This window comes from Streptomyces sp. YKOK-I1 (assembly GCF_054660435.1).
Genome location: NZ_BAAGDR010000001.1, coordinates 8,817,970 through 8,874,538 on the forward strand (window position 1 = coordinate 8,817,970; position 56,569 = coordinate 8,874,538).

Below are 56,569 nucleotides of genomic sequence, written 5' to 3' on the forward strand. Positions count from 1 at the left end.
CAGCGGCCCCGGGTCGTGGCCGTCGCCCCGGAGCACCTCCCCGTGCGTGGTCCGCGTGTACACGGCGCCCATCCCCACGGCCCGCATCTCCTCCCGCTCGTCCGGGAACCGCTCCGGATCGACGACCAGCCGCGACAGCCGGTTGACGAACCGCCAGGGCGTCACCTCCGCCAGCCGGGCCGCCTCCCCGGCGATCCGGTCGGTGTACGCGTCGGTGATGTGGTCCAGCTCCCGCTCCAGCGCCGCGTCCTCCAGCACGATGTCCGCCCGCACCCCGGCCGGTATCTCCCGCGCCGAGTGCGGCACATGCAGGATCACCGGCGAGCCGGCGGCTCCGGGGAGGAGCTCGAAGGAGGGCACGGCAGGGCTCATCGGGCGGCTCCCGGGGCGTTGTCAGTGGTGTGGTGCACCATCACAGCATGACGATCAGCAACCCGGACGTGACCGCGCACCCGTTTCTCGAGGGGCTCTACCGGGACCGCTACTTCCCCGACCACGTCGTGGACAAGGGGAAGGCGATCCTGCTGGCCCTGTGCGAGCGCATCGAGGCGGAGCACCCCGCCGACCTCTCCGCGCTCTACGCCCTCACCCGGGCCGCGACCGAGGCGTTCAACGCCCTGGAGGCGGAGTTCGAGGAGGCGGGCAGCGAGATCGAGACCGTGGCCCGGGAGGAGATAGCCGGCGACTTCTGGTTCGTCGCCCGGGCCTACGGCTTCACCGACGCGGACGTGGAGGAACTGATCGCCACCCGGGAGTGGTGAGTCACTGGCCCAGCATCTCCCGCACCAGCCCCGCCACCTGGTCCGTCTCGATCAGGAACCCGTCGTGGCCGTACGGCGACGCGATCACCCGGAGCCGGTCGGCGGACGGGATCAGGGCCGCCGGCTCGGCCTGCTGGGCGAGTGGATAGAGCCGGTCGGAGTCCACACCCGCCACCAGGGCGGGCGCGGTCACCCGGCCGAGGGCGGCCCGCGCCCCGCCCCGGCCCCGGCCGACGTCATGCGCGTTCATCGCCTCGGACAGCACCACATAGCTGGCCGCGTCGAACCGCCGTACCAGCTTGGCCGCGTGGTGGTCGAGATACGAGCCCACCTGGTAGCGCCCGCCCCGGAGGGGGTCCTCCCCCTCCTGGGACGCACGGCCGAAGCGGGTCCGCAGCTCCGGCTCGCTGCGGTAGGTGACATGGGCGAGCCGGCGGGCGAGGCCCAGTCCGGCGTGGGGGCCGCGACCGGTGTCGTGGTAGTCGCCGCCCTGCCAGTGCGGGTCGGCGCGCACGGCCCCGGTCTGGATCTGCGCCCAGGCGATCTGCTCCGCGCTCGCCGCCGCCGTCGTGGCGAGCAGCAGCAGGGCGCCGACCCGCTCCGGGCGGGACACGGCCCACAAATACCGCGCCCCGCCCGGGAGTTCCGGACGGGGCGCGGGGTGGGGCGGGGTGCGTCAGCTCAGGGACGCGAGCGCCTCGTTCCAGGTGGCCGACGGGCGCATGACCGCCGCCGCCTTCGCCGGGTCGGGCTGGTAGTAGCCGCCGATGTCGGCGCCCTCGCCCTGGACGGCGTTCAGTTCGTCGACGATGGTCCGCTCGGCCGCGGTGAGCGTCTCGGCGAGCGGGGCGAAGGCCTTGGCCAGGTCCGCGTCGTCGGTCTGCGCCGCCAGCTCCTGCGCCCAGTACAGCGACAGGTAGAAGTGGCTGCCGCGGTTGTCGATGCCGCCGACGCGACGGGTCGGGGACTTGTCCTCGTTGAGGAAGGTCGCCGTGGCGCGGTCGAGGGTGTCGGCGAGGACCTGGGCGCGGGCGTTGCCGGTGGACGTGGCGTACTGCTCGAAGGCCGGCACGAGCGCGAAGAACTCACCGAGGGAGTCCCAGCGCAGGTAGTTCTCCTTGACCAGCTGCTGGACGTGCTTGGGCGCGGAGCCGCCGGCGCCCGTCTCGAACAGACCGCCGCCCGCCATCAGCGGGACGACCGACAGCATCTTGGCGCTGGTGCCCAGCTCCAGGATGGGGAAGAGGTCGGTCAGGTAGTCACGCAGCACGTTGCCGGTCACCGAGATGGTGTTCTCGCCGCGGCGGATGCGCTCCACCGACAGCTTGGTGGCGTCGACCGGGGCGAGGATGCGGATGTCCAGGCCCTCGGTGTCGTGCTCCGGCAGGTAGGCGTTGATCTTGGCGATCAGGTTGGCGTCGTGCGCGCGGGTCTCGTCCAGCCAGAAGACGGCCGGGTCGCCGGTGGCGCGGGCGCGGGTGACGGCGAGCTTCACCCAGTCCTTGATCGGCGCGTCCTTGGTCTGGCAGGCGCGGAAGATGTCGCCCTCGGCGACCGGCTGCTCGATCAGGACGGTGCCGGCCTGGTCGACCAGGCGGACCGTGCCGGCGGCCTTGATCTCGAAGGTCTTGTCGTGGGAGCCGTACTCCTCGGCCTTCTGCGCCATCAGGCCGACGTTCGGGACGGAGCCCATGGTCGACGGGTCGTAGGCGCCGTGGGCGCGGCAGTCGTCGATCACGGCCTGGTAGACGCCGGAGTACGAGGAGTCCGGCAGCACCGCGAGGGTGTCGGCCTCCTGGCCGTCCGGGCCCCACATGTGGCCCGAGGTGCGGATCATGGCCGGCATCGAGGCGTCGACGATGACGTCGGACGGCACGTGCAGGTTGGTGATGCCCTTGTCGGAGTCGACCATCGCCAGGGCCGGGCCCTCGGCGAGCTCGGCGTCGAAGGAGGCCTTGATCGCGTCGCCCTCGGGGAGGGCGGCGAGGCCGCCCAGGATGCCGCCCAGACCGTTGTTCGGGGACAGCCCGGCGGCGGCGAGCGTCGCGCCGTACTGCGCGAAGGTCTTCGGGAAGAAGGCGCGCACCACGTGGCCGAAGACGATCGGGTCGGAGACCTTCATCATCGTGGCCTTCAGGTGCACCGAGAACAGCACGCCCTGGGCCTTGGCCTCGGCGATCTGCGCGGTGAGGAACTCACGCAGCGCGGCCACGTGCAGCACGGACGCGTCGACGACCTCGCCGGCGAGGACCGGTACGGACTCACGCAGAACGGTGGTGGCGCCGTCCTCGGCGACCAGCTCGATCCTGACCGAACCGGCCTCGGAGATCACCACGGACTTCTCGGTGGAGCGGAAGTCGTTCTCGCCCATCGTCGCCACGTTGGTCTGGGAGTCGGCGCTCCAGGCGCCCATGCGGTGCGGGTGGGTCTTGGCGTAGTTCTTGACCGAGGCGGGGGCGCGGCGGTCGGAGTTGCCCTCGCGCAGGACCGGGTTCACGGCGGAGCCCTTGACCTTGTCGTAGCGGGCCTGGATCTCCCGCTCCTCGTCGGTCTTCGGGTCGTCCGGGTAGTCCGGCAGCGCGTAGCCCTGGGCCTGCAGCTCGGCGACGGCGGCCTTGAGCTGGGGGATCGACGCCGAGATGTTCGGCAGCTTGATGATGTTGGCCTCGGGCGCCTTGGCCAGCTCGCCCAGCTCGCTCAGCGCGTCCGGGATGCGCTGGTCCTCGGTCAGGTACTCCGGGAACACGGCGATGATGCGCCCGGCCAGCGAGATGTCCCGCGTGGTCACGGCGACACCCGCCTGCGAGGCGTACGCCTGGACCACCGGCAGGAAGGAATACGTCGCCAGGGCCGGGGCCTCGTCAGTGTGCGTATAGATGATGGTCGAGTCAGTCACCGGGTGCTCCGCTCCACGTCTGCAACATTGCTCGACATCAAGATATCTCGTGACGCGGGCGGGCTCGACAGGGGTCCGCCGGGGCTCCGCTCACACTTTTCGGTCCGATGTCCGCCGTACGGGCAACCGATCGGTCCGATCCGGTGGTCGAGGGGGTAGAGAGTCGACCTCCTCCACCGGCCGGACCGACCATCCGGCCGCCCGAGCGAAAGCGGATCATGAGATATCGCACCAGAGTGACGGGCCCCGCCGCGGCCCTCATCGGCACCGCGGCCGTCGTCGTCGGGGGCAGCACGGCCCAGGCGGCACCCGCGGACGGCCGGACGGACGGCGCCGGGACGGCCGCCGCCCCGGCCCCCGAGACCCTCGGCGACCCGGTCTTCCCGGCCCTCGGCAACGACGGCTACCGCGTCACCTCCTACCACCTCGACCTCTCCTACGACGCCACGACCGCCCTGGTCGACGCCACGGCGACCCTGGAGATCCGCACCACCCAGTGCCTGTCCCGTCTCTCCCTGGACGCCCTCGGCCTGGACATAGCGTCCGTGAGCGTCGACGGCCGCACGGCCGAGTTCGAACAGGCGGACGAGAAGCTGCGGATCACACCGGCCCGCGCGCTCGCCGACCGCGCCCGGGCCACCGTCCGGGTGAGGTACACGGCCGACCCGCGCCGCTCGCTCCCGCACACCGCCTGGGTGCCCACCGCCGACGGGTTCGCCCTGTGCCCGCAGCCCGACTCGGCGCACACCGTGTTCCCCTGCAACGACCACCCGTCGGACAAGGCCGGCCTCACCGTCCGCATCACGGTCCCGGCCGCCCTGAAGGCCGTCGCGAGCGGCGCCCTGGTGTGCACCGAGCACCTGGCCGGCGACCGGACCGCGTACACGTACCGCTCCCGCTCGCCGATCGCCACCGAGCTGGTGCAGATCACGGTCGGCGACTACGTCGTCAAGGACCGGCAGGGACCGCACGGGCTGCCGCTGCGCGATGTCGTCCCCACCGCCCGGGCCGAGGCGCTGGAGCCCGCCCTCGCCCTCACCCCGGGCCTGGTGGAGTGGCTCGAACAGCGCCTCGGCGCGTACCCCTTCGAGACGTACGGGCTGCTGCCCTGCAACTCCGACGACCCGGCCGCCTTCGACTTCACCGGCCTGGAGACCCAGACCCTCACCCTGTACAAGCCGAACTTCCTGCTCCAGGCGGAGCCGAAGATCGGCTCGCACATGATGCACGAGCTGGTCCACTCCTACTTCGGCAACAGCGTCTCGCCGGCCACCTGGGCCGACCTCTGGCTCAACGAGGGCCACGCCGACTTCTACGGACTGCTCTACCGCTACGAGCGCGGCTGGCCGGACTCCCTGGGCCTGACCACGTTCGAGGCCCGGATGCAGAACACGTACGCGCGCGGCGACCAGTGGCGGCAGACCTCCGGTCCCGTCGCCGCGCCGAACGCGGCCAACCTCTTCGACAGCCAGCGCTACCTGGGCGGCGTCCTCGTCCTGTACGCCCTGCGGCAGCTGATCGGCGAGGACGCCTTCCACGCGGTGGAGCGGGCGTTCCTGGCCCGCTTCCGCAACTCCTCCGCGTCCACGGAGGACTACATCGCCGTCGCCTGCCAGGTCTCCGGCCAGGACGTCTCCGGATTCCTGCGGGACTGGCTGTACGGCACGAGCACCCCGAGGATGCCCGGCCACCCCGACTGGACGGTCACCCCGGTGACCCCGTCCCTCACGGCCCCGCGCAGGACGCCCGGGGCCCGTTGGCACGAGAACTCGGCGACGCTCTGAACCGGGACCCGTCCCGCGGGCCGGCCCTCGGGGGCGTGGGCCCGCGGTCGGCGCAGCTCGCCGCCGACCCGGCCCCGGGACGGGCCCCCGCCCTCTGCATCGGCCCGCCGGATCAGCCTTCCCGGCGCGCCTCGGCCGCTTCGGCCGCCTCGGCGGTGTCGGTGCCGTTGCCGGTGCGCTGCTGCGGGATGACGACAGCGCCCTGCTGGAGCGAGATGTTGCGGGCCGGGGCCGGCACCCGGATGCCCTCGTCCCGGTAGCGGCGGTGCAGCCGCTTGATGAACTCGTGCTTGATCCGGTACTGGTCGCTGAACTCGCCGACGCCCAGGATCACGGTGAAGCCGATCCGGGAGTCGCCGAAGGTGTGGAAGCGGACGGCCGGTTCATGGTCCGGGACCGCGCCGGCGATCTCCGTCATCACCTCGGCGACCACCTCCATGGTCACCCGCTCCACGTGCTCCAGATCGCTGTCGTAGGCGACGCCCACCTGCACCAGGACCGTCAACTGCTGCTCGGGCCGCATGAAGTTGGTCATGTTGGCCTTGGCCAGCTGCCCGTTGGGGATCACGATCAGGTTGTTGGACAGCGCCCGGACCGTGGTCTGACGCCAGTTGATGTCCTCGACGTACCCCTCCTCCCCGCTGCTCAGCTTGATGTAGTCACCGGGCTGGACGGTCTTCGAGGCGAGGATGTGGATGCCCGCGAAGAGGTTGGCGAGGGTGTCCTGGAGGGCCAGTGCCACGGCCAGACCACCGACGCCCAGCGCCGTGAGCATCGGGGCTATGGAGATGCCGAGGGACTGGAGCATCACCAGGAAGCCGATGGCCAGCACCAGCACGCGCGTGATGTTCACGAAGATCGTGGCGGAGCCGGCCACTCCGGAGCGGGACTGGGTCAGCGCCTGCACCAGACCGGCGATCACCCGGGCCGCCGACACCGTCACCACGAAGATCAGCAGCACCGTCAGACACTGGTTGACGGTGTGCTGGACCGCCTTCGTCAGCGGCAGCACCGCCGCCGCGGCCGCCGCGCCGCCCGCGATCGCCGCCCACGGCACCACCGTGCGCAGCGCGTCCACCATGACGTCGTCTCCGCTCCACCGGGTGCGCTTGGCGTGCTTGCCCAGCCAGCGCAGCAGGGTGCGCGACAGGAAGGCCACGAGGAGGCCGGTGGCCAGGGCGATCCCGGCGAGGACGAGGTCGTCCAGGGTCAGCGCCCGGTTCACCGGTCACCTCCGGCGTCTCGCTCCGCGGGGAGGGCGAAGACGCCCGCCGACGGCCGGATGTGAAGTCTCGTCACGTTGTCACCTGCTTGTTCACGGGATCTGCGGTCGCGCCCGCCGCGAGCGGGCACGACCGTCCATCCTGCCGTATCGGGCACGGCAGTTCGCACCCCGGGGACATCCGGCCGACGACTTCCGGGCACCCGCGTGCCCTCGCGCACCGGGCGCTCAGATCACCTTCCAGCGCACCAGCGCCCCCAGTGTCACCGCCCCCGGCAGCAGCGGCAGCCACACGGTGATGACGCGGTAGGTGAGGACGACCGCGGTGGCGAGGGCCAGCGGGCCGCCCGCCGCGACCAGGGCCACGATCAGGGCCGCCTCCACCGAGCCGATGCCGCCCGGGGTGGGCACCAGGGCCACCGCCACCGTCGCCGCGAGATAGGCCACCGCCATGTGGGCCGGCGGGACCGGCAGGCCCAACGCCTGCCCCACCGCCGCCAGTCCGGCCGCCTGGAGCACCGGGAACGCCAGGGAGCCGCCCCACAGGGCCGCCGCCCGCGCCGGGCAGCTGTGCACCGACCGGGCCTCGCCGAGCGCGGTGCGCAGGAACGAGAACACGGCCGTCCGCAGCCGCCGTACGAGAGCCAGCGCGGCCGCCGCCAGGAGCACGACCGCCCCCAGCGCGCCCAGCAGCGGACCGACCGCCCCGTGCGGCAGCAGCGAGCCGAGCCGCAGCGCGTCGGGGAAGACCAGCAGCAGCGTGGCCAGCAGACCCACCCGGGCCACGCCCTCCGCCAGCAGATACAGCGCGAGGGCCGCGGAGGAACGGGCCAGCGGCACCCCGCACACCGTCATGAAGCGCAGGTTGACCGCGCTCGCGCCCAGTCCCGTCGGCAGCAGATGGTTGGCCGCGCCCGCCGCGAACTGCGTGGCGAGCAGCCGGAGCCGGGGCAGCGGTTGCACCACCGCCCCCTGCCGGGTGACGGCCGCGGCGACCCAGGTCAGACAGGTCGCCCCGGCCGCGGCCAGCAGCCAGGGCCACTGCGCGGTGCGCAGATGGCCGAAGCCCTCGGCGAGCACCGAGCGGTGGCGCACCGCGACCACGGTGACCAGCAGGAGCGGGAGCAGACACAGGACCCGGCGCAGGGGGAGGCGCCGGGGGAGCGAGGGGAGCGGAACCGCTGTCACAGGGGGAGAGGTTTTCCGCGCGGTCCCAACGGCGGGTTGCGGAAGCGGGGACGGAGCATTACGTACGGTCATCGGGTCCTTCGGGGGTGCCTTCGTATATGAATTGACCTCAACAAAGCTCGAGGTTCTACGGTCTGTCCCATGAGCATGGACGCCGTAGCCATGACGCAGCTGTACAGCGTCATGAACTCCCAGCAGGAACGCCGCCCCTTCGACCCCGCCACACTGCGCCGCATCGGCGCGTTCGCCCGGCCGCACCGCCGCCGTATGACGCTGTTCGTGCTGCTCGGGGTGGTGACCGCGCTGCTCGCGGTCGCGACCCCCGTACTCGCCGGCCGGGTCGTCGACGCGATCGTGTCGCACGGCGACCCCGACCGGGTGGTGCGGCTCGCGCTGCTCATCGCGCTCATCGCGGTCCTGGAGGCGGCGCTCGGCATCCTGGGCAGGAGGCTGTCGGCGACGCTCGGGGAGGGACTCATTCTCGATCTGCGCACGACCGTGTTCGATCATGTGCAGAAAATGCCGGTCGCGTTCTTCACACGTACTCGTACGGGGGCGCTCGTCTCCCGACTCAACAACGATGTGATCGGCGCCCAGCGCGCGTTCAGCAACACCCTCTCCGGCGTGGTGTCCAACCTGGTCACCCTGGTGCTCACGCTCGCCGTCATGCTCACCCTGTCCTGGCAGGTCACCCTGCTGGCGCTGGCCCTGCTGCCGGTGTTCGTGATCCCGGCCCGCCGGATGGGCCGCAGGATGGCCGGCATGCAGCGCGAGGCCGCCGCCCTCAACGCGGCCATGGGCACCCGGATGACCGAGCGGTTCTCGGCGCCCGGCGCCACCCTGGTCAAACTGTTCGGACGCCCCGAGGAGGAATCGGCCGAGTTCGCCGCCCGCGCCGCCCGCGTCCGGGACATCGGCGTCCGCACCGCCACCGCCCAGTCGGTCTTCCTCACCTCCCTCACCCTCGTCTCCGCCCTGGCCCTCGCCCTCGTCTACGGCCTCGGCGGCCGGCTCGCCCTCAACGGCACCCTCGAACCGGGCGCCGTGGTCGCCCTGGCGCTCCTGCTGACCCGCCTGTACGCGCCGCTCACGGCCCTCGCCGGGGCGCGCGTGGAGGTGATGAGCGCCCTGGTCAGCTTCGAGCGGGTCTTCGAGGTGCTCGACCTGAAGCCGCTCATCGAGGAGAAACCGGACGCCCGCGAGGTCCCCGAGGGCCCGGTGTCCGTCGAGTTCGACGACGTCCGCTTCGGCTACCCCTCGGCCGACAAGGTCTCCCTCGCCTCCCTGGAGGAGGTCGCCACCCTCGACACCCGCGGCGGCGACGAGGTCCTGCACGGGGTGTCCTTCCGCGCCGAACCCGGCCAGACCGTGGCGCTCGTCGGCTCCTCCGGCGCCGGGAAGTCGACCATCGCCCAGCTCCTGCCCCGTCTGTACGACATCGACGGCGGCGCCGTCCGCATCGGCGGGGTCGACGTCCGCGACCTGGGCGCCGGCTCACTGCGGGCCACCCTCGGCATGGTCACCCAGGACGGCCACCTCTTCCACGACACCGTCCGCGCCAACCTGCTGCTCGCCCGGCCCGAGGCCACGGAGGAGGAGCTGTGGGACGCGCTGCTCCGCGCCCGCCTCGAGGACCTCGTCCGCTCCCTGCCCGACGGCCTCGACACCGTCGTCGGCGAACGCGGCTACCGGCTCTCCGGCGGCGAGCGCCAGCGCATGACCATCGCCCGGCTGCTCCTCGCCCGCCAGCAGGTCGTCGTCCTCGACGAGGCCACCGCCCACCTCGACAACACCTCCGAGGCGGCCGTCCAGGAGGCCCTCACCGAGGCGCTGGCCGACCGCACCGCCGTCGTCATCGCCCACCGCCTGTCCACCGTGCGGGCCGCCGACCTCATCCTCGTCGTCGAGGCCGGCCGGATCGTGGAACGCGGCACCCACGAGGACCTCCTCGCGGCGGACGGACGCTACGCGGAGCTCTACCGCACCCAGTTCGAGGAACCGCAGCCGGAGCCGGTCGCCTAGCACGGTGGCCGCAGGGTGGCGCCGGTTCCGTCACCCATGCAGTTCCACGGTGATGTGCGGGGACAGCGCGTCGAGGAAGTCGGGCGCGTCGAAGATCTCACCGGCGGAGGCCACACCGGCCGTCCTGGTCCGGCCCGTGAGGATACGGTCGACCGCCTCCACCGCGAGCGGCGCGGTGACGGCGTAGATGTCCCGGCCCCGGGCCACGGCGCGCCGTTCGGCGGCGCCGGAGCGCACGACGACGTCGACGAGGAAGGTCTGCGCGGAGCGCCCGTGCTCGTCGACCGCGGTGGGCGTCGGCGTGTCCGGGGACACGACACCGCCGGCCGCCTCGGTCGTCATGTAGGTGCGCACCTCGGGGATGGACAGATGGCTGGGGACGGTGACGACGTCGGCCATCGTGAACTCGCCGATGACGGCCCGGGGGCCCAGCGGATCGGGGAAGGACCACAGCAGGGTGGGCAGTTCGTCGTCGTGGTACGCCAACCGCCCCTTCGTGAACCGGACGCGGCGGCCACCACGCCGCTCCGCGGAGACCCTGCCCGCGGCGCGCGTCCCCTCCGTGGGCTCCCAGCTGTTCAGCCCGTACGCGATGTGCGCCTCGTCTGCCTCGGTCCAGTCGCCCATCGCGGCGGTGGCCAGCAGGTCGCCGAGGCCGCCGTAGAAGGCCATCGCGGGGACGATCACCGCGCCCGTGTCGCGGGCGCGGTCCGCGAAGTGCGTGAAGGTGTCGGCGTTGGCCTCGATCTCGGCCGCCACGTCGACGTAGGGGATTCCGGCGCGCAGCGCCGCTGCGATCACCGGCGCGGCCGTCGTGGCGAAGGGTCCGGCACAGTTGACGACGGCCGCCACGCCGTCCATCGCCCGGTCGAGCGAGACCGGGTCGTCGACCGCGGCGGGGCGGACGTCGAGTCCGGGGTGGTCGTCCGCCAGCGCCTTCAACCGGGCGACGTCCCGCCCGGCCAGGACCGGGACGAATCCGCGCTCCTTCAGATGTGCCACCACGAACCTGCCGGTGTGCCCGTACGCGCCGTACACCGTCACCGTCTGCCCCGTTGCCATGACCTCTCCCCGTTCTCCGGACCGATCGACTGCGTTCTCCGGACCGATCGACTGCGGCCATCCTGGCGCGCCGGAACGGCCGGCCACGAGTGTCCGGAACGACATGCCCCGTACAGTTTCGGACATGAGAGCTGTCGCACTGGCCGTCACCGACGGGATGCTGCACTTCGAACTGTCCGTGGCCCACGAGGTGTTCGGCCCCGCACCGGCCGCGGTCACCGTTCCCTGGTACGACCTCACCGTCTGCGGGCCGGGCAGGGTGTCCTTCGGCCGGTTCCACCTTGAGCCCGACCACGGCCTCGACCACCTCCGGCGCGCCGACACTGTGATCGTCCCCGGCTGGGCCGACGTCGACGTGGACCCGCCCGCCGAACTGGTCGACGCGGTGCGCGCGGCCCACGACGCGGGCGCCCGCGTGGCCTCCCTGTGCACCGGCGCGTTCGTCCTGGCCGCGGCCGGCCTGCTGGACGGAAGACGCGCCACCACCCACTGGGCGCACACCGACGTCCTGGCCGCCCGCTTCCCCGGGGCGCAGGTCGACCCGGACGTGCTCTACGTGGACAACGGCAGTGTGCTCACCTCCGCCGGCAAGGCCGCCGCGCTGGACCTGTGCCTGCACCTGGTCCGCCGCGACCACGGCTCGTCGGTCGCCAACGCCGTCGCCCGCCGTCTGGTCGTCCCACCCCACCGGTCCGGCGGCCAGGCCCAGTTCGTCACCGCCCCGGTGCCCACCCAGGACGACCATCCGCTCACCGCGCTGTTCCCCTGGATCATCGAGCGGCTCGACCAACCGCTGACCGTGGAGGACCTGGCCCGCCAGGCCCGGATGAGCTCGCGCCACCTGGGCCGCCGCTTCCGCGCGGCGACCGGCACCACACCCCTGCAGTGGCTGCTGGCCCAGCGGATCCGCCACGCCCAGGAACTGCTGGAGCAGACCGACGACACCATCGACACCATCGCGGCGGCCACCGGCATGGGCACGGCCACCACCCTGCGCCGTCACTTCAACCGCACTCTCGGCGTCCCCCCGGACGCCTACCGCCACACCTTCCGCTCACGAACCCGCTAGAGGATCCGTGTCCCCGTGCAGGGTCGACACCGCCGCCAGGAACAGATGGAGGTTGGCGATCTCCTTGACGGGGTGGTGGGACCAGCGGGCGGACCCGGCCGACCGGGTGACGAGGACCAGGCCGCCCGAGACGCGGACCTCCTCGACCTCCGGCCAGGGCAGCCGCCCCTTCCCGGGGGCGGACAGCCCGGTGCGGGAGAGCGCGAGCACCCCGAAGGGGACCGTCCTGCCCTCCTGGAGCGTCCGCAGCACCGCCGGGCCCTGCGCCGCCAGGACGGCGTCCTGCATCCAGGGGCCCCAGACGTCGGGGCCCTCGTAGAACTCGGTGATCCGGACGGACCCCTGGCCCGGGGTGCGCGCGGTGTAGACGTACCGGGTCGGCTGGGGCCGGCCGTTGACGATCAGCTGGACGATGTCCTGCCGCAGCTCCAGCGCGTCCCAGCGCAGGGCGACCGCACCGGAGCCGGACTGCGGGTCCACGACCAGCCCCTCCTCGAACAGGTGCAGCCGCTTGGCCCCCTGCCGCCCGCCGAAGCCCGGGTGCCGACGGGCCAGCCACCCGTAGTAGAGCAGCCCGGGGACCAGGAAGAACGCCGACAGCATCAGGGTGTTGAACAGATGCGCGGCGACCATCGCCCCGCTCAGCCGCCGGGGCGCGAACACGCCCCGCAGCGGGCCCAGCCGGTGGCGGGCGGCCAGCTCGGCTACCTCGGGCGTGGGGGAGGTGGGTGATGTCATGAGGACCACCCTTCGAGCCGTGACGCCCCCTGACGACCGTGGTGTTACGTACGCCGCTTACGTACCTTCCGCGGCGGCACTGTCGGTGGCATACGGCAGGATGATCAGCAGGACGGGGCGCAGGGGGCGGGGGACATGACGGCAGGAGACATGACGGCGGGGGATATGCCGACAGGGGACATGACGACAGGGGACATGACGACAGGGGACATGACGACGGGGGACATGACGACGGGGGACACGACGACGGAACGGATGCCGCTGGTCGGCCGGGACGCCGAACTCGGGCTGCTCGACCGGCTGCTGGCCGACCTGGCGGCCGACGCGGAGGGCCGCCCTGCGGTGCTGGACATCAGCGGCGAGGCCGGCATCGGCAAGAGCCGCCTCATCCACGAGCTGTGCCGGCACGCGGCCCGCGAGGGCGCCACGGTGCTGCGCGGCCGGGCCACGGAGTACGAACGGCACATCCCCTTCCAGCCGTTCACCGACGCCTTCGCCGACCTCGACCCCGCCGTCCCCGCGTCCTTCCCCGCCGCCGCCGAGGTCGCCCCGGTGCTGACCGGCGCCGCCCGCCGCGCCGATCGCTTCGGCCTGCACCGCGCCACCGCCGCCCTGCTGACCCACGCCGCCACCGCACCGCTGGTCCTGGTGCTCGACGACCTGCACTGGGCGGACCCCGCCTCCCTGGAACTCCTCGACCATCTCGTACGGCATCCCCCGCGCGCCCGGGTCCTGCTCGCCGTCGCCCGCCGGGAACGGCAGAGCCCCGCCCCGCTCACCGCGACCCTCCAGCGCGGCACCGACACCGGAGCGGTGCGCCGCACCGTCCTCGGGCCACTGGACGAGCAGGCCTGCGTCGAGCGGCTCGCCCCCGGCCTGGACCGCGAGGAGGCCGTCCGGCTCTTCGCCGCCAGCGAGGGCAACCCCCTGTATCTGCTGGCCCTGCTCCAGGCACACCGCGAGGGCGCCCCGGTCAGCCGGCTGTCCACCACCGGGCTCGGCGCGCTGCTGCTGGACGAACTGACCCCGCTCGGCGCCGGACAGCGCCGACTGGTCGAGGTGGTGGCCGCGCTCGGCGACCACGCCACCCCCGCCCTGCTCGCCCCGGTCACCGGCCGCGCCCCCACCGGCCTGGCCGCCGACCTCGCCGAGCTGACCCGCCGCGACCTGCTGCGCACCGGGCCGCACGGACGGCTGACCCTGCGCCACCCGGTGCTGCGCAGCCTCGTCCACGACGGCACCGACCCCTGGCTGCGCACCGAGACCCACCGGCTCGCCGCCGCCGCACTGGCCCGCGCCGGCGCCCCGCCCGCCGAGCGGGCCCACCACGCCGAGCGTTCCCTGTCCGGCTGGGACCCCGAGACGGCGGACGTGCTGATCCGGGCCGCCGAACAGGCCGCCGACACCGCGCCCGCGAGCTGCGCCCACTGGCTCGGCGTGGTGCTGCGGCATCTGCCGCACACCCCGGACCAGACGGCCCGCCGCCGTGAGCTGACGCTGCGCCGGGCTCGCGCCCTCGGCGCCTGCGGCGAACTCCGCGCCAGCCGCGACCTGCTGCACCAGGTGATCGCCATGCCGGACCCGGCAGGTGACGGAGCTGACGCGGGCACCGGTGAAGGCGCCGTCGAGACGGCCGGCGGATCGCGTGCCTCGGCCGTCGTGCTGTGTGCCGTGATGGAACGCCATCTGGGGCGCTACTCGGAGGCGGTGGCCCTGCTCCGCCGCGAACTGCACCGCACCGACCCGGCGCCCTCCCCCGCCGACCAGGTGGCGCTCGGCCTGGAACTGGGCTCCTCCGCCCCGCACGACACCTCGTACCCCACCGTGCGCGCCGACATGGCCCGTACCCTCGCCGTCGCCCGCTCCCTCGGCGACGAGGTCGGCGTCGCCGGCGCGCTGGCCGTCGCCGCGCTCGGCGAGGCCTACGAGGGCGAGACGGCCGACGCCGACGCGTACGCCCGCCAGGCCGCGGCACTCGTGGACTCGCTGCCGGACGACGACCTCACCGGCCTGTGCGAGCAACTCGCCCGGCTGGGCTGGGCCGAGGCGTTCCTGGAACGCTTCGCCGACGCCGAGCGGCACGCCGACCGTGGTCTGGCCATCGCCCGCCGCACCGGCCAGCTCGCCCTGCTGCCCCATCTGCTGCTGTGCAAGGCGCATGTCCACATCCAGGTCTGCCGGCCGGTGTCGGCGGTGGAACTCGCCGACGAGGCCGAGGACATCGCGCGCGGCATCGGCAGCGACGAACTCCTCGCGTTCGTCCTCGCCACCAAGGCCCACGCGGTGGTAGCCGCCTGCCCGCCCGGCGACCCGCGCCCCCTCGCGGTGGCCGAGGAGGCGGTCGCCGCGGCCGGACTGGGCGTCAACTGGTGGGCCTCCATCGCCCGTTGCATGCTCGGCTACGCGGCGCTCACGGCCGGCGACCCGGCCCGCGCCCGCGAGGCGGTGCTGCACGCGGGCGGACCGGATCTGCGCCGGCTCCAGCCCTCGATGCGCCCGCTGTTCCTGGAGATCCTGGTGACCGCCTCCCTCGCGCTGGGCGAGGCGGACGCGGCGAAGGACTGGGCGCAGCGGGCCCAGGAGGAGGCCGAGCGGCTCGATCTGCCCGTGCAGCGGGCCTCGGCCCTGCGCAGCGGCGCCCACCTCCCCCTCGGCCTCGGTGACTCCCGGGCGGCGGCGGAGCTGTTCACGGCGGCGGCCGAGGAGAGCGCCCGCAGCGGCGCGGTGTTCTGGGAGGCGTTCTCCCTGCTCCTGGGCGCCCCCCTGCTGGCGGCGGATCCGGACGGGCCACGGCGGGGGCGGGCCGCCTGGCACCGCGGGCGCAGACTCGCCGCCGCCGGGGGATCCGCGATGCTGACCGGACTCGCCGACGCGGTCGGCCCCGCCGTGACCGGGGCCGCCGACGGCCCCGAGCGGCGGCTCGCCGAACTGACCGCCCGCGAACGGGAGATCGCCGGACTGGTCGCCGAGGGACTGACCAGCCCCGCGATCGCCGACCGCCTCTGTCTGAGCCGGCGCACGGTCGAGACCCATGTCTCCCGGATCTACCGCAAGACGGGAGTGTCCTCGCGGGCCGCCCTCGCCGCGCTGATCGCGGGGCGCCCGTCGGGGGCGGCGTTCGGCGGCTGAACCACCGCGACGCTCAGGGCGTGGCGTTGGTGGTGGCGGTGGCGTCTTTGTACTGCCCGAGGAAGCGGAACGCGTCCCCGGAGGCCCGGAACAGATACATCGCGTCCAGGGTGTAGCGGGTGCTGGACGCCGTGTAGCGCAGCCGTTTGGTGATCCCCCGGTAGTCGGTCTCGCGCAACCGGCCCACCACGGCGCCCCGTTCGGCTCGGTCCGGGCCCAGCGAGGTCAGGGCGTGGGCCACGAACAGGGTCGCGTCGTAGGCCTCGGCGGCGTACGGCGGCGGGGCGGTGCCGAAGCGGGCGCGGTAGGCGGATACGAACGGCTTCGCGGCCGTCACCCGGGCCGGGTCCAGGTAGGCGGTCGCGAACACCCAGCCGTCGGCGGCGTCGCCCGCCGAACCGAGGAAGCGTGTGTCGCAGGCCCGTTCGGTGGCCAGCCGGGCACCGGAGAAGCCCGCGGAGCGCAGCGCCCGCGCCAGCCGCGCGGTCCGCGCGTACCCCCCGCCGAACACCACCGCGTCCGCGTCGGCGCCCGTCACCGCCTCGGCCAGGGCACGGAACGCGCCGTCCGTGTCGGCGTCGGCGGCCAGGGTGCGCCGGATCACCGTGCGCCCCGAGCCCAGGGCCTCGGCGACCCCCGAGCAGAGGCGCCAGCTGAAGTCGCCCTCGGCCGCGTCGTCGACCAGCACCGTCCGGCGGGCGTCGGCGGTGTGCGCGAGATACGCCACCAGGGGCGCCGCGAGCGTCGCGTCGTTGGGGCGGGTGGCGGCGTACACCCGGTAGGTGAAGGCGTCGACGTCGTCGAGGCCGACCGACACGGACACCATCGGCAGCAGGGCCTTCTGGTAGAGGGCGAGGGTGGCCTGCGCACAGGCGGCGGTGCTCGGCCCGAGCACCGCCCGGACCCGGTCGTCGGCCGCCAGCCGCCGGGCGATCTCCTGCGCCCGGCTCGCACTGCCCCGGTCGTCGTGCACCTGGAGCACCAGCTCGAAGGTGCGCCCGGTACGGGAGTTGAGCCGCTCGACGGCGAGCCGGACCCCGTTCGCCTGGGCCCGGCCGGTGGTCCGGCCGCCGCCGCTGAGATCGGCCTGGACGGCGAGCGTCAGACGCGGCAGCGCGCCGGAGCCCCCCTGGTCCGCGGTCCCGTCGGAGCGCCCGGCGGTCCACCAGGCCGCGGTACCGGCCGCCGCCAGCACCCCCGCGGCCGACCCCAGCACCAGGAACCGCCGTCGCGTCGGACTCCCCCCGGACCCCGCCGCCGTCGCCCCGCCGGCACCCTCACCCCCTGCCGTCGCCTCACCGCCACCGGTGACCGGCACCTCGGTGGCCGAGACATCGGGCAGCGCGAGCACGGCGGCCGAACGCCGGGCGATCAGCCGAGTCAGCCCCTCCGGCAACCAGGCATCCCCACGCGCCCCGCCCCCACCTCCCGGCCCGCCCCCTGCCTCGCCGGGCCCCCCTCCCGGCCCGGCCCCCTCCTGTTCGGCCCAGCCCCACAGCCCGGCTCCTCCTTCGCCGGGCTGATTTCCCGGCCCGGCGCCTTCGTGGTCGGTCCAGCCTCGCGGCCCGGCTGCTCCTTGGCCGGGTTCACTTCCCGGCCCGGCCCCTTCTTGGTCGGTCCAGCCCCGCGGTCCGGCCCCTGCTTCGTCGGCTCCTCCTCGCGGTCCGGCTGCTCCTTGGCCGGGTTCACTTCGCGGCCGGGCGCTTTCCTGGTCGGTCCAGCGCCGCGGTCCGGCCCCTGCTTCGTCGGCTCCTCCCCGCGGTCCGGCCCCCACTTCGCCCGCTCCGCCCCGCGGTCCGCCCTCCGCCAGCGCCCGTCGGATCTCCGTCACCCCGGGACGGGATCCGGGGTCCTTCTCCAGGCAGCCGCGCAAGAGCGGCAGGAGCGGTTCCGGTGCGCCGGTCAGGTCCGGTTCGTCGTGGACCGTGCGCATCAGCGACTCGGCGGCGGATCCCGGACCGAAGGGACGCTCGCCCGTCGCGGCGTACGCCAGCAGACAGCCGAGCGAGAACACATCGCTGGCCGGTCCGATCTCCCGGCCCCGGCCCCGGGCCTGCTCGGGGGAGAGGAACCCGGGCGAGCCGACCACCATGCCGCTCGCGGTGAGCGCGGTGTCCTCCGGCATCCGGGCGATCCCGAAGTCGATCATCCGGGGCCCGTCGACCGCGAGCAGCACATTGCCCGGCTTGACGTCCCGGTGCACCAGCCCCGCCCCGTGCACCGCGTCCAGCGCCTCGGCGAGCCGGGCCCCGAGGACCCGGACGGTGGCGTACGGGAGCGGCCCGCACTCCTCGACCGCATCCGCCAGCGACGGCCCCGGAACGAACGCCGTGGCCAGCCAGGGCGAGGCCGCGTCCGGGTCCGCGTCGAGCAGCGGCACCACCCAGGGGTTGACGACCCGGCCCGCCGTCTCCACCTCCCGGCGGAACCGGGCCCGGAACCCCGGGTCGTCGGCGTACCCGGCGCGGATCACTTTCAGCGCCGCGAGCGAACCGCCCGTGGAGCGGGCCAGGTACACCACGCCCATTCCGCCCGCGCCCAGTCGGCGCAATAGCCGGTAGCCCCCGATCCCGGCCGGATCGGCGCCGCGCAACGGCTCCATCGACGCCCCCTCAGGTGCTGACCTGGTACGGCGCCACGCCCTGGTAGACGAACTTGCCGCCGGTGACCTTCCACAGATAGATCCCGCTGCCGTCGACGACGAGCGCCCCGGTCGTCCTGTCGAACGCGAGGTTCCGGCTGATCCCCTCGTAGGTGGCCGCGCGCAGCGCCGTCGTCAGCCGGGCCCGGGTGCGGCGCCCGACCGCCAGCGAGCCCAGGGTCCTGAGCACCAGCTGCGCCACGTCGTACGTCTCGACGGAGTACCGCTCGGGTTCCGCGTCGAACAGCCTGCGGTGGGCGGCGGCGAACGCCTTGGCCTCGGGGGCCGTCGCGGCGTCCATCGCGGGAGCGAGGATCGCCCAGCCCTCGGCGGCGTCCCCGGCGGCGGACAGGAACCGGGCGTCCAGCACCCCCTGCGCGGCCGCCCGCGCACCCGGGAAGTCACGGCGGGTCAGCTCCCGGGCCAGCAGGGCGGCCCGGTCGTGGTAGCCGGCGAACACCACCGAGTCGGCGCCCCCGTCGAGCAGCGCGTCCAGGGTCGGCGCGAAGTCGGTCCGCAGGGCGCTCACCACCTTCGGCACGGCCGGCTGCCGGTCGTCGCGCAGGATCCGGCTCAGCGTGCTGCTGATCTCCCAGCCGTAGGTGTCCGCCGCCCGGTCGTCGACGATCCCGATCGTGCGCGACTTCGCGGTGCCCCGCAGATACGCGTTGAGGTAGAACGGCAGGATCGTGTCGGTGACCCGGGCGTGCAGGAAGGACCGGCTGCCGGACACGTCCAGCACGGTGGCGCCGGGCGACACCGCGATCAGGGGCAGCGACGCCGCGTCGTACGTCGCCAGCGAGGCCAGCGCGGTGGTGTCCGTGGTGGGACCGACCACGGCGAGGACCGTACGGTCCGCGACGAGCCGCTTGGCCACCTCGGGCGCCCGCGCCGGATCACCGCCGTCGTCGACCGTCTTCACGGCCAGCGCGAACCGTGCGTCCTTCCGGGCGTTGAACTCGTCGACCGCGACCCGCAGCCCCCGCTCCTGGGCTCGCCCGACCGCCTTCTGATCCCCGCTCAGATCGGCGTGCAGCCCGATGGTGTACAGGGGCAGGCTGTCGTCCGGCGCCGTGCCGGAGCCCGTGTCCTTGCCGCCGCCGAAGGGCGTCCCCCACACGGCCAGCGCGCCCCCGCCCGCCGCGGCCACCGCCGCCGCGCCACCGGCGAGCACCAGGAAGCGGCGCCGGCCGACACCGGGGCCCGGAGCCCCGGGCGTGTCCGGGGACGGCACGGTCGCGTCCGAGGTGTCGATCTCGGTGTCGTCGACGCCGGGCAGCGCGAGCCCCGCCGCCGAGCGTTCGGCGATGAGCCGGACCAGCGGCTCCGGCAGCCAGGCCCCGTCACCGGGCACCGCGTCCTCGGGCACCGCGTCCTCGGGAGCGGCGTCCTGAGGAGCCGAGTTCCCGGACGCCGTGCCCTCGGGCGCCGTGCTCTCGGGCGCCGAGTTCCCGGACGCCGTGCTCTCAGGCGCCGTGCTCTCGGACACCGGATGGGGCGCGGCGGACCCGTCCGTCGCCTCGGGACGCACCGCCCGCAGCGCCTCGCGCGGGTCGGGCGGCGAGGCAGGCGCGGCGGGCGCCGCGGCCGACAGGGACCGCGCCAGCGCCTCGGCGGTGGGCCGTCGCTCCGGATCCTTCTCCAGACAGCCGCCCACGACCTCGGCGATCTCCTCCGGGATCCCCTCCAGATCGGGAGCGTCGTGCGCCGTGCGGTACAGCAGCGCGTCCAGCGCACCGGTGCCGAACGGAGGGCGGCCGGTCGCCGCGTACGCCAGCACACAGCCCAGCGAGAACACATCACCCGCCGGCCCCGACTCGCGCGCGCCCCGCGCCTGTTCGGGGGAGAGGAACCCGGGCGTGCCGACCACGATCCCGGTCGAGGTGAGCGAGGTGTCCGCGGGATCCCGGGCCACCCCGAAGTCGATCAGCCGCGGCCCGTCCAGCGCCAGCAGCACATTGCCCGGCTTGACGTCCCGGTGCACCAGCCCCGCCGTGTGCAGCTCCCGCAGCGCCTCGGCGAGCCGCGCCCCCAGCGTGCGCAGCGTTCCCGCGGGCAGCGGCCCGTACGCGGCGACGGCCTCGGCGAGCGAGGGCCCCGGGACGAACACGGTCGCCAGCCAGGGCTGTTCCGCCTCCGGGTCGGCGTCCACCAGGGGCGCCACCCAGGGGCTGGTCATCCGGCGGGCGGTGTCCGCCTCGCGCCGGAACCGCTCCCGGAAGCCGGGGTCCTCGGCGTACTCGGCCTGGATCACCTTCAGCGCGACCAGGGTGCCCCCCGCCGAACGGCCCAGGTACACCACCCCCATGCCGCCCGCGCCGAGCCGGCCGAGCAGCCGGTGGCCGGCCAGGCGGGACGGGTCGGAGGTACGCAGCGGCTCCATCAGTTCCCCTTCAAGCGCAGCTGGATCCGCTCCAGCATCTTCGCCAGGGCCTCGGAGCCCACTTGGTTCAGCTCCTGCTCGGTGTTGCCCTTCGCACCCGTCACGGAGACGGCCACGACGACCGTGCCCAGCCGGGCGACCATCCACGAGTACGGCTGGGCGGCGCCGCCGTTCTCGACGTACTGGCCGGACTCCAGGACGGTGTCGTCGGCGTACTCCTGGTTGCGGGCGCCGTAGGGGATGCCGAGCGAATTGAGGCCGGTGATCCGCTCGTTGCTGCGCGGCTGCTGCTCCGGGCAGCGCAGCACCTCCTCCAAGGTGGTGGAGATCTGCTCGTCGGCGCCGAGGGCGGAGGCGTGCACGGTGGTCGCCGCCGTCACCTTGACCGCGCCCTTGCCCCCGCCGGCCGGCCGGCGGCTGTAGCGGGACGAACTGGCCAGCACCCCGTTCGGCAGCTTCTCCCGCTCCCAGCGGCAGTCCTCGTCCAGCACCGCCCAGGTGCCCGGGGTGCTCGCGGCCGGCCGCCGGGCGACGAAGCCCCGGCCCCAGTCACCGGCGGCGAGCACGACCGCGTCGGCGAGGGCCGCGCCGTCCTTCGCGGTCCGGGGGACCAGCGAGGGGTCGGCGGTGAAGAGGGCGGAGCCGGAAGGGGCCGTCGTGGCCCCGGCCGTGGCACCCGTCCCGGCGTCCGCCGACGGCGAGGCGCTCTTGCCGGCGGCCTCGCCGTCCGTCCCCTGGGCCGAGCACCCGGCCAGCAGACTCCCCGCCACCAGCAGGGTCACCCCCGTACCCCGCACGCCTCGGGTGTTGCCTCTCACTCGGTCCCCTCAACACGGCTCACAACGTTCGACACACCGAACGTAGCCGCCCCCCGGAGCAGGACACCTCCGTAGAACCACGTATCCGATTACGTATTCGCCCCGGGTTCACCCGGCCGCCCGGCCCGTCAGCAGGATGGACGATCTCCGGTGGCCCGCGCGGAGATCAGGCTCCGATACTCCTTGAGGGAGCCGATCCGAGGGAGCCGGTGCCGTACGACGGCACACGCTTCCCGTCTCCCGCTCTCCGATCCGGCGGCGCCCTCCTTCCTCCGTGGGGCCGGTCGCCCTCCCCACGACAGGAAAGGCTCCGGAATGTCACGCTTGGCGCAACCGCTGCCGCATCGAGTCCGGCGCGGCCGGGCCGCGATCGTCGCCCTCACCGCCGTCCTCGGCACCTGCCTCCTGCAGCCCGCGCCGCCCGCGGCCGCCGACGCCGGGTCGGGCACCCGGGCGGCCGGCGCGCCGACGGGCGTCGCGGTCCTGTCGCGGGGCTGGACCAGGCCCTGGGGCATCACCTTCCTGCCCGACGGGAAGCGGGCCCTGGTGACCGAGCGCTTCACGGCCGGCGTATGGCTCCAGTCGAGCGACGGCGCCAAGAAGAAGGTGGGCACCGTCCCGAACACCGTGCCGCCCTCACCGAGCGGCGGCAAGGGCGGACTGCTCGGTGTCGCCCCGTCACCGACCTGGAACGGCACCACGGACCGGGACGTCTTCTTCGTCCACACCGCCGCCTCCGAGATCCGCGTCGTGCGCATGCACTTCGACGGCAGCAGGCTGAGCGACTACAAGGTCGTCCTCGGCGGCATCACCCGGGGCGGCGACCACAACGGCGGAAAGCTCGCGTTCGGCCCCGACGGCTATCTGTACGTCAGCGTCGGCGACGCCCTCAAACGCAATCTCGCCCAGGACAAGAACTCCCTCAACGGCAAGGTCCTGCGGATCACGAGGAGCGGCGCCGCTGCACCCGGCAACCCGTTCGGCACCCGTGTCTACAGCCTCGGCCACCGCAATCCGCAGGGCCTGGCCTGGGACAGCCGCGGCCGGCTCTGGGAGACCGAGATCGGCGAGAACACCTGGGACGAGCTCAACCTCGTCGAGGCGGGCCGCAACTACGGCTGGCCCAGCTGCGAGGGATCGTGCGCCAAGGCCGGGATGACCAACCCCAAGAAGGTCTGGCACCCCGACCAGGGCGGCGTCCCGGCGCAGATCGCCGTCAAGAACGACGTCATCTACGTCACGACCCTGCTCGGCCAGCGGCTGTGGGCGCTGCCGATCGACGGCACCGGCAAGGCCGTCGGGGCCGGGAAGTCGTACTACAACGGCAGCTACGGCCGGCTGCGCGCGCTCGCCAAGGTGCCCGGCACCGACCGGCTCTGGGTCGGCACGACCGACGGCGGCGACGGCAAGGACCGCATCCTCGAAGTCACCGTCAAGTGACCCCGCGCCGCCGCCGCACCCCGTGCGGCCGCAAGCGCTGCCCGACCACCCGAGACCCCCAGGCTCCCCTCACCGAGGGGTGAACCCATCCGAACCCGCCCCTCCGAAAGGAAGGCCCGCACCATGAACGACACCACCGAGCGCGCGGAGCACCAGCCCGCGACCACGGCAGAGACGCCCGACACCACCGCCTGGCGGACCCCCGGCTACACGGTCGTCGACACCGCCCTGGAGGTCACCGCCTACTCCCTCGCGGCCCGCTAGCCCGCCGCCGTGCTGCTCCAGCTGCTCGGCACCGCGGCCGGCGGCGGCATCCCGCAGTGGAACTGCGCGTGCCCCGGATGCTCCGGGGCACGCACGCATCCCGAGCGCCGCCGCCGTCACGCCTCCCTCGCGGTCCGTACGGACGACGGCCGCTGGTACCTCGTCAACGCGACCCCCGACATCGGCGACCAGATCGAGGCCCACCCCGCGCTCCACCCCGGGCCCGGACCCCGGCAGACACCGATCGCCGGGGTCGTCCTCACCGACGCCGAACTCGACCACACCCTGGGCATCGCCCGGCTGCGCGAGGCCGACGCCCTGGAGATCCACGCCACGGCCCCGGTCCGCCGGGCCCTTCGGGACCGCCTGCGCCTCGACGAGGTCCTCGGCCCCTACACCGCCCTGACCTGGCGGGACCTCACCTGCCACGGTGCGCGCCCGCTCGGCCCGCCCGACGAGGGACTGCGGATCAGTGCCGTACCCGTCTCCGCCAAACGTCCCCGGTACGCCGCCGACGCCCCCGAGGACGAGACCTGGGTCGTGGCGCTGCGCCTCTACGAACCGGCCACCGGCCGTACGGCGGTCTACGCGCCCGCCGTCGCCGCCTGGTCCGAGGCCCTGCACCGGGTCGCCGCCGAGGCCGACTGCGTCCTCGTCGACGGCACCTTCTGGGACGACGAGGAGCCGCGCCGCACCGGCATCTCCTCCCGCACCGCCACCGGCATGGGCCATCTGCCCATCGACGGCCCGGGCGGCACCGCGGGCATCCTCGCCACGCTGTCCGCCCGCTGCTACTACACGCACCTCAACAACACGAACCCCCTTGTCGATCCGACCGCGGCGCAGCACAAGCGGCTCGCCCGACTGGGCATCGAGGTGGCCGACGACGAGTTGGTGATCGAGCTGTGACCACGACCCTGGCCCCCCGGGCCGACGCCGAGCCCTGGAGCCCCGCCGCGTTCGAGGACCGCCTGCGCGCGGTGGCCCGGGAGCGCTATCACGACCGGCACCCCTTCAACCTGCGGATGCACGAGGGCGATCTGCGCCCCGAGGAGGTGCGCGCCTGGATCACCAACCGCTTCCACTACCAGCGGCACATCCCGGTCAAGGACGCGCTGATCACCGCCAAGCTGGACGATCCGCGGCTGCGGCGGATGTGGGTGCGGCGCATCGAGGACCACGACGGCCGCGCGGACGGGGAGGGCGGCATCGAGCGCTGGCTGCGGCTGGGCGAGGCGGCCGGCCTGGACCGCCGCGCGCTGCTGACCGGCGACTGCGTCCTGCCGGGCGTACGGCTGGCGGTGGCGGGATACGTCAACTTCTGCCGGCTGCGACCGCCGCTGGAGGCCGTCGCGGCCTCGCTCACCGAGCTCACCGCACCCGATCTGATGCGGACGCGCATCGACGCCTTCGAACGCCACTACTCCTGGATCGAGCCGGAGGGCCTCGGCTACTTCCGCACCCGTGTCGACCAGGGCCGCCGCGACAGCACGGAGGCCCTCGCCCTCGTCCTGGACTGGGCCCGCACCCACGAGTCCCAGCAGCGGGCCCTGGCCGCGCTCACCTTCAAGTGCGAGGTCCTGTGGGCCCTGCTGGACGCGGTCCAACAGGAGAGCACCGGAAACCGGGACACCACCCACCCCGCACCGGACCTCCGCCCATGGCGCCCCGCCATCTGGGCCGAGCGCGCCGACCGGGCCGAGCGTGCCGCTCGCGCTGAGCGCGCCGTCCGGCCCGAGCGATCCGTTTCCGCCGAGCGGCCGGAGACGGACAGCCGGCCTTGGCGGCGCGGTGCCGTTCCGGACGGTCGGCCGGGGCAGGGGCGCGGGGCGGACGGCGACCGGGCGGCGCAGCGGGATCTGCGGCCCTGGCGGGTGCGGGGGTGACGGCGGCGGCCGTCGCCGACTGGCGTCCCGTCCTCGCGCCGGCGCTGATGCTGCGGCACGACCCGGTGCGGGGCGCCGACCTGCTGGTCCTGCCCGAACGGGTGGTCGTCCTCGAAGGCCACGCGGGCCGGATCGTCGCCCTGTGCGACGGGACCCGTACCGTGCCCGGGATCGTCGGCGAACTCGCCGCGCGCTTCCCGGGCGCCCCGGTGGCCGCCGAGGTCCCCGCCTTCCTCGACCGGCTGCGCGGGGAGGGCTGGCTCCGATGACCCCCAGCGGCCCGCCGGCCCGTCCCTGGGCCCTCCTCGCCGAACTCACCCACGCCTGCCCGCTGCACTGCCCGTACTGCTCCAACCCCCTCGAACTGGCCCGCCGCTCGGGCGAACTCGGCACCGACGAGTGGACGGACGTCCTGCGGCAGGCCGCCGCGCTGGGCGTCGTCCACACGCACCTCTCCGGCGGCGAACCCCTGCTCCGGCCCGACCTGGAGCGGATCGTCGCCGCCGCCGAGGCCGCCGGTGTCTACACCCAGCTCGTCACCAGCGGCACCGGCCTGGACGAGCCCCGGCTCACCGCGCTGCGCGCGGCGGGGCTGCGCAGCGTCCAGCTCTCGGTGCAGCACTCCGACGCCAGGGCCAACGACCGGATCGCCGGTCGCCCGTCCGCCTTCGCCGCCAAGGAGCGGGCCGCCGCCCTGGTCCGCGCGGCGGGCCTCCCGCTCGGCCTCAACGTCGTCCTGCACCGCGACAACCTCGACTCCGTCGGCGACCTCGTCGACCTGGGCGAGGCCTGGGGCGCGGACCGCGTGGAGCTGGCCAACACCCAGTTCTACGGCTGGGGCCTACTCAACCGCGCGGCGCTGCTGCCGACCCGCGACCAGCTGGCCCGCGCCCGGGAGACCGTCGAACGCCGGCGCGAGCGGCTCGCGGGCCGGATCGACCTGGTCTGGGTGGTCCCCGACTACTTCGACGGGGTGGCCAAGCCCTGCATGGGCGGCTGGGGAGCGGTCTCGCTCACCGTCACCCCCGACGGCACCGTCCTGCCCTGCCCGGCCGCCGCCTCCCTGCCCGGCCTGGACCCGCCCAACGTACGGGACCGTCCGCTCGCCTGGATCTGGGACGAATCGCCCGCCTTCACCCGCTACCGGGGCACCGACTGGCAGATGACCGGCCCCTGCGGCACCTGCCCCCGCCGCGAGGAGGACTTCGGCGGCTGCCGCTGCCAGGCCCACGCCCTGACCGGCGACCCGACCCGCACGGACCCGGCCTGCGCCCTGTCCCCGGACCACCACATCCTGAACACCCTCACGGCAACCGCGCCCACCCCATCCCCGTACATCTATCGCCGACCCGGGGCAGCCGTGCCCTGAAGGGGCGCGGGGCTGTATCGACATGCGGCTCCGCCGCGTGGGCGCGACACGCCACGACGGCGCCGCACCCGCCCCCACCCGCGGGAAACTACTCCGCGTCGGCGACCACCGACCCCACCCGCTCCGCCAACGTCGGATCCCGCCGCACCAGTACCGCGGCGTACCCGACGGACCCGATCAGCGCCGCCAGCGCCACATACGGGAACCACGAGTACGGCGCCGGCTGCCCCGGCTTGGCCAGGTAGTACAGCGGCACCAGGATCGCCAGCGCCCCGATCGCCGGCAGCACCAGATGCCGTACGGTCCGGAACTCCTGCGGCCGGTAGCGGCGGTAGTACAGCGGCAGCGCGATGTTCGAGGCGAGATAGACCAGCAGGATCAGCAGCGCGCCCAGGCTGGAGGACTCCGTGAAGAAGACCACGGGGTCCATCCGCCCGCCGTCGGGGCCGAGCAGGTGTCCGAGCCCCCAGCCGCCGATGATCAGCAGCGAGGTGACGGCGAAGGTGACGATCGCGTTGTTGGGCGTACGGCGCGTCGGGTGGACGTATCCGAAGAAGGACGGCAGCAGCCCCTCACGCCCGGCGTTGAAGATCAGCCGGGCCTGGGAGTTGATGCCGGCGATCAGCACGCCGAGGGTGGAGGTCAGCCCGCCGACGTAGGCGAGGACCGCCAGCGCCCCGAGGGTGTGGTGGGCGACGTCGATGAAGGGCAGGGGTGAGTCGCCGAGCGCCGCCGTGTCGTAGCCGAAGCCGGTGACGGTGGCGTACGAGAAGAGGATGTAGCTCACTGTCATGATCGCGACGGAGGAGAGCACCGCGCGCCCGACGTTGCGCCGCGGGTTCTCCGTCTCCTCGGCCAGCGCCGCCGAGTTCTCCCAGCCGATGAACAGGTACACCGCCAGCGGGAACCCGGCCGCGAGGCCGCTGAGGCCGTGGCGCAGATGGCCTGGCAGGAACGGGGTCGCGGACAGGCTGCCGCGGTGCTCGAAGAGCGCCGCCGCCGAGACCACGACCAGCACCAGCATCTCCACGCCGAAGAAGTAGCCGGCCCATTTGGTGGAGACCACGATCCCGCGCAGCATCAGCACCACCGACACCCCGGTCAGCAGCAGCGTCCACAGGATCCACGGCAGGTCGATGCCGGTGTAGTGGTGCAGGGTGATCTGCACGAACCCGCCGGAGATCGCGATCACCGAGGCCATCGCGATGATGTAGCCGAGCCCGGCGAGCAGCGCGGTGGTCACGGCGCTGACCGGCCCGAAGGTCTTGCCGACGAAGGTGATGAAGCTGCCCGCCGAGGGGTGCGCGCGGGAGAACTCGGCGAGGGTGTTGCCGAGCAGGGCGACCGCGACGCCCGCGGCGGCGATGGTGAGCGGGGAGGCGACGCCCGCCGTGGTGGCGAGGAAGGCGAAGCCGAAGAAGAAGCTCATGGCCGGGCCCACGTTGGCCATGGTGGCGGCGGCGATGTCCGCCATGCCGAGCACTCCGCCGCGCAGCCGCTGGGGCGGGCCGCCGGCGGGGCCCGACGTCGGCGGCGGGCCGACGGCTCCGGGGTCGGACATGGCGACTGCTCCTTCGGGGACGGTGGCGGTGCGAGGGGCGCGGCGGGCGGGGCCGGCCGTCAGCTCGGGCGGGCCCGCTGGTGTTCCTTCACGGCCTGTACGGCCGGGTCCATCGCGCCGCGGCCGAGTTCGGTGAGCAGCTCGGCGTGGCAGCGGTTGCGGGCCCTGACCACGGCCGGGTCGGGTGGGGGCAGCAGCAGGCACTGGCGGCCCAGGAGATCGGCGGCGAACTCGCGGATCCCGGCGCCGCCGAGCAGCTCGGCGAGGTCGAGGTGGAAGCGGGTCTCCAGCTCGACCAGCCGGGCCGGGTCCTCGGCCAGGTCCATCTCCGCGACCAGCGACCGCAGCCCTTCGAGGGAGCCCTCGGGGACCTCGCCCGCGCCGTGCGCCACCAGTCCGCATTCCAGCAGCAGGTGGAAGGAGTCGAGCAGAGCGGCCTCCTCGGCGTCGTGCATCAGGGCGACGACGGTGTCCCAGTCCGCGGCGACGAAGGTGCCGCCGGCCCGGCCGCGCCGCCGGTCGAGCAGACCGTCCTGGCACATCCCCTCCAGCGCGCGGCGCACGGTGATCTCACCGATGCCCAGTTCCTCGGCGAGGACGCCGGCGTCCGGCAGCCGGTCACCCGGTGCCACGGACTTCAGGCGCACCCGCAGCGCGACCCGGGAACGGACCAGGTCCGACCCCGTCTGACTCCCGCCGGAGCGCAGGCGGGTGTCCCCGCCGCCGTAGGGGCCGAACTTGCCCGCTGGATTCACCACGGCGCCACCCTAACTGCCTGCTGAGCGGGGTCACGGCGTGGTGCACGGAGGGCTCCCGGAAGTGACGGTTCCACGTTGCCTGCAAAATAGAGCAAGGTGAACACTTAAACAAGCCTTGTTCTTTTCGATCGCAGTGAACTAATTTCGCGCCTCGACAGCCCGTCCCCTCCTCCCCGGATGTCGAGATGACCACAACCCTCCCCGAAGCCCCTCCCGCAGAGCCCGGTCTCAAGGCCGGACTCAAGAACCGCCATCTGTCGATGATCGCGATCGGCGGCGTCATCGGCGCCGGTCTGTTCGTCGGCTCCGGCTCCGGCATCGCCACCGCCGGCCCCGGCATCCTGATCTCGTACGCCCTCGTCGGCGTCCTCGTCGTCCTCGTGATGCGGATGCTCGGCGAGATGGCGGCGGCCAACCCCACCTCCGGCTCCTTCTCCGCCTACGCCGACCGGGCGCTCGGCCGCTGGGCCGGGTTCACCATCGGCTGGCTCTACTGGTTCTTCTGGGTCGTCGTCCTCGCGGTGGAGGCGACCGCCGGAGCCAAGATCCTGGCCGGCTGGATCCCCGCGGTACCGCAGTGGGGCTGGGCCCTGATCGTCATGGTCGTGCTGACCGCGAGCAACCTGGCCTCGGTCAGCTCCTACGGCGAGTTCGAGTTCTGGTTCGCCGGGATCAAGGTCGTCGCCATCGCCGCGTTCATCGTGATCGGCGGCCTCGCGATCTTCGGCCTGCTGCCCGGCTCGGACCACCCGGCGTCCGGCTTCTCCAACCTCACCGCACACGGCGGCTTCCTGCCCAACGGACCAGGAGCCATCCTCACCGGCGTCCTGATGGTCGTCTTCTCCTTCATGGGCAGCGAGATCGTCACCCTGGCGGCCGGTGAGTCCGCCGACCCGCAGGGCGCGGTCACCAAGGCCACCAACAGTGTGATCTGGCGGATCGCCGTGTTCTACCTCGGCTCGATCCTCCTCGTGGTCTCCCTGCTGCGCTGGGACGACCCGGCGATCCTCAAGGACGGCTCGTACGTCGCCGCCCTCAGCTCCATCGGCATCCCGCACGCCGCCCAGATCATGAACGCGATCGTGCTGACCTCGGTGCTGTCCTGTCTCAACTCCGGTCTGTACACCGCCTCGCGCATGGCGTTCTCCCTCGGCCGCCGCAGCGACGCCCCGGCCGCCTTCGGCCGCACCACCGACCGCGGTGTGCCGCGCGCGGCCATCCTCGCCTCGGTCGTCTTCGGCTTCGTCGCGGTCGCCTTCAACTACCTCTGGCCCGACACCGTCTTCCAGTTCCTCCTCAACTCCTCCGGTGCCATCGCCCTGTTCGTCTGGCTGGTGATCTGCTTCTCCCAGCTGAAGATGCGCAGGATCATCGAGCGGGAGGCGCCCGAGAAGCTGGTCGTGCGGATGTGGCTCTACCCCTACCTCACCTGGGCCACCATCGCCCTGATCACCTTCGTCCTGCTCTACATGCTGACCGACACCGCCGACGGCGGCGGCCGTGACCAGGTCGTCCTGTCGACCCTGGTGGCCGTGGGCGTGGTGGTCGTGGCCGTGGTCCGCCAGCGCCTCGGCCGGGGCGCCGCGCACGACGCCCTGACCTCGTCCTCCAAGGTCTGACCACCCCACGTGGACCGAGGGCCGGACCCGCCTCTCCTGCGGCGGGTCCGGCCTCGTCGGCGTCCGGGCGCCGCCGGTCGGGCGAGGGGCTTGCCCTCCCGCGGACCGGTGCCGGGGACGACGGCCTGAGCGTGCGGCCCCGGGCACGTCTTCACGGAACCTTCACCAACTCCCCAAGTACTTTAGGTTTCAAGAGGCTACGCTCGCGCTCAATCCCCCCACCCAGCACAGGAGACTCGTTGTGCGAGACGGCAACGTAGTGGTGATAGGCGGCGGTTACGCGGGCGTCCGCCTGGCGAAACGGCTGGACGCGACGGCGAACGTGACGCTTGTGGACCGCAAGGAGGTCTTCTTCCATCGCATCGCCTCCCTGCGCGCCGGTGTGCGCCCCGAATGGACGGTGACCCCGTTCATCCCGTACGACCGGCTCCTGCGCCACGGCCGGGTGGTCGTGGGCAAGGCGGTCCGGATCGACCCCGTCGGGCGGGAGGTCGTCCTCGCCGCGGGCGAGCGGCTGCCGTACGACGTCCTGGTGATCGCCACCGGCGCCGACTACCCCGAACCGGCCCGTTTCAGCGGCGGGACGGCGGAGGAGGCGGCCAGGGTGTTCGGCCAGCACCAGCGGAAGATCGCCGGTGCCGAGCACGTCCTGGTCGTGGGCGGCGGGCCCTCCGGGGTCGAGCTCAGTGCCGAGATCAGGCTGGCCCGGCCCGACGCCCGGGTCACCCTCGCCCACTCGGGAGCGGAACTGCTGACCTCCACGGGCAGCGCCCGCGCCGGCCGCAAGGCCCGTGCCTGGCTGGAGTCCCACGGGGTGGAGGTGCGGCTGGACTCCTTCATGTCCCCGGGCAACGACTTCGCCACCTTCCGCGACGGCCGCGGCGCCGTCCTCGCCGCCGACCTGTCCTTCTGGGCGACCGGCACCACCCCCAACACGCTCTGGCTGCGGCTGGCCGGACACGGCGACTGGCTCAACGGCGCCGGACACGTCAAGGTCGACGACATGCTCCGGGTGGTGGGGCGGCCGGACGTGTTCGCGGTCGGTGACGTGAACGACGTGGGCGAGCTGAAGGTCGCCCCGGCCGCGCTCTCCCAGGCGGAGACCGCCGCCCACAACATCGGTGCGTATCTGCGCAGTCCGGGCCGGCACGGCAAGAGGTCGCGCTCCTACCGGGTGGTCCACCGCACCCCGCTCATCGTGCCGTTCGGTCCGTCCGACGGGGTGACCGTCCTGCCCGTGCCGGGCGGCGACACCGCGGTCCTCGGCCCCCGGCCCATCACCATGGCCAAGGCGAAGACCCTGATGACCCCGTTCATGCGGCGCCAGCTGGGCTACACGGCGGCCTGACGGCAACACCCTTTCTCGTGGGCACGCCTTGTCGCTTCGGGCTGGTCGCTTTGGGCTTGAAATTTCAAACACAGTGGGGGAGGGTGAGGGCATGCTTGAGAGTTCAAGCGTATCGAGATCTGTGAGATCCGTCCCCCCCCGTGGAGCCCCCATGTCTGCCGTCTCTGAAGCCGCCGCCGTCCGCCGAGGTCCGCTCGTCGTCGTGGGAGGGGTGATCGCCGCCGTCGTGGTGGCGTCCGTCGTGGACGCGGTGCTCGCCCTCGCCGCCCTGGCACTGGGCGCCCCGGACGACTTCCAGCCGCTCGAGCCCGGGTCCTACATCTTCCTGACCGCTGTCGGGACCGTGGCCGGCGCCATCGGCTGGGCCGTCGTCCGCAAGGTGTCCAAGGACCCCGCGGCCCTGGTCCGGTGGCTGGCTCCGACCGTCGTCGTCGTGTCCTTCGTCCCGGACTTCCTGCTCTTCGGCGCGGGCGGGGTCATCGGCGTGGTGGCGCTGCTGCTGATGCATGTCGCGGTCGCGGCGGTCGCGGTGTTCACCTACCGCAAGGTGATGCCGCTGTCCTGAGCCCGGGCCTCGTGCACGAAGGGCGGGCGGGGACCCCAGTCCCCGCCCGCCCTTGGCATGCCTGCCGCGGGGATCAGACCGGCGGGGCCACGAAGACGCCCGGGTCGACGTCGTTGAACGACTCCTTCGCGACGAACTCGTTCATCGGGTTCGCCGTGCCCCACTGGTCGGTGACCTCGGGCTGCGAGAAGTCGTACACGTGCGGGTGCCAGGTGTCCTCGTCCAGCACCTCCAGCTCCGTCGTGTACTCGACGGTGTTGCCGTGCGGGTCGAGGAAGTAGGTGAAGGTGTTGTCGCCCGCCATGTGCCTGCCCGGGCCCCAGATCTTCTGGAACCCTGCCCGCATCACCCGGCCCGACCCGCGCATGTACTCGTCGAGGCCGCGCATCTCGAAGGAGACGTGGTGCAGGGAGGTGTGCGGGCCCTTGGCCAGGGCCATGGAGTGGTGCTGGTTGCTGATCCGCATGAAGTGCATGACCTCGCCCAGGTGCGGCGAGCTCAGTGTGTCGGAGAGCCGGAAGCCGAGGTGGGTCTCGTACCACCGGCGGGTCCGGTCGAGGTCGGGGGAGTTGAGGACGACGTGGGAGAGCTTCACCGGGATCGCCTCCTTCTCCTCGATCCTTCGGTGCCGCCGGACCTCGACGTCCGCCGAGACCTCGACGGTGCGGCCGTCGACGTCGAAGAAGCGGAAGCCGTAGCCGCCGCCGGGGGTGTCGACCTTCCCCGGCTGGGATACCAACTGAACCCCGCCCGCCAGGAGTTGCTCGGCGAGGGTGTCCACGTCCGCCGCGTTCGCCGCGCTGTAGGAGACGAGGTCGAGGCGCTTCTCCTCGGACTTGCGCAGCCGGATCACGTACTGCTCGGGGCTGCCCTCGGCGGCCAGGAAGGAGATCCCGGAGTCCTCGGCGACCTTGGTCAGGCCCCAGACGCCGGCGTAGAAGTCGAGCTGCTTGTCGTAGTCGGGCACGGCCAGGTCGACGTGCCGCAGATGCGTGAGCAGGCGGTTGCCCATGGGGGGTCCTTCTCAGGAGAGGGTGAGCAGGGCGGCGGCGTTGCCGCCCCGCACCGCGTGGAAGTCGTCGTCGGGCAGACCCGCGGCGCGCAGTGCGCCGAGCGGGTCCTCGGTGCCCATGTCGAAGGGGAAGTCGGAGCCGAGCAGAACCTGCCGCGGCCCCACCGCCAGGAGCAACTGCCGCAGGACGTGCGGGTCGTGGACGAGCGAGTCGAAGTACAACTGCTCCAGGTAGCTGCTCGGTTCGCGGGCGCAGCCCCGTGCGTCGGGGCGGGCCCGCCAGGCGTGGTCGGAGCGGCCGATGTGGGTGGGCAGATAGCCGCCGCCGTGGGCCGCGATCAGCCGCAGCCGGGGATGGCGGTCCAGGACGCCGGAGAAGATCAGGTGCGACAGCGCGACGGCGTTCTCGGTGGGCTGGCCGACGGTGTTGGACAGGTACCACCGGTCCAGCCGCTCGTCGAGCGTGCAGCCGAACGGGTGCACGAAGACCAGGGCGCCGGTCTCCTCCGCACGGGTCCAGAACGGCTCCAGCCGGGGGTCGGAGAGCTCCACCTCCCGCGTCCCGCCCGGGCCGGGGGCGTGCGAGGAGATCTCCACGCCCCGCAGGCCCTGCGCCAGCGCGTGGTCGAGCAGGGCCGGTGCGAGGCCGGGGTGCTGGAGCGGGACGAGACCGAGGCCGTACAGCCGGTCGGGGGCCTTGGCACAGTGCGCGGCGGTGCCCTCGTTGGCCAAGTGGCAGAGGTGTTCGGCCAGTCGGGGTTCGGCCCAGTAGTGGTAGTGCGACGGTGAGGGGCTCACCAGCTGGATGTCCACGCCCCGCGCGTCCATCGCGGCGAGCCGTACCGCGACCTCCGTCAGCCGGGGGATCCGTTCGCCGACCATCGGGCCGTTGACGGCGAGGGCGGCCGGACCGTTGCGGCGCGCGTCGAGCGCGCGCGCCGCGGCGAGACCGGGCTGCCCGGCGACCGTCTCCTCCATCCCGGGCAGCAGCAGATGGGCGTGGACGTCGATGGTGGGCGGCGACTGGGGCTCGGTCACGGAAGTTCCTTGAGGGCGGTCAGGGTACGGCGTATCAGCCCGGGGACGTCGGCGTCGCGCCGCCCCTCCAGCAGCCACTGGGCGAGCTGGACGGAGGCGTCGACGACCATGCGCACCCGGGGCAGCCGACGGGCGTGGTAGTCCGTGAGGATCCGGTCGAGGGCCCCGGCGTCCCAGCGGTCGAGGCCGGTCAGCAGCTCGGTGAGGACCTGGACGTCCTCGAGGGACATCGCGGCGCCCTGTGCGAAGGTGGGCGGGCAGCAGTGGGCGGCGTCGCCGACCAGCACCACCCGGCCGCGGTGCCAGGGCCCCTCCACCAGCAGCCGGTCGAACCAGGTGTAGTTGACGGCCGAGGCATCGGTGAAGGCGGCCCGCAGCTCCGGCCAGGCGCCGCCGTAGTCCTCGCAGAGCGCCCGCATCTCGTCGGCGAGTCCGGCCGGGTCCAGCGCGGCCCGGTCCCGGGCCGGTTCGACGAGATACGTGTAGACCGTGTCCTCGCTGGTCGGACAGTACCCGGCGATGAAACAGCGGCCGCCGTAGATCATCTCGGTGCGGCGGACCCCGGCCGGGCGGGGCGCGGGGGCACGCCAGATGCCCATGCCGGTCGGCTCGGGCCGGTCGGGCACACCGATCATGCCGCGGGTGGCCGAGCCGAGGCCGTCGGCGCCGACCACCAGGGCGTAGCGGCGGGTCGTGCCGTCGGAGAAGGTGACGTCCACGCCCTCGTCGTCCTGGGCGAACGCGCTGGCCGTGGTGCCGAGGCGGACGTCGGCGCCCGAGGCGCCCACCAGGCCGATGAGGAGCTGCTGGAGCCGGGGCCGCTGCATCCCGATGTGGGAGGGCAGGTCGTCGCCGCCGGTGCGGAGTTCCTCGTGGGCGTGGAGCACGGTGCCGTCGGGGGCGAGGACGGCGAGGCCCTCGGCGGCGTACCCGTCCTTCTCGACGTCCGCCAGCACCCCGACCTCGCGCAGCACCCGCAGGGCGTTGCCCTGGAGGGTGATGCCGGAGCCGGCGGCGGCCTTCCAGTCCGGGCTCGCCTCGATCAGGTCGACGGCGATCCCGGCCCGGCGCAACAGCACGGTCAGGGCGTTGCCGGAGGTGCCTCCGCCGATGACGAGGACACTACGCATCAGGCTGTCAGTCATGTCGGGGATACCTCCCGGGGTTGGGCCGCGCGGCTTCGGGCGGCGGGGGTGCGCAGGCGCTGCGCTGCGCGTGGCGCAGGGAATCTGCGGGCTGTCCGTGGCTGGTCGCGCCCGCGCGGCGGGGCCGCCTCGCGATGCGGCCCCGCGCCCCTTTGCGTCGGGGCGCGGTGGTGCGTGCTACTTGACGGCGATCGGGTTGAGCGGGGAGCCCACGGCTCCGGTGATCGGAAGCGGGGCGGCGGTCAGCCAGAACTCGTGGACGCCGTCGTCGGCGCAGTCCGCGGCGAGCGCGTCGAGGTCCCACATCTCGCCGATCAGCAGACCGATGTGCGGGATGGCGACCTGGTGCAGCGGCTGGAAGGCGTGCGCGAACTCGTTCGGGCGGACCTCGAAGCCCCAGGTGTCGGTGGCGATGGCGGCGATCTCGGTGCGGTGCAGCCAGCCGGCCGAGGTGAACGACAGCCCGGGTGCCGGGCCGCCCGCGTAGTCGCCCCAGCCCTCGCGCCGCGCCCGGGCGAGCTGCCCGGTCCGTACGAGGACGAGGTCGCCGCGCCCGACGGTCACCCCGTGGGCCTCGGCGGTCGCGGTCAGATGCTCCTCGGTGACCGGGAACCCGTCGGGCAGCTCGCCGTCCGTGCCGACGACCCGGCCCACGTCGAGCAGCACCCCGCGGCCGGCGACGTACGGCGCCATGTGCTCGATGCCGGTGACGAGGTCGCCGTCGGAGGTGACGACCTTCTCGGCGGCCCGCCCGTTCCACGCCCTGCCGTGGTCGAAGATGTGTCCGAGCCCGTCCCACTGGGTGGAGCACTGGAGCGGCATCGCGATCACGTCGTCGGCGCCGCCGATGCCGTGCGGGAAGCCCTGGTTGCCGAGGGCCGCGTCGGTTCCGGTGTCCAGCATGGTGTGGACGGGGTTGGTGCGCCGGCGCCAGCCCTTCTGCGGGCCGTTCATGTCGAAGGACTGCGCCAGCGAGAAGCTGACCCCCCGGCGGACCAGGGCGGCCCCCTCGCGGCGCTTGGCCGCGTCGAGGAAGTTCAGGGTGCCGAGGACGTCGTCCTCTCCCCAGCGGCCCCAGTTGGAGCACGCCTTGGCGGCCTCGGCGATCGCGCCCTCGGGGTCGTGCCGGTCCAGGCTCATGCGGTTCCCTCCGCCCCTTCCGCGACACAGCGGGTGCGCTGGGCGCCGAGCCCGGTGATCGAGCCGTCCATGACGTCGCCGTCGCGCAGCAGCCGGCCCCAGTGGATGCCGTTGCCGGCGGGCGATCCGGTGAGCACCAGGTCGCCGGGCAGCAGCCGCGCGGTCTGCGAGATGTACGACACCAGCCGCGCCACCCCGAAGAGCATGTCCTTGGTGGACTCGTCCTGCATGACCTCGCCGTTCAGTTTCAGCGTCACCCGCAGGTCACCGGGGTCGGCGAGCGACTCGGCCGGGACGAGCCAGGGGCCCAGCGGGGTGAAGCCGGGGGCGTTCTTGCAGCGCAGCCAGTCCGTGCCGATGGCCTTCATGTCCCGGCGGAACACGGTCGCCCGGTCGGTGAGGTCGTTGGCGATCGTGTACCCGGCGATGTACTCCGGCGCCTCCTCGACGGGGACCCGGTGGGCGGGCCTGGAGATCACGGCCGCCAGTTCCAGCTCCCAGTCCGGCTGCTCGGCCCACGAGGGCAGCACCACGTCGTCGAAGGGGCCGGCGACGGTGCTGGGCAGACCGATGAAGACGTACGGCAGGTCCTCGGCGGCCCGGCGGTCCATGATCGCGGCGATCTCCGCGCGGGCCTCCTCCACCGTGCGCGGGTCGTCGGGGGAGCGATGGGCGACCTCCAGGTCGATCACGTGCTGCCGGTAGTTGGCGCCGGACTGGAAGATCTGCCGGGGCTCCAGCGGGGCGTGCACCCGCAGGCCCTCCAGGGGCCGCCAGTCCCGGGTGCCGTCGTCCGCGAGGGCGCGCAGGATGGGGAGGGTCTCCTCCCAGCGCTCCACCACGGCGCGCAGTCCGGTCGGCGCGAAGCCGAGCGCCCGGCTCAGGTCCAGGACCCGTCCCCCGGCCAGGAGACCGGGGAAGGACGGCCCGGCCGAGGTGTCCTCCTCGGTCTGCTGGACGGAGAACGTGCCGAGCGCGAACGGGCCGGCAGGTTGCGCGAGCGTTGCCATGAGATTTCCTCCTGCTGGGGTGCGGTCTACTCTGACCCCGATCGGCAGATCACGGAAATCAATCCTGTGGATCTTCCGCATCCATGGCATGGATGGCCTTTCGCTCCCTAGGTGGTGCCCCCGGTGAACCTGTCCCGACTCGATCTCAACCTGGTCCTCGCCCTGCGCGCCCTGCTGGAGGAGCGCAATGTGACCCGGGCCGGCGAGCGCATCGGGCTGAGCCAGCCCGCGATGAGCGCGGCGCTGGCGCGGCTGCGGCGCCATTTCGACGACGAACTGCTGGCCCGCACCGGCAACGCCTACGAGCTGACCCCGCTCGGGGTCGCCCTGCGGGACCGCAGCGCGACCGCGTGCGATCTGCTGGAGCGGGTGTTCGCCAGCCAGGCCGAGTTCGAACCGGCCGTGGAGAACCGGGAGTTCACCCTGCTCGCCTCGGACTACGGCGCGGCCGTGTTCGGCGCGGCGCTGGCCCGGTCCGTGCACCGGGAGGCGCCCGGGATCCGGTTCACCTTCCGCAACCCGACGCCCGATGTCGTGGAGAACACCGCGACCACGCTCAGCACCGTCGACGGGCTGCTGCTGCCGCACGGCGTCATCGACGGCTTCCCGGCCGTCGACCTCCACCAGGACCGCTGGCTCTGCCTGGTCGCCGACGACCACCCCGACGTCGGCCACGACGTCACCCTCGACCATCTGGCCCGGCTGCCCTGGGCGGTCTACCAGCGGCCCTACGACGCCCCGGTCGCCCGGCAGCTCAGCATGCTCGGCATCAGCCCCCGGGTGGAGGTCTCCGTGCAGACGTTCCAGCTGCTGCCCCACATGGTGGAGGGCACCCGCCGGGTCGCGATGATCCAGGAGCGGCTGGCCCGCAAGGCGGTCCGTGCGGCGGCGGTGCGCGTCCTGCCCTGCCCGTTCGAGGCCGTCCCGGTCCAGGAGGCCCTGTGGTGGCACCCGGTCCACGCCCAGGACGCGGCGCACATCTGGCTGCGCGAGAAGTGTGCGGAGGTGGGGGCGACGTTGGCCGAGGAGTGAGCGGTGCCCTGTGTGCCGCGCCCCTAGGGGGTTCGCCCCTGGGTCAGTTGGAGTGTTGCTGCTACCAGGGCCGCTGCCAGGCCCAGTACGCCCACCGCTCCCGCCAGGCTTCCCACCGCCGACTGCGCCGCCAGCAGGACCAGCGGGCAGACGAACTCGCCGCCGAAGAACGCCGCCGTCCACAGCCCGGTGCCACGGCCCCGGTCGGCGAAGGCCAGCCGGGACATGGCGCTGGTGAGCAGGGCGGGCAGCAGCATGCCGGTGCCCACGCAGTTGACCACCGCGCCGACGACCAGCACCGGGGCGCTCCCGGCGAGGAACATCACGCCGAAGCCGGCCGCGCAGACCGCGAACACGGCAGGCAGCATCGGCTCGGGGGAGCGCTTCAGCCGGGCGAAGGCGACCGCCCCGCCCACCGTGGCGGCGCTCGCGACCGCGGTGGCCAGCCCGATCAGCCCGGAGTTCGCCACCCCGAGGTCGTCGAGCAGGTACGACATCTCCACCGGGACGGTGTAGAAGACCATCGCGCCGAAGAACGTGAGCGTGCAGACACCCGCCAGCCGCCGCCAGGGGAAGGCATGAGCCGGTTCCCCGCTCCCGGCCGGGGCCTCCGCATCCTCACCGGTCTCCGCACGCGCCGTTCCGCCGGGCAGGGCGGAGGCCATCAGCGGGGCGAGGACCAGGCTGACGGCGTACACCCAGAACGGCACCCGCCAGCCCGCCGATCCGGCGGCCCCGCCCAGCACGAAGAACACGGTGGCCGAGGCGGAGGCGCACATGGTCTGCAGCGCGAGGTACCTCACCCGCCGCCGGCCGGTGTAGTAGTCGCCGATCAGGGTCGTGCAGCAGGTCATGATGGCGGCCTCGGTGACCCCGACCAGGGCGCGGCTGGCGATGATGCCGCCGAGCGAGTCCAGCCAGAGCGGGGCCGTGCCGAACGCGGCGTACAGGACGGTCGCCACGACCAGCAGCCGTTTGCGGCCCAGCCGGTCCACGATCACCCCGGCGAACGGCGCCAGCAGCGCCAGTGCCAGCGCCGGCACCGTCAGCGCCAGCGGCACCAGCGCCTTCGCCCCCGGGACCGAGGCGAAGTGGTCCTGCATCTTCGGCAGCACCGGGGCGATCAGCACCGCCCCGAGGATCGGCAGACAGCTGCCCGCCATCAGCAGGGTCACCCGCAGCAGATGGGCCGGGCCCGAGACGGCGACGGGGGAGGGGACGGTGTCGTCGACCGCGGCGGGGGACGGCGGCGGGGCGGAACCGGGCATGGCGACTCCAGGAACGGTGTACGGGAGCGGGCATGCCGGGGACGGGGGTGCCGGGAAGCACGGCATGCTGCGGACGGCCGCACACCGGCGGCTGGTCCGGACAGCGGCGTGCGGTAGCGACGACTATGGGCGGTCGCCCGCCCCGGCCGCCATCCTCCGCGTGATCCGAATCCCGTATCCGGCTCATCCACACCATGGATGAGCGTCCGCCGTACGCCGCCGCTCAGGCGGGCAGCAGGGCCTCGATCCGCCCGGTGACCCCGGGGGTGTCCGGCTTCACCCGGGAGCGGATCCGGTGCGCCACCGCGCCCTCGGGCGACACCAGGAACTTCTCGAAGTTCCACTCGACGTCCCCGGCCACCCCGCGCTCGTCGGGCGCGGCGGTGAGCAGCGCGTAGAGCGGATGCCGCCGTACGCCGTTGACGTCCACCTTCTCGAAGAGGGGGAAGGTGACGTCGTAGACGGTCGAGCAGAACTCCCGGATCTCCTCGGCGGTGCCCGGTTCCTGCTGACCGAACTGGTTGCAGGGGAAGCCGAGGACGGCGAAGCCGCGCGGGCCGTAACGCCGGTGCAGCTGCTCCAGCGCCGCGTACTGCGGGGTGCGCCCGCACCGCGAGGCCACGTTCACCACGAGCAGGGCCGTCCCCCGGTAGGGGCTCAGATCGCCGGGTTCCCCGGCGAGGGTGCGCACGGGGATGTCGTACAGGCTCATGTCGGTGTCCCCTGGCAGGCCTTGCGGACGGCGGCGACCACGGCGTCCACGTCGTCGTCGGTCATGGCCGCGCCCAGCGCGATGGTCACCGAGCGGCCGAGCAGCGCCTCGCTGGTCCGCAGGCGCGGCGGCCGTTCCCACTCCACGCCCCAGGGCGTGCGTCCTTCGCGCACCGCCCGGTTGGCCGTGACCGGCTGGCCCTGGTACAGCGTGTGCGCCGGGATCCCGGCGGCATCGAGGTCGGCGATGACACCGCGGGCCTCCAGGCGCGAGCCGACGAACAGGGTGAGATCGCCGGCCGAGCCCTCCTCGTCGGGGAGTCTGCGCCAGCGCACCGGCAGATCGGCGGTCCCGGCCCGCACCCGGCGCGCCACGTCCCGCAGCCGCCCGCACATCGGGAGCAGCCGGGGCAGCTGGGCGCCGAGCACGGCCGCGGTCAGTTCGGTCATGCGCAGATTGGTGCCGATGAACGGCGGGGCGTCGGCGGTGCCGCGCGTCGCGCCCTTGGCGGTGGTGAACTGGCCGCCCTGGTCCTGGTAGCGGGCCACCCGGTCGTGGACGTCGGCGTCGGACGTGGTGACCGCGCCGCCCTCGCCCGCGGTGATGTTCTTGTCGAGCTGGAAACTGAAGGCGCCCGCGTCGCCGAGACCGCCGACCGGCCGGCCCCGGTAGCGGACCCCGGCGGCCTGCGCGGCGTCCTCGACCACCCGCAGCCCGTGCCGGCGCGCGACCTCCATGATCGGATCCATGTCGGCGGCCGCGTTGTTCAGATGGACCGGCATCACCCCCCAGGTCCGCCCGGTGATCCGCTCCTCCAGCCGCGCCGGGTCCAGGGTCAGCGAGTCGTCGACCTCGGCGAAGACGGGCACGCCCCGCGCGCCGACCACCGCGCCCACACTGGCGACGAAGGTCACGGCGGGCACGATCACCTCGGCGCCCGACGGGATCCCGAGACCGATCAGCGCTGCGGTGAGCGCGGCGGTGCCGGAGGACACCGCGACCGTGTGCGCGACCCCCGCCACCTCGGAGAACGCGGTCTCGAACGCGTCGGTGCGATGCGCGAGATCCGGCCCGTAGTAGCGGAACGGGGACCGGGACCGGATCACCTCCAGGGCGGCGGCCTCCTCTTCCTCCCCCCACAGCGCGAGCGCCCGCCAGGTCCCGTACCGCATCCCGGGCCCGTCGCTCACCCGGCCTCCTCGGTCACCGCGTCCAGGTCCGTGACGCTGTGGGCGACCAGGAAGTCCTCCAGGAAGAGATAGTCGAGCTGGCTCGGCCCGAAGAACGCGAGCGCCTGCCCGGGGGTCTCCACGATCGGCTCCCCGCGGTCGTTGAAGGAGGTGTTGAGCACGACGGGCACCGAGGTGATCTCCCCGAACCGGGCCACCAGTTCATGGAAGGAGCCGTTCGCCTCCGGGGTGACCGTCTGCACCCTGGCCGTTCCGTCGACATGGGTGACGGCCGGTATCTCCCGCCGCCTGTCCTCCCGGACCGGCGCGACGATCAGCATGTACGGCGACTCGATGTCGAGCTCGAAGTAGTCGGCGGCCCGCTCGGCGAGCACGGCGGGGGCGAACGGCCGGAACGCCTCCCGGTGCTTGACCTTGCTGTTGAGGATGTCCTTCATCTCCGCACGGCGCGGATCGGCCAGGATGCTGCGGTGGCCGAGGGCCCGCGGTCCGAACTCGGAGCCTCCGGTGAACCAGCCGATGAGCGCGCCCCGCGGCAGGAGCTCGGCCGCGAGCCGGGCCGGCCGCGCCACCCGCCGGTGGGGCAGGCCCGAGGCGTCCAGCGCCGCCCGGATCTCCTCGGTGCCGTACGAACGGCCCAGGTAGGTGTGGGTCTGCGGGCGCGGCGCCGCCCCGCGGGCCTTCGGCACCCGGGGGCGGGGATGCCCGCCGAGGACATGGTGGCCGTAGTAGGCGCAGCCCACCGCGCAGCCGTTGTCGCCCGCGGCGGGCTGGGCGTGGATCTCGGTGAACGGGGTGTCCCGCAGGATCTTGCCGTTCGCCACCGAGTTGAGGGCGACCCCGCCCGCCAGACACAGCCGGGTCAGCCCCGTCTCCCGGTGCAGCCAGCGCGCGGCGTGCAGGACGGCGGTCTCCAGCAGGTCCTGCGCCGCCCAGGCGAGATCGGCGCCCCGGGCGAACCGCTCGTCGCCCTCCAACCCGTCCAGCGCGTGCTCGACGAAGTCCAGCAGCCCGCCGTCCTTCAGATGCAGGGTGTACCGGCCCTCCGGCAGCAGGTCGAGACGACGGTGGAACTCGCCGCGCCAGCGGTCGGTGCCGTAGGGCGCGAGGCCCATGGTCTTGCCGTCCTCGGTCAGGTACCAGCGGCCCTCCTCGTAGAGCGTGAAGCCGATGGCCCTGCTGACCGCCTTGTACAGGAAGCCCAGCGAGTGGTCGCTGTCGCCGGCCTGGTAGACCCGCGTGTCGCGCAGCCCGTCGGTGCTCCAGTTGGTGCCGAACACCTTGGAGATCTCGGTGATCTCCGTGCCGCTGCCCACCGACATCGTCAGCGTCTCCACGCCCTGTCCGTCGAACAGGCTGCCCGCCCCGTCGACCACCAGGATCGCGGCCTCCGGGAAGGGCGAGGGATGGAAGGCGCTGGCGGCGTGCGCCAGATGATGCCGGATCAGCGTCGTACGGCTGCGGAAGGGGAAGTAGCAGCTCGGCAGCAGAGTGTCGTCGGCGACGATCGCCTCCACCTGGCCGAGCCGGACCCCGCGCGTGGTCAGACAGTAACGCCAGCACTGGTTCGCCAGAGAATTCACATTGACCGCGTATTTGCGCCGCGTCAGCCGTTCCTCTTCAATACCGACGGCGATCTCACCGTTCTCGACGAGGCAGGCCGAGAAGTCGTGGTTGGAACCGCCCAGTCCCAGAGCGAGCATACTGCCGTCCTTACTGTCAGTTCAGGCACACTGATTTGGCGAGTACGTCGGCATAACGCTACCCCGTGCCAACCGGCCCGCCGTCAGACGCATATGAGCCATACTCCGGAAGGATCGGGGCGCGATCGTTGACCCTCTCTTCACGGCGAACCTAGACTCGCGCCATGGCCCTGAAACGTGATTATCGCGAGACGATGTTCGCGCATCGCGACGGCCAAAACCGTCTCAAGCTCCTCATGAATGACATGGTGATAGAGGAGCAGCTGTGCCAGATGAGGTGTTCCTACTGCCTCACCGAGGACTTCAATCTCCTCATGCAGGTACCGGACGCGAGACTGCGGCTGACCACCGACCGGCGCGCCGACTGGCACGAGATCCTCGACACCTATCACCGGCATGTCGACAGCCCGATCATGCGGCTGAGCGGCGGCGAGTTCTTCTGGCTGAAGGGCTCCACCGAGTTCGTCGCGGAGTGCAGCGAGAAGTACGAGGTCGTGCAGGTCATCACCAACGGCGCCTTCCTGACGCCGCATCGGCTCCAGGCCCTCGCCGAGCTGGGCAACGTCCAGCTCTGCCTGTCCCTCGACGGGCACACGCTGGAGATGAACGGCCATCGGCTGCCGCCCAAGCAGCACCGGCTCTTCGACGTCATCATGCGGCACCTGGACCACGCCGTGGAACTCGGCATCCCCATCGAGATCCAGTCGGTCCTCACCGATCTGAACGCCACCGGGCAGGCCGCGTTCGCCGAGTTCCTGGCGGAGCGTTACGGGCGCGGGGTGATGCTCTACTTCTTTCCCGTGCGCGGGGAGACCAGGACCACGCACGCACCGCCGCTCGGCGACCATTTCGCGCCGTTGCTGGAACGCTACGACGAACTGTCCGCGGTCCTTCCGCCGCGCGCGTTCGTGGAACACATCGGGAATCAACTGCGCACCGGCGTCCGCACCCTGCGCTGTTACGCAACGGCCACCATGGTCCAGCTTTTCGGCCAGGGAGACGTCTCCTGCTGCCCGTACGCCTGGCTCAAACCCATGGGAAACATCAAGGAGAATCCCGACCTCATACCCGAGCAGTTCGGAAAACATCAGCACTACGACATGTTCATGCAGCCCCGGCCCCGTTTTCCGTACTGCAAGAGCTGCACCGGGCCGATCGACGTGGTCAATCTCTATCTCTTCGGCGGAATCACCGAGGAGGAAATCGCGCGCTGCGCCCCGTACGCCGGACCACGCGCCTTGGAGCGGCTGCGGGAGCTGAAATCGGCGTTCGCACCGGTTTTCGAGCCGGCCCCTGGGGGCCGTGAGGAGACGTGATGATTTCCCTGGACGGGATGTCCGCCGACGAGATCGCGGCGGCCGGACCGCAGCGGCTTCGCACCCTTCCGCAGCACGATCTGCTCACCCTCGCCGGGGACTGGCTCGGTCAACTGGCGCCCTGGCGGGACACCGAGAGCCTCGCGGCGATCTCCACCAGCCTGTCCGCCGAGTCGGTGCTGTCCTCCCTGTTCGTCTTCGGCGACCAGGTCGCCGAGTCCGAGGCCCGCGCGGAGATCCCCGGGCCGCTGCTCGATCTGCTGCTGCGGGCCCGGGTGCTCGGCGAGGACGCCGGGAAACTGTCGGCCGACTACTGCCTGGTCCGCGGGGACGGACTGGTGCTGCTGGCCGCCTGGCGGGCGGCGGGGCGCGACACCGGGTCGTACGCGCCCTGGATCGGCACCGACTCGATGACCCTCTCCCGGCTCGTCGCTGCGCGCGGCGGGGTCCGCTCGGCCCTGGACCTCGGCTGCGGCACCGGCATCCTCGGTCTCTCCGCCGCCCGGGGCGGCGCCGAGGTCCTGTCGGTCGACGTCAACCCGGAGTGCACCGCGGCCACGACCCTCAACGCCCACCTCAACGGACTGGCCGGCCGGCTGACCGCCACCGAGGCCGACATCATGTCCCTCTCCCTCGGCTCCCGGTTCGACCTCGTCGTCTCCAACCCGCCCTGTCTGCCCCTGCGCCGCGGCTCGCTCGGCTGGCTCGCCGGCGAAGCCGGCCTGGACGGCCTCGAGTTCTTCCGGGAACTCCTGCGCCAGGTGCCCCGGCTCCTCACCGACGGCGGTGAGGCACTGCTCCAGGCGGCGGCCTACGGCGACGAACACGGCCCTTTCTTCGTCCGCGAGCTCGAGGCCGAACTGCGCCGGCTGAACCTCTCCGGCCGGCTCCTGCTGCGCCCCTCCACACCCCCGCGCTGGCCGGCCTTCGCCCCGCGCGACGCCCAGCAGCAGCTCACCGGCCCCCTCGGCGACGAGGTCCGGGCCTATGTCACCAGCATCGGCGCCACCCACTACTACGGCTTCGTCCTCTCGGCCCGCCGCACCGGCGAGGGCCTGGAAGTGGGCCGCTTCCGCTGACCCGGACCGAGCCGCCGCCGCGGCCCCGGGGCCGACCGGAGACCACTGGCGGCTCCGGCGCCGGGCCGAAAGGCACCGGTGGCCGGTTGGGCGGTGCCGGTGCCGGGCCGGGCCGGTCGGGAGGTGCCGTCGGGTGGTCGAGGGGTGGGGGTGAGTGGTGCCGTGCGGGCCGGTTGGGTCGGTCTCGGGGGCGTCGTCGGTCGGGGGGCTGCCCTTGTTTTCCGGCGCGGGGTGTCGGCGGTCGGCTGGGGGGCGGTGGGGATCGGGCGGGGGATGTCGGTGCCCGGGCCGGGAAGGCCGGGGCGTGCTCGGCCGGCCCCGGGTGGTCAGGCCGCCGGGCCGAGCCATCGCGGTCCCAGGTCGGCGCGTTCCAGGGCGGCGACCGCGTCCGTCGCCTCCAGCAGCGTCAGGCGGCTGGTGTCGACCAGGCGGATGCCGGGGACGTCGGGCACCTCCCCGTCCAGATGCCGTTCCGCCAGCCGGCCCTCGACGAACAGTTTCCCGCCCGCGTCGCCCTCGATACGGGCGGCGAGCGCGTCCGCGTCGGCCCGCAGCCCGTAGTAGACCGGGTCCGCCCCGAGCTCCCCGAACACCCGGTGGAAGCGCTCGTAGGCCCGGCCCGCGAGGACCACCCCGGTGACCACCACCACCCGCGCCCCCCACGCCCGGTACACCGGCAGGGCGGCGCGCAGGCTCGCCGCCATCAGGTCGTACAACTCCTCGCCCCCGTCCCAGGGATGGACGACGGGGTCGCAGTCCATCGCCGCGGCCGGGACGCCGTACCGCGTCACCAGCTGATGCCCCAGCCTCGTCTTGCCGACCCCGGGCGCCCCCGTGATCACCACGACGCGCATCAGGACGCGTCCTCGCGGACCGTGCCCACCAGGCGGAAGCCCAGGTGGGGGATCTTCAGGAGCTTCGCCCCGGAGTCGATGTCCAGGAACTTCTGCTTCAGTACGGAGGTCACCTTGTTCACGTCCTCCCCGCCGGTCGCCCGGCCGAGTTCCTCGCGCGAGACGATCTGGCCCGGCCGCCCGGCCAGCAGCCGCAGCAGCCCCGCCTCCGCGTCGGTCACCGGCGCCGACTTCGCGGGGGAGCTGAGCGTGCCCCTGCCGTCCAGGGTGAGCACCTGGGTGTTCTCGGGAGGTGTGACGTTCCTGAGATAGCCGAGGGTCTCCACCAGCCGTTCCCGCCGCAACGGGCTGGCCAGTGTGAAGCTGTACCCGCTCGAGACCGCCGCGAGGACCTCGGTCGCGGATATGCGGTCCAGGACGGCGACCGCGTAACCACCCCTGCGTTTCAGCTCCTCCACCGGGAGGTCGTCGGGACCGGCGGCGGCGACCCGGTGGAAGGCGACCAACTGGGCGCCCGGCGGCACCGCGTGGCCCTCCTCCGGATCGGTCACCGCCAGGGTGAGACCCACCTCGGCGCAGGCGTCCGCGAGGACCTCCAGGTCCGCCGGGGCCAGGGACTGAGCCAGTGCATACATGGGAAACCCTTCACGGAGTTCTCTGGGGAGGGCCGGTCAGCCGCGGGCCGGTCAGCCGCGCAGCCGCCAGATCCGCTCGGCGGCCGGCCCGTGCGAGCCCTCCGCCAGGCGGATGCCGTGCCGGTCGATCCGCCGGACGATGCCCCGGCGCACCTGGATGCGATAGGCGCCCAGCGCCTCGGACTTGGTGAGCGCAGCCGTCCCGTCCACCGGCCACAGCTCGGGGTGCAGCTCCCCGAGCCCCGCCTCGGCCAGCCGGGCGCCCAGCTTGCGTGCGGTCTCCTCCGCCGAGGAGAACAGCGCGTACGGCTGGTCCTCGTAGAAGACGAGCCGCGCCCCGCCGAGCCGCCCGCCGCGCGCCAGCGCCAGCACCGCCTCCCGGCAGGCGAGGTGGTCGACATGACCGCCGACGCCGAGCGGCGCGCACACCAGGCCGGCGCCCGCGAGCGCCGTGGCCAGCCGCGCGGTGACCGCGTCGAACAGCTCCGGCTCCTCGCGCGCGAAGCCGTCGGACCAGGCCGGGTCGGTGAAGAACGCCTCCCGTCGCAGCTCCCGGTCGGCGGCGTCGACGAAGCCGAGCAGCTCCACCCGGGCGCCCAGCACCCGGGCGGCGACCCTCTCCTCGGCGAGCAGCAGACGCCGGGTCAGCTCCGGGCGTACGGCGTAGTACGGGTCCTTGGTCCAGGTCTCCACGCTGAACACGTCGAGGAACCGGCCGCCGCGCCGGGCCACCGTGCCGCCCAGCGCCAGCGCGGCGTCGTCCGGGTGCGGGGACACGACGACCGGCGCCAGGGGATCCGCGGGTGCGGCCGCAGGAGCCATGAGCAGCAGTCCGAGCCGTCGCCAGCGCGCGAGGCGTTCGCGCTCCGCCGGGGTGAAGGCCGCGAGGGGGCGTCCGCCGTCGCAGCGGGAGAGCAGCGCGGCGTCGGCGTCCACCTCGTGCCCCAGGAAACACAGCCGGCCGTCGACCGTCTCGACATGCGGCAGAGTGATCGGGCACCAGGTGTCAGGAATCTCTGTCATGTATCTCCGAGCCCGGGCGGTGAGGAATGACAGCCGTAATAAGGCGGGAGCATACCGATCACCTCCACGCCCGCACAGAGCGCGTTCCAGAGCGGCAGAAAACAGGGGACCGGTGGCCGAAAGTATTCCGCCGCGTTGCTCTGATCATTTTTTCGACGGGACGCGGGGCGATAGGTTTCCGGTCATTCATTCCGCCTCGGAGACCTGATCAGCCGGCGTCCCGCACTCGGCGCCCGATGTTGCGGGAACCGTGTGTGTCACTCACTGATTTCCCACGTCAACCACCCTGCACCGGGAGGCGTTGTGTGTTGCCGCAGCACGCGCCGCCGATGGCCTTCGGCAAGGCGCCCGGCCTGGCCGAACAGGGGCGGAACGACTGGCCATGACTTCGGCCGGGTTGCCGCGGCCCCATTGCACCGGGGATCTTCTCCTGTAGCCTCGAAGGGCGATTTGGCCTGTCGGATCGATTAGAGGACGAGGCAGGGAATGGCGACGCGTGTACTACTGGTTCAGCAAGGAGTATGGGGTAATTCGGCGGTCTCCATGCCGCTGGCGATCGGCTACCTGAAGGCCTACGCCGAGGCCGACGAACGCATTCGACGGCGCATGGACATCTCCCTGAGGAACTACCCCGGCGACGCCGGTCTCAACGCCATGGCCCGCGATCTCGTACGGGACGGCTGCCCCGACATCCTCTGCTTCTCCGTCCTCGGCTGGAACTTCCGCGCCTTCGGCGCCCTCGCCGAGACCTTCAAACAGCTCAACCCGAACGGCTGGGTCGTCTTCGGCGGCAACCACGTCGCCCACCGGGGAGAGCGGGTCTTCCGGACGTTCCCGCAGGTCGACGTGGTGGTGAACGGCGAGGGGGAGCTGGTCTTCCGGGACCTGATGAACGGCTACCTGGACGGCGCCGGCCGCGACGGACTCCACGAGATCGCCGGCATCTCCTTCCAGGAGGCCGGGGGAGACCTCGTCACCACTCCCGAGCGCGAACGCATCCAGGACCTGGAGATCCTGCCCTCGCCGATCCTCACCGGAGCGGTCCCGCTCGTCGACCGGCAAGGCCGCTTCCTCTACGACTACGCCCTCATGGAGACCAACCGCGGCTGCCCGTACAAGTGCGCCTTCTGTTATTGGGGAGGCGCCACCGGACAGAAGATGCGGGCGTTCTCCCGGGAACGGCTGCGCGCGGAACTGGACGTACTCGGCCGGCGCGGTGCGGAAATCCTCATGCTCGCCGACTCCAATTTCGGACTCCTGCGGCAGGACGAGGAATTCCTCGACGATCTTCTCCGGGTGCGCCGTAAATACGGCTTCCCGAGGCGGCTGGAAACCTCCTGGGCCAAGAACAAGTCGCCCGGTTTCTACCGCATCATGGAAAAGATGAAGCAGTCCGGGATGCACAGCGCGTTCATCCTGGCCCTCCAGACCATGGACGATTCCGTGCTGGACCTGATGCGCCGCCGGAACATGAAGCTGAACGACTGGGAAAGCCTGGTCGCCTGGCTCACCGACCATGGCATCACCCCGTATCTGGAACTGATCTGGGGAGCGCCGGGCGAGACCGTCGCGTCATTCCTCGACGGCTACGACCGGGCTGCCCGGCACACCCCGTTCATCGCCGTCCACCCGCTGATGCTGCTCCCGAACACCGAATACCACGACAAGAAGGAACAGCACGGAATGGTGACCGTGCGCGGCGAGCAGGACGACTTCGACTATGTGCTCGCCCACCGCACGATGACCCTCGCGGACAACGAGCGCATGCTCCGCTTCATCTGCTGGAACCGGGTCCTGGCCCGCAGCCTGTGGCTCCACAACATCTGGGTCGCCCTGCGCGAACTCGCCGGCGTCCCCCAGTCCCGCGTCATCCTCAGCTTCTCCGACTGGATCGACAAGAGCGAGGACCCCGAGGCCCGGGAGCTGCACGCGCTGGCCCGGCCCACGAGCTCCGCCAGCGAGAACGTCGACCCCAACGTCTGGCGGCTGCTCACCAAACGGCTGCTGCGACTGTGGTGGCAGGAGGCCCTGCGCCCCGACCTGTCCGAGGAACTGCTGCCGCTCCTGGACGAGGTGTTCCGCTACGACCTGATGTGCCAGCCCGTGCGCCCCCTGCCCGACGGCTCGGGACCCGAGGAGGACCTCCCGGTCGTCACCCGGCACGGCGAACGCTGGTACCTGCGCAGCGACACGGAGTTCACCCATCCCGTTCCCCGGCTGATCGCCGCGCTGCGGCGCGGCGAGAGCGTGAGCACCCGACCCGAGCGCCACACCGCGGACTTCTACTACCGCACCGAGTTCGGCGGTGACCTCCAGCACTACTTCCGCATGGACCGCTTCCGCGGGCTGACGGAGCAGCAGCTGGAGCAGCAGTTCACCCAGGCCTGACCCAGCACCCCACCTCACGGGAGACATTGACGATGGACCGCGCCGGGCTCATACGGGACCTCCACGAGATAGCGGCGGGCATGACCAAGGGCGAGCACCGGCAGCCGCCGGGGGAGGGCGACGCCAGCCTCGTCGACCAGTACGGGTTCAGCTCCCTGGACGCCCTGGAGTACCTGCTGATCCTCGAGGAGAAGTTCGACGTCGTGTTCGAGGACGAGGACCTGACGGAGGAGACGCTCTTCTCCATCGAGGGCCTCGCCACCTACATCCTGGACCAGAGGACCGGCGAGAGCCCCTCCCTGACGTGAGCGGTGACATAGCGGTCAGTGTGGTCGTGCCGACCCGTGACCGGACGACGCGTCTGCTGCTCACGCTCACGGCCCTGGGACGGCAGACCCTGGGCCGGGAGCGGTTCGAGGTCGTCCTGGTCGACGACGCCCCGCACCCCGGCGCCGTCGCCCAGGTCCTGTCGGCGCTCCCGCCGGGGCTGCCGGTCCGCACCGCCGACACGGGCGGGCGCGGCGCCGCCCACGCCCGCAACACCGGGGCGCGGGAGGCCCGTGGGGAGCTCCTGCTGTTCCTCGACGACGACACCCTGGCCGGCCCCGGGCTGCTGGAGGCGCACCTCGCGGCCCACGCGCACACGGAGACCGCCGTGCTGCACAGCGCCGTCACCGATCTCTCCGCGTTCGCCCTGACCCCGGACCCGCACTCGCTCCGGCCGGCCCTCGTCGGCGCGCGGGGGCGCCGCATCGAGCCCGCGATGCTCCCCGGCCTCGATGCGGCCGTCCCCCTCCTCGGGCCGCGCCGCTCCTTCATCGAGCGCACCGCCCGCAAGGTGATCCGCCCGCCGGGCCACCCCGCGCTGCGCTGGCTCGTCTGCATCGGCACCGCCACCAGTGTCCGGCGCACGCTCTTCGACCGGGTGGGCGGCTTCGACGAGCACTACGGCGACCTGTGGGGCGGCGAGGACCTCGAACTGGGGCTGCGGCTCGCGGCCTCGGGCGCCGGCTTCGACCTCCTCGACCCGGTCTCGTACCACCTCCCGACCGCCCGCCGGGACACCGACGACCTCCTGCCCCGCTTCTGGCGACGCGTAGCCGCCCGGCACGGCACCCCCCGCCTGGCCGACGTGGGCACCTACCTCACCGGCCAACTCCCCCTCCCCGAACTAGCCAAACGCCTCACCCCACCGACCGTAAATCCACCGACCGCCAACCCGCCGGTCGGCTTACCGACGACCGGCGGGTTGCCGTTCGCCAGTCCTGCGGCCGGCAGTCCGTCGTTCGGTAGTCCGGGGGCCGCCAGTCCTGCGGTCGGCAGTCAGTCGTTCGGTGGTCCTGCGGTCGGCAGCCTGGCGGCCGGTAGCGCCTCGCCCGCCAGCCTGGCGGCCGGTAGATCGGTGGTCGGCAGCACGTTGACCGCCAGCCCGTCGCTCGGTAGTCCGTCGGCTGCAGCTCTGGCGGTCGGCAGTCCGGCGGCTGGTAGCTCGGCGGTCGGCAGCGCATTGACCGCCAGCCCGTTGCTCGGTAGTCCGGCGGCTGCTGTCCTGGTGGCCGGTAGCCCGTCGACCGGCAGAGCGGTCGGCAGTCCGGCGGCCGGTAGCTCGGCGGTCGGCAGTGCGTCGCCCGAAAGCCCGTCGCCCGAAAGCCTGTCGCCCGGCAGCCCGTCGCCCGGCAGCCCGTTGTCCGGCAGCCCGGCGGCTGCCGTCCCGGCGGTCGGGAGTCCGGTGGGCGGCATCCGGACGGTCGGGATTCCGTCGACCGGCAGTCCGTCCGCCGGGACGGTCGCGTCATGACCGTGGCGACGGTGAGTGCCGTGATCGTGGGGGGTACCGTGCCGTTCCCGCCGCACGACGTCCGCCCGGAGCTCGTCGTCCTCCCCGCCCGCGCCTCCCTCACCACCGCCTTCGTCGACGTGCTGGCCGCCGCGCTGGACCGCCTCCCCGCCGCCCTGCGCGACACCGCACCCGTGGTCCTGGCGGCCACCGACTACTGCGTCGCGGCCACCTCCCGGTACGTCACCCGGTGCGCGGAGGCGGAGGCCGGCGGGCGCAGACTGCGGCCGACCGAGGCCATGACGCCGGAACCGGCCCAGCTCCTCCAGGAACTGGCCGCGGCCGTCGACTGGGACGGGCGGGGCCATGTGCTGATCAGCCCGCGCGCGGCGGCCTTCCAGGCCTGGCGCTGGGCCTGGGGCACGGTCGCGGCGGGCCTGCACCGGGCGATGGTCGTCTGTGAACTCCTGCGCGATCCGCACGGCGACGGCTACCGGGTCACGGCCGTCCCCGTGACCGCCGCCGCCCCCGGCCCGCTACGGACGAAGGACACCTCGGTGGTCGTCTCCGGCACCGGCCTGGTGACCGCCTTCGGCGAGGGCGGCGAGGCCTTCTGGCGGAATCTGCTGGCCGGCAACCGGGCCCTGACCGAGCCGACCCGCTTCGACGCGTCCCGCTTCCGCGGCCGGACCGTCTGCCAGACCCCGGTCGAGCCGGCGCCCGGGCAGCCGGTACGGCGTGCGCTGCTGGACCGCGCCCGCGCCGAGGCCCTGGGCGAGGCCGGTGTCGCCGAGCTGCCGCCCCGCACCCTGCTGGTCCTCGCCGGTGTGGTCCCGCACCTCCCGCAGGTCGCCGGAGCGCCCCGGATCGAGGAGATCGCCCTGGAGCCCGACTGGGACGGCGACGGCCTCGGCATCCCCGCACGCAACGCGGTGCTGATGGCGCACGCCTGCGCGTCGGGCGCCTTCGGTGTGGCCCTGGCCCGCGAGTGGCTGCTGTGCGGGCTGGCCGACCTGGCCGTCGTCACCGGGGTGTCGTCCCTCAACACCTACGACTACGCGTGCCTCGACACCCTGCGCGCCACGAGCACGACCGTCGCCCGCCCCTTCGACGAGGACCGCTCCGGAGTCACCGTCGGGGAGGGCGCCGGGGCGATCGTGCTGGAGACCGCCGGGCGCGCCGCGGCCCGGGGACACACCCCGCAGGCGACGGTCGCCGGGATCTCCTGCCGGGTCGCGGGCCGGGGCGTGAGCCGCCTCGACGCGCACATCGGCGCGGCCTGTGTGCGCGAGGCCCTCGCCATGGCCGGGCGCACCACCGTCGACCTCGTCCACGGCCACGCCCCCGGCACCCGCCAGGGCGACGAGGCCGAACTGCTGGCCCTGGACCGGGTCGGCGCCGAGCACGAGTGGCGGGGCGTCCCGGTCAGCTCGTACAAGGGCGCCGCAGGCCATCTGCTGCACGCCTCGGTGTTCCCCGGCGTCGTCGCCGCGGTCCGGGCGCTGCGCGAGCAGGTCCTGCCGGGCACACCCGGACTGCGCAAGCCCCTCGACGCGACGCACGTCCGGGTGCTGCGCGATCCGGAGCCCGGTGACGGGACGCGCTCGGTGCTGGTGAACAACTTCGGGTTCGGCGGCAACAACGCCGCCCTGCTCCTGACAGACGACACGACCGGGCGCGGGGAGTGGAGTACGGATGGCTGACGCGGTGCTGATGACACCCCGCGAGATCCTCACCGGGTTCTCCAGTGTCAACAACCAGAACGTGCTGATCAACGATGACGAGTACCTCCGCCTGGACCCCGCGATGCGCCTCTTCTACGAGAAGGTCCGGGAGAACCTGGGTGTGGCGTGCATCGCGGGTCATCTGCGGTCGTGCGGGTATGCGGTGCGGGCGTTGAATCTGCACGGGCGCAATCCGAGTGATGCGGCGATCACGGATCTGATCCGGCGGGAGCGGCCGCGGTTCGTCGGGATCAGCATCATGTACGACCTGCACATCGTCGACGCGGTGCGGTTGTTGCGGTGTGTGCGGGAGGCGGATCCTTCGGTGTTCGTGGCGATCGGCGGGGCGTTCTGTACGTACAACGCGAAGTTGATCGCGGAGCGTATTCCGGAGGCGGACTGTGTGGCGTTCGGCGAGGGGGAGTTGACGGTCGAGGGATTGATGGAGTGTCTGGCGGCGGGGCGGGACTGGCGGGGTGTGCCGGGGCTGTGGTTCTGGCAGGACGGCCGGGTCCGCAGCAGCGGCCCGCCCAAACTCCCCGACCTCGCGAAGGAGGTGTGGCCCGCCCGTGACCTCCTGGTCCACCACCGACGGAACGGCATCCCCACCCCGGTGGCATCGACGTACACCAGTCGTGGCTGCCACGCCAAGTGCACCTTCTGCTATGTCCCGAGGGCGCCCGGGGTCACGGCGGGCAACGCCTGGCGGGTCCGCCCACCGGTCGACGTCGTCGACGAGATCGAGTATCTGCAACGGGAGTTCGGCACCCGGTTCCTGTGGTTCAACGACGACAACTTCGGCGGCGCCTTCCAGGACGGCTACAGCCATGCCGTCGGCTTCGCCGAGGAGATCCTCCGGCGTGATCTGAGGATCTCCTTCCACTGCGAGTTCCGGGTCGACACCGGTCTCGTCGACCGGGAGGCGCTGCGCACCCTGCGCCGGGCCGGCATGGCCTCCGCGCTGCTCGGCATGGAGACCGGTTCGCCGAGCATGGCCAAACGATTCCGCAAGGGGACCATGGTCGAGTACAACTTCGACGCCGCCCGGCTGTTCCGGCAGGAGGGCATCGAGCTGGAGCCCGGCTGGATCATGGTCGAGCCGGGTACGACCCTCGACGAGCTCTGGGAGAACCTCGCGTTCATCGTGGCCGCCGACATCGCCGTCAGCGAGAACCCGTTCTCCTTCGTCAGCCGCGCCATCGCCCTGCGCGGCACCGAGATGTACGACAAGATCGCCGACCCCGTGCCGCCCGAGCTCCCGGACGTCGAGGGGCCGGCCCGGGCGGTGCTGCTGGAGGCCCGCCGGGAGTACCGGATCCCGGACCGGCGGGTCGAGGACGTGTGGGCGGCCTGGAGCAGGGTCAGTGCGGAGGTCGCCGACCGCAAGGAGGAGCTGCCCTTCGTCGCCCAGCTCATCGTGGACGCCACCCGGGCCCGCAGGAAGCGCGGCGAACCGGGCCTGCGGCCGCTGCTGAGCCGGCTGCGCGGCTGGGCGGACGGCCTCGCGGAGCTGCTGGTCGCCTTCCTCAACCTCGGGCTGCTGCTCGCCGACGAGAACCCGCCCCGGCTCGCCGAGCGGCTGGAGACCGAACTGCGCGCCCTGGTCGACGCCTACGACCGGAGGGTCCTGGGCGATCCCTATCCGGTGTTCGTGGCGGAGACCAGGCGGCTGTGCGGGGAGCAGGCCATGGCCGGGTGACGCGCCCGGTTCTCGGGATGGGCACATCGACAGGAGAGAGGAGACCGGCCATGGCGGATGTGGTCCTGCTGACCCCCCGGGAGATCCCCACCGGCGCCGCGAGCCTGAACAACCAGAACGTCATGATCAACGACGAGGAGTACCTGTCCCTCGACCCCGCGATGCGCCTGTTCTACAAGCGGGTCCGGGAGAACCTGGGTGTGGCGTGCATCGCGGGTCATCTGCGGTCGTGCGGGTATGCGGTGCGGGCGTTGAATCTGCACGGGCGTAATCCGAGTGATGAGGCGATCACGGATCTGAT

The 56,569-nt window shown here is 72.9% G+C and carries 45 protein-coding genes and 2 pseudogenes (2 of these 47 running past the window's edge); 23 read left to right on the forward strand and 24 right to left on the reverse strand.

Annotated features, from left to right (window positions below):
• Positions 1 to 372 carry the 5' portion of an N-formylglutamate amidohydrolase gene (locus ACYQ8Q_RS39270; protein WP_460071497.1) on the reverse strand. 423 nt of this gene lie to the left of the window's left edge, so the window shows 372 of its 795 coding nt (coding positions 1-372); the start codon lies at positions 370 to 372; the stop codon falls past the left edge of the window.
• A 47-nt stretch (positions 373 to 419) separates the two neighbouring features.
• On the opposite strand from ACYQ8Q_RS39270, the gene ACYQ8Q_RS39275 reads away from it, so the two are divergent.
• Positions 420 to 761, forward strand: a complete 342-nt coding sequence (locus ACYQ8Q_RS39275; RefSeq protein ID WP_460071498.1) for a DUF5713 family protein — start codon at positions 420 to 422, stop codon at positions 759 to 761.
• 1 nt (position 762) lies between these two features.
• On the opposite strand, the pseudogene ACYQ8Q_RS39280 reads toward ACYQ8Q_RS39275, so the two are convergent.
• Both ACYQ8Q_RS39280 and ACYQ8Q_RS39285 read right to left on the reverse strand, forming a co-directional pair.
• Positions 763 to 1,398: pseudogene (locus tag ACYQ8Q_RS39280) on the reverse strand (alpha/beta fold hydrolase); the annotation flags it as partial.
• 39 nt (positions 1,399 to 1,437) lie between these two features.
• Positions 1,438 to 3,657, reverse strand: coding sequence for an NADP-dependent isocitrate dehydrogenase (locus ACYQ8Q_RS39285; protein ID WP_460071500.1), 2,220 nt, complete (start codon positions 3,655 to 3,657; stop codon positions 1,438 to 1,440).
• 218 nt (positions 3,658 to 3,875) lie between these two features.
• Between ACYQ8Q_RS39285 and ACYQ8Q_RS39290 the strand changes: the two genes are divergently transcribed.
• Positions 3,876 to 5,441: a M1 family metallopeptidase gene (locus ACYQ8Q_RS39290; protein ID WP_460071502.1), complete on the forward strand. Its 1,566-nt coding sequence runs from the start codon at positions 3,876 to 3,878 to the stop codon at positions 5,439 to 5,441.
• A gap of 112 nt (positions 5,442 to 5,553) precedes the next feature.
• On the opposite strand, the gene ACYQ8Q_RS39295 is transcribed toward ACYQ8Q_RS39290, so the two are convergent.
• On the reverse strand, positions 5,554 to 6,666 hold the full coding sequence (locus ACYQ8Q_RS39295; RefSeq protein ID WP_460071503.1) for a mechanosensitive ion channel family protein: 1,113 nt from the start codon (positions 6,664 to 6,666) through the stop codon (positions 5,554 to 5,556).
• Positions 6,667 to 6,891: 225 nt separating this feature from the next.
• Complete coding sequence (locus tag ACYQ8Q_RS39300) at positions 6,892 to 7,851, reverse strand: lysylphosphatidylglycerol synthase transmembrane domain-containing protein (RefSeq protein ID WP_460071504.1); 960 nt, start codon at positions 7,849 to 7,851, stop codon at positions 6,892 to 6,894.
• 147 nt (positions 7,852 to 7,998) lie between these two features.
• Between ACYQ8Q_RS39300 and ACYQ8Q_RS39305 the strand changes: the two genes are divergently transcribed.
• On the forward strand, positions 7,999 to 9,873 hold the full coding sequence (locus tag ACYQ8Q_RS39305; RefSeq protein WP_460073670.1) for an ABC transporter ATP-binding protein: 1,875 nt from the start codon (positions 7,999 to 8,001) through the stop codon (positions 9,871 to 9,873).
• A 30-nt stretch (positions 9,874 to 9,903) separates the two neighbouring features.
• Here the strand turns inward: ACYQ8Q_RS39305 and ACYQ8Q_RS39310 are convergent, their stop codons facing one another.
• Entirely contained in the window at positions 9,904 to 10,935 is a 1,032-nt protein-coding gene (locus tag ACYQ8Q_RS39310) for a saccharopine dehydrogenase family protein (RefSeq protein WP_460071506.1), read from the reverse strand.
• Positions 10,936 to 11,059: 124 nt separating this feature from the next.
• Here ACYQ8Q_RS39310 and ACYQ8Q_RS39315 point away from each other — a divergent pair, with 124 nt between their 5' ends.
• Entirely contained in the window at positions 11,060 to 12,004 is a 945-nt protein-coding gene (locus ACYQ8Q_RS39315) for a helix-turn-helix domain-containing protein (RefSeq protein WP_460071508.1), read from the forward strand.
• Here ACYQ8Q_RS39315 and ACYQ8Q_RS39320 read toward each other — a convergent pair.
• Positions 11,990 to 12,742, reverse strand: coding sequence for a DUF6585 family protein (locus ACYQ8Q_RS39320; protein WP_460071509.1), 753 nt, complete (start codon positions 12,740 to 12,742; stop codon positions 11,990 to 11,992). The two genes, ACYQ8Q_RS39315 and ACYQ8Q_RS39320, sit on opposite strands and share 15 nt — an antisense overlap.
• A gap of 225 nt (positions 12,743 to 12,967) precedes the next feature.
• Here ACYQ8Q_RS39320 and ACYQ8Q_RS39325 point away from each other — a divergent pair, with 225 nt between their 5' ends.
• The gene (locus ACYQ8Q_RS39325; RefSeq protein ID WP_460073672.1) at positions 12,968 to 15,871 is read left to right on the forward strand and encodes a helix-turn-helix transcriptional regulator; all 2,904 of its coding nucleotides are present in this window, start codon (positions 12,968 to 12,970) and stop codon (positions 15,869 to 15,871) included.
• A gap of 13 nt (positions 15,872 to 15,884) precedes the next feature.
• On the opposite strand, the gene ACYQ8Q_RS39330 is transcribed toward ACYQ8Q_RS39325, so the two are convergent.
• The 3 genes from ACYQ8Q_RS39330 to ACYQ8Q_RS39340 are packed head-to-tail and all read right to left on the reverse strand — an operon-like array spanning position 15,885 to position 21,713.
• Complete coding sequence (locus ACYQ8Q_RS39330; protein WP_460071511.1) at positions 15,885 to 18,473, reverse strand: bifunctional serine/threonine-protein kinase/ABC transporter substrate-binding protein; 2,589 nt, start codon at positions 18,471 to 18,473, stop codon at positions 15,885 to 15,887.
• Between the two features lie 10 nt (positions 18,474 to 18,483).
• A complete protein-coding gene (locus ACYQ8Q_RS39335; RefSeq protein WP_460071512.1) occupies positions 18,484 to 20,895 on the reverse strand; it encodes a bifunctional serine/threonine-protein kinase/ABC transporter substrate-binding protein in 2,412 nt (803 codons plus the stop codon).
• Entirely contained in the window at positions 20,895 to 21,713 is an 819-nt protein-coding gene (locus ACYQ8Q_RS39340; RefSeq protein WP_460071514.1) for a hypothetical protein, read from the reverse strand. The genes ACYQ8Q_RS39335 and ACYQ8Q_RS39340 overlap by 1 nt, the downstream gene beginning before the upstream one ends.
• Positions 21,714 to 22,028: 315 nt before the next feature.
• Between ACYQ8Q_RS39340 and ACYQ8Q_RS39345 the strand changes: the two genes are divergently transcribed.
• From ACYQ8Q_RS39345 to pqqE, 6 genes and pseudogenes are all read left to right on the forward strand, one after another.
• Positions 22,029 to 23,153 (forward strand): PQQ-dependent sugar dehydrogenase, encoded by a 1,125-nt coding sequence (locus ACYQ8Q_RS39345; protein ID WP_460071516.1) that lies wholly within the window; start codon positions 22,029 to 22,031, stop codon positions 23,151 to 23,153.
• Positions 23,154 to 23,276: 123 nt separating this feature from the next.
• Positions 23,277 to 23,417, forward strand: coding sequence for a pyrroloquinoline quinone precursor peptide PqqA (gene pqqA, locus ACYQ8Q_RS39350; RefSeq protein WP_460071517.1), 141 nt, complete (start codon positions 23,277 to 23,279; stop codon positions 23,415 to 23,417).
• Between the two features lie 9 nt (positions 23,418 to 23,426).
• A complete protein-coding gene (gene pqqB / locus ACYQ8Q_RS39355) occupies positions 23,427 to 24,326 on the forward strand; it encodes a pyrroloquinoline quinone biosynthesis protein PqqB (protein WP_460071519.1) in 900 nt (299 codons plus the stop codon).
• Positions 24,323 to 25,033 (forward strand): annotated as a pseudogene (gene pqqC, locus ACYQ8Q_RS39360) (pyrroloquinoline-quinone synthase PqqC); the annotation flags it as partial. The gene pqqB and the pseudogene pqqC, both read left to right, overlap by 4 nt.
• 266 nt (positions 25,034 to 25,299) lie before the next feature.
• Entirely contained in the window at positions 25,300 to 25,572 is a 273-nt protein-coding gene (gene pqqD, locus ACYQ8Q_RS39365) for a pyrroloquinoline quinone biosynthesis peptide chaperone PqqD (RefSeq protein WP_460071521.1), read from the forward strand.
• On the forward strand, positions 25,569 to 26,672 hold the full coding sequence (pqqE, locus tag ACYQ8Q_RS39370; RefSeq protein WP_460071522.1) for a pyrroloquinoline quinone biosynthesis protein PqqE: 1,104 nt from the start codon (positions 25,569 to 25,571) through the stop codon (positions 26,670 to 26,672). The genes pqqD and pqqE overlap by 4 nt, the downstream gene beginning before the upstream one ends.
• 88 nt (positions 26,673 to 26,760) lie before the next feature.
• Here pqqE and ACYQ8Q_RS39375 read toward each other — a convergent pair whose 3' ends face one another.
• Both ACYQ8Q_RS39375 and ACYQ8Q_RS39380 read right to left on the reverse strand, forming a co-directional pair.
• A complete protein-coding gene (locus tag ACYQ8Q_RS39375; RefSeq protein ID WP_460071523.1) occupies positions 26,761 to 28,233 on the reverse strand; it encodes an APC family permease in 1,473 nt (490 codons plus the stop codon).
• Positions 28,234 to 28,292: 59 nt separating this feature from the next.
• Complete coding sequence (locus ACYQ8Q_RS39380; protein WP_460071525.1) at positions 28,293 to 28,991, reverse strand: FadR/GntR family transcriptional regulator; 699 nt, start codon at positions 28,989 to 28,991, stop codon at positions 28,293 to 28,295.
• Positions 28,992 to 29,176: 185 nt separating this feature from the next.
• Between ACYQ8Q_RS39380 and ACYQ8Q_RS39385 the strand changes: the two genes are divergently transcribed.
• The 3 genes from ACYQ8Q_RS39385 (at position 29,177) to ACYQ8Q_RS39395 (ending at position 32,523) form a co-directional block, all read left to right on the forward strand.
• Positions 29,177 to 30,610 carry an amino acid permease gene (locus ACYQ8Q_RS39385; protein WP_460071527.1) on the forward strand — a complete coding sequence of 478 codons (1,434 nt, stop codon included), beginning with the start codon at positions 29,177 to 29,179 and terminating at the stop codon, positions 30,608 to 30,610.
• A gap of 241 nt (positions 30,611 to 30,851) precedes the next feature.
• A complete protein-coding gene (locus ACYQ8Q_RS39390; RefSeq protein WP_460071529.1) occupies positions 30,852 to 31,958 on the forward strand; it encodes an NAD(P)/FAD-dependent oxidoreductase in 1,107 nt (368 codons plus the stop codon).
• Between the two features lie 151 nt (positions 31,959 to 32,109).
• The gene (locus ACYQ8Q_RS39395) at positions 32,110 to 32,523 is read left to right on the forward strand and encodes a DUF6069 family protein (protein WP_460071530.1); all 414 of its coding nucleotides are present in this window, start codon (positions 32,110 to 32,112) and stop codon (positions 32,521 to 32,523) included.
• A 73-nt stretch (positions 32,524 to 32,596) separates the two neighbouring features.
• Here ACYQ8Q_RS39395 and ACYQ8Q_RS39400 read toward each other — a convergent pair whose 3' ends face one another.
• The 5 genes from ACYQ8Q_RS39400 to ACYQ8Q_RS39420 form a co-directional block, all read right to left on the reverse strand.
• A complete protein-coding gene (locus ACYQ8Q_RS39400; protein WP_460071532.1) occupies positions 32,597 to 33,535 on the reverse strand; it encodes a VOC family protein in 939 nt (312 codons plus the stop codon).
• A gap of 12 nt (positions 33,536 to 33,547) precedes the next feature.
• Positions 33,548 to 34,573, reverse strand: coding sequence for an amidohydrolase family protein (locus tag ACYQ8Q_RS39405; RefSeq protein WP_460071533.1), 1,026 nt, complete (start codon positions 34,571 to 34,573; stop codon positions 33,548 to 33,550).
• The gene (locus ACYQ8Q_RS39410; RefSeq protein ID WP_460071535.1) at positions 34,570 to 35,718 is read right to left on the reverse strand and encodes an FAD-dependent monooxygenase; all 1,149 of its coding nucleotides are present in this window, start codon (positions 35,716 to 35,718) and stop codon (positions 34,570 to 34,572) included. Before ACYQ8Q_RS39410 ends, ACYQ8Q_RS39405 begins: the two co-directional genes overlap by 4 nt.
• A gap of 177 nt (positions 35,719 to 35,895) precedes the next feature.
• Positions 35,896 to 36,858 carry a cyclase family protein gene (locus ACYQ8Q_RS39415; RefSeq protein ID WP_460071537.1) on the reverse strand — a complete coding sequence of 321 codons (963 nt, stop codon included), beginning with the start codon at positions 36,856 to 36,858 and terminating at the stop codon, positions 35,896 to 35,898.
• A complete protein-coding gene (locus ACYQ8Q_RS39420; RefSeq protein ID WP_460071538.1) occupies positions 36,855 to 37,868 on the reverse strand; it encodes a fumarylacetoacetate hydrolase family protein in 1,014 nt (337 codons plus the stop codon). The genes ACYQ8Q_RS39415 and ACYQ8Q_RS39420 overlap by 4 nt, the downstream gene beginning before the upstream one ends.
• A gap of 123 nt (positions 37,869 to 37,991) precedes the next feature.
• Here ACYQ8Q_RS39420 and ACYQ8Q_RS39425 point away from each other — a divergent pair, with 123 nt between their 5' ends.
• The gene (locus tag ACYQ8Q_RS39425) at positions 37,992 to 38,900 is read left to right on the forward strand and encodes a LysR family transcriptional regulator (RefSeq protein ID WP_460071540.1); all 909 of its coding nucleotides are present in this window, start codon (positions 37,992 to 37,994) and stop codon (positions 38,898 to 38,900) included.
• Between the two features lie 23 nt (positions 38,901 to 38,923).
• On the opposite strand, the gene ACYQ8Q_RS39430 is transcribed toward ACYQ8Q_RS39425, so the two are convergent.
• The 4 genes from ACYQ8Q_RS39430 to ACYQ8Q_RS39445 all read right to left on the reverse strand — a co-directional run bounded on the left by ACYQ8Q_RS39430 (position 38,924) and on the right by ACYQ8Q_RS39445 (position 43,773).
• Complete coding sequence (locus ACYQ8Q_RS39430; protein WP_460071542.1) at positions 38,924 to 40,168, reverse strand: MFS transporter; 1,245 nt, start codon at positions 40,166 to 40,168, stop codon at positions 38,924 to 38,926.
• 223 nt (positions 40,169 to 40,391) lie between these two features.
• A complete protein-coding gene (locus tag ACYQ8Q_RS39435; RefSeq protein ID WP_460071544.1) occupies positions 40,392 to 40,880 on the reverse strand; it encodes a glutathione peroxidase in 489 nt (162 codons plus the stop codon).
• Positions 40,877 to 42,070 (reverse strand): DegT/DnrJ/EryC1/StrS family aminotransferase, encoded by a 1,194-nt coding sequence (locus ACYQ8Q_RS39440; protein WP_460071546.1) that lies wholly within the window; start codon positions 42,068 to 42,070, stop codon positions 40,877 to 40,879. Before ACYQ8Q_RS39440 ends, ACYQ8Q_RS39435 begins: the two co-directional genes overlap by 4 nt.
• Positions 42,067 to 43,773: a carbamoyltransferase family protein gene (locus tag ACYQ8Q_RS39445; RefSeq protein ID WP_460071548.1), complete on the reverse strand. Its 1,707-nt coding sequence runs from the start codon at positions 43,771 to 43,773 to the stop codon at positions 42,067 to 42,069. The genes ACYQ8Q_RS39440 and ACYQ8Q_RS39445 overlap by 4 nt, the downstream gene beginning before the upstream one ends.
• Positions 43,774 to 43,937: 164 nt before the next feature.
• On the opposite strand from ACYQ8Q_RS39445, the gene ACYQ8Q_RS39450 reads away from it, so the two are divergent.
• Positions 43,938 to 45,089 (forward strand): radical SAM protein, encoded by a 1,152-nt coding sequence (locus tag ACYQ8Q_RS39450; RefSeq protein WP_460071549.1) that lies wholly within the window; start codon positions 43,938 to 43,940, stop codon positions 45,087 to 45,089.
• On the forward strand, positions 45,089 to 46,168 hold the full coding sequence (locus ACYQ8Q_RS39455; protein ID WP_460071551.1) for a methyltransferase: 1,080 nt from the start codon (positions 45,089 to 45,091) through the stop codon (positions 46,166 to 46,168). Before ACYQ8Q_RS39450 ends, ACYQ8Q_RS39455 begins: the two co-directional genes overlap by 1 nt.
• Before the next feature lie 326 nt (positions 46,169 to 46,494).
• Here the strand turns inward: ACYQ8Q_RS39455 and ACYQ8Q_RS39460 are convergent, their stop codons facing one another.
• From ACYQ8Q_RS39460 to ACYQ8Q_RS39470, 3 genes are read right to left on the reverse strand one after another with little or no spacing between them, the layout of a single operon-like run.
• Complete coding sequence (locus tag ACYQ8Q_RS39460) at positions 46,495 to 47,022, reverse strand: hypothetical protein (RefSeq protein WP_460071553.1); 528 nt, start codon at positions 47,020 to 47,022, stop codon at positions 46,495 to 46,497.
• Complete coding sequence (locus ACYQ8Q_RS39465; protein ID WP_460071554.1) at positions 47,022 to 47,657, reverse strand: winged helix-turn-helix domain-containing protein; 636 nt, start codon at positions 47,655 to 47,657, stop codon at positions 47,022 to 47,024. Before ACYQ8Q_RS39465 ends, ACYQ8Q_RS39460 begins: the two co-directional genes overlap by 1 nt.
• A gap of 51 nt (positions 47,658 to 47,708) precedes the next feature.
• Positions 47,709 to 48,680 (reverse strand): PIG-L deacetylase family protein, encoded by a 972-nt coding sequence (locus ACYQ8Q_RS39470; protein WP_460071556.1) that lies wholly within the window; start codon positions 48,678 to 48,680, stop codon positions 47,709 to 47,711.
• A gap of 486 nt (positions 48,681 to 49,166) precedes the next feature.
• Here ACYQ8Q_RS39470 and ACYQ8Q_RS39475 point away from each other — a divergent pair, with 486 nt between their 5' ends.
• The 6 genes in view from ACYQ8Q_RS39475 to ACYQ8Q_RS39500 are tightly spaced (at most 50 nt apart) and all read left to right on the forward strand, a layout consistent with a single transcriptional unit that may run on beyond the window.
• A complete protein-coding gene (locus tag ACYQ8Q_RS39475) occupies positions 49,167 to 51,068 on the forward strand; it encodes a KedN5 family methylcobalamin-dependent radical SAM C-methyltransferase (RefSeq protein ID WP_460071557.1) in 1,902 nt (633 codons plus the stop codon).
• Between the two features lie 32 nt (positions 51,069 to 51,100).
• Positions 51,101 to 51,376 (forward strand): acyl carrier protein, encoded by a 276-nt coding sequence (locus ACYQ8Q_RS39480; RefSeq protein ID WP_359005096.1) that lies wholly within the window; start codon positions 51,101 to 51,103, stop codon positions 51,374 to 51,376.
• Positions 51,373 to 52,866 (forward strand): glycosyltransferase family 2 protein, encoded by a 1,494-nt coding sequence (locus ACYQ8Q_RS39485; protein WP_460071559.1) that lies wholly within the window; start codon positions 51,373 to 51,375, stop codon positions 52,864 to 52,866. Before ACYQ8Q_RS39480 ends, ACYQ8Q_RS39485 begins: the two co-directional genes overlap by 4 nt.
• Positions 52,863 to 54,548, forward strand: a complete 1,686-nt coding sequence (locus ACYQ8Q_RS39490) for a beta-ketoacyl synthase N-terminal-like domain-containing protein (RefSeq protein WP_460071561.1) — start codon at positions 52,863 to 52,865, stop codon at positions 54,546 to 54,548. Before ACYQ8Q_RS39485 ends, ACYQ8Q_RS39490 begins: the two co-directional genes overlap by 4 nt.
• Positions 54,541 to 56,268, forward strand: a complete 1,728-nt coding sequence (locus ACYQ8Q_RS39495) for a B12-binding domain-containing radical SAM protein (RefSeq protein WP_460071563.1) — start codon at positions 54,541 to 54,543, stop codon at positions 56,266 to 56,268. The genes ACYQ8Q_RS39490 and ACYQ8Q_RS39495 overlap by 8 nt, the downstream gene beginning before the upstream one ends.
• A 50-nt stretch (positions 56,269 to 56,318) precedes the next feature.
• Positions 56,319 to 56,569: the start of a B12-binding domain-containing radical SAM protein gene (locus ACYQ8Q_RS39500; protein WP_460071565.1), read on the forward strand. Its footprint extends 1,486 nt past the window's final position; only the first 251 of its 1,737 coding nucleotides appear in the window; the start codon lies at positions 56,319 to 56,321; its stop codon lies off the right edge, out of view.

Bases quoted from the DNA above. Each gene is read 5' to 3' on its own strand.
- ACYQ8Q_RS39495 (WP_460071563.1), top strand. From the start codon at position 54,541: ATGGCTGACGCGGTGCTGATGACACCCCGCGAGATCCTCACCGGGTTC.
- ACYQ8Q_RS39325 (WP_460073672.1), top strand. From the start codon at position 12,968: ATGACGACGGGGGACACGACGACGGAACGGATGCCGCTGGTCGGCCGG.
- ACYQ8Q_RS39480 (WP_359005096.1), top strand. From the start codon at position 51,101: ATGGACCGCGCCGGGCTCATACGGGACCTCCACGAGATAGCGGCGGGC.
- ACYQ8Q_RS39450 (WP_460071549.1), top strand. From the start codon at position 43,938: ATGGCCCTGAAACGTGATTATCGCGAGACGATGTTCGCGCATCGCGAC.
- ACYQ8Q_RS39400 (WP_460071532.1), bottom strand. From the start codon at position 33,535: ATGGGCAACCGCCTGCTCACGCATCTGCGGCACGTCGACCTGGCCGTG.
- ACYQ8Q_RS39345 (WP_460071516.1), top strand. From the start codon at position 22,029: ATGTCACGCTTGGCGCAACCGCTGCCGCATCGAGTCCGGCGCGGCCGG.
- ACYQ8Q_RS39435 (WP_460071544.1), bottom strand. From the start codon at position 40,880: ATGAGCCTGTACGACATCCCCGTGCGCACCCTCGCCGGGGAACCCGGC.
- ACYQ8Q_RS39430 (WP_460071542.1), bottom strand. From the start codon at position 40,168: ATGCCCGGTTCCGCCCCGCCGCCGTCCCCCGCCGCGGTCGACGACACC.
- ACYQ8Q_RS39385 (WP_460071527.1), top strand. From the start codon at position 29,177: ATGACCACAACCCTCCCCGAAGCCCCTCCCGCAGAGCCCGGTCTCAAG.
- ACYQ8Q_RS39420 (WP_460071538.1), bottom strand. From the start codon at position 37,868: ATGGCAACGCTCGCGCAACCTGCCGGCCCGTTCGCGCTCGGCACGTTC.
- ACYQ8Q_RS39470 (WP_460071556.1), bottom strand. From the start codon at position 48,680: ATGACAGAGATTCCTGACACCTGGTGCCCGATCACTCTGCCGCATGTC.
- ACYQ8Q_RS39315 (WP_460071508.1), top strand. From the start codon at position 11,060: ATGAGAGCTGTCGCACTGGCCGTCACCGACGGGATGCTGCACTTCGAA.
- pqqA (WP_460071517.1), top strand. From the start codon at position 23,277: ATGAACGACACCACCGAGCGCGCGGAGCACCAGCCCGCGACCACGGCA.
- ACYQ8Q_RS39455 (WP_460071551.1), top strand. From the start codon at position 45,089: ATGATTTCCCTGGACGGGATGTCCGCCGACGAGATCGCGGCGGCCGGA.
- ACYQ8Q_RS39410 (WP_460071535.1), bottom strand. From the start codon at position 35,718: ATGACTGACAGCCTGATGCGTAGTGTCCTCGTCATCGGCGGAGGCACC.
- ACYQ8Q_RS39275 (WP_460071498.1), top strand. From the start codon at position 420: ATGACGATCAGCAACCCGGACGTGACCGCGCACCCGTTTCTCGAGGGG.
- ACYQ8Q_RS39310 (WP_460071506.1), bottom strand. From the start codon at position 10,935: ATGGCAACGGGGCAGACGGTGACGGTGTACGGCGCGTACGGGCACACC.
- pqqE (WP_460071522.1), top strand. From the start codon at position 25,569: ATGACCCCCAGCGGCCCGCCGGCCCGTCCCTGGGCCCTCCTCGCCGAA.
- ACYQ8Q_RS39330 (WP_460071511.1), bottom strand. From the start codon at position 18,473: ATGGAGCCGTTGCGCGGCGCCGATCCGGCCGGGATCGGGGGCTACCGG.
- ACYQ8Q_RS39490 (WP_460071561.1), top strand. From the start codon at position 52,863: ATGACCGTGGCGACGGTGAGTGCCGTGATCGTGGGGGGTACCGTGCCG.
- ACYQ8Q_RS39445 (WP_460071548.1), bottom strand. From the start codon at position 43,773: ATGCTCGCTCTGGGACTGGGCGGTTCCAACCACGACTTCTCGGCCTGC.
- ACYQ8Q_RS39395 (WP_460071530.1), top strand. From the start codon at position 32,110: ATGTCTGCCGTCTCTGAAGCCGCCGCCGTCCGCCGAGGTCCGCTCGTC.
- ACYQ8Q_RS39375 (WP_460071523.1), bottom strand. From the start codon at position 28,233: ATGTCCGACCCCGGAGCCGTCGGCCCGCCGCCGACGTCGGGCCCCGCC.
- ACYQ8Q_RS39415 (WP_460071537.1), bottom strand. From the start codon at position 36,858: ATGAGCCTGGACCGGCACGACCCCGAGGGCGCGATCGCCGAGGCCGCC.
- ACYQ8Q_RS39465 (WP_460071554.1), bottom strand. From the start codon at position 47,657: ATGTATGCACTGGCTCAGTCCCTGGCCCCGGCGGACCTGGAGGTCCTC.
- ACYQ8Q_RS39320 (WP_460071509.1), bottom strand. From the start codon at position 12,742: ATGACATCACCCACCTCCCCCACGCCCGAGGTAGCCGAGCTGGCCGCC.
- ACYQ8Q_RS39290 (WP_460071502.1), top strand. From the start codon at position 3,876: ATGAGATATCGCACCAGAGTGACGGGCCCCGCCGCGGCCCTCATCGGC.
- ACYQ8Q_RS39335 (WP_460071512.1), bottom strand. From the start codon at position 20,895: ATGGAGCCGCTGCGTACCTCCGACCCGTCCCGCCTGGCCGGCCACCGG.
- ACYQ8Q_RS39460 (WP_460071553.1), bottom strand. From the start codon at position 47,022: ATGCGCGTCGTGGTGATCACGGGGGCGCCCGGGGTCGGCAAGACGAGG.
- ACYQ8Q_RS39305 (WP_460073670.1), top strand. From the start codon at position 7,999: ATGGACGCCGTAGCCATGACGCAGCTGTACAGCGTCATGAACTCCCAG.
- ACYQ8Q_RS39475 (WP_460071557.1), top strand. From the start codon at position 49,167: ATGGCGACGCGTGTACTACTGGTTCAGCAAGGAGTATGGGGTAATTCG.